Genomic DNA, 57,671 nt, shown 5'->3' on the forward strand with positions numbered 1-57,671 from the left:
ATGGCACTGACGGCAGAATCGGTATGGGACAATTGTCTCGCTTTTATAAAAGATAATATTACTCTCCAAGCATACAAAACCTGGTTTGCACCTATTCAACCTGTAAAGCTAACTGATACCGCATTAAGTATTCAAGTACCTAGTCGTTTTTTTTATGAATGGCTGGAAGAACATTACATAAAATTATTGAAAGCAGCTCTTACAAGAGAGCTAGGTGAAGGCGCAAAATTGATTTATGCTATAAGAATGGAAAATCCTACTAAAGGGATGGAAGCTTTTACTGAAAAAATACCAAGTAGTAATCGATCTATAAAAAATTCTCAATCTGTTGATGCTCCTGTAAGAAGTAAAAGTCCTGAACTTAAAAATCCTTTTATAATTCCAGGAATAAGAAATGTAAAAATTGAATCTCAATTAAATCCTTCTTATAACTTTGAAACTTTTTTAGAAGGAGATTCTAATAGACTGGCACGTAGTGCAGGAATGGCTGTAGCAAACAAGCCTGGTGGAACAAGCTTTAATCCGTTACTTATTTTTGGAGGTGTAGGATTAGGTAAAACACACCTAGCTCACGCAATAGGTGTAGGAATTAAAGAAAATTATCCAGATAAGACAGTTCTTTATATCAGTGCTGAAAAATTTACCCAACAATATATAGAATCTGTACGTAAGAATAATAGAAATGATTTCATCCACTTTTATCAGATTGTAGATGTACTGATTGTGGACGACATTCAATTCTTTGCTGGAAAGGCAAGTACTCAAGATGTTTTCTTCCATATTTTTAACCATCTACATCAAAATGGGAAACAAGTAATCTTAACAAGTGATAAGAAACCTGTAGATATGCAGGATATTGAACAACGATTGCTTTCGCGTTTTAAATGGGGACTTAGTGCAGAGTTGAATCATCCAGATTATGAAACGCGTGTTTCTATAATCAAGAATAAATTATACCGTGACGGTGTAGAAATGGAAGATGATGTAGTGCATTATCTTGCCGATAATATTAAAACAAACATACGTGAACTAGAAGGTGCTATCATCTCACTAATTGCACATTCTTCTTTTAATCGCAAAGATATTACTATAGAACTTGCTCGCAAGATTGTTGAGAACTACGTTAAGAACACAAAACGTGAGATTTCAATTGATCAAATACAGCAAGTGGTAAGTGATTATTTCTCAATGGATGTAGAAACCTTACAATCTAAAACACGTAAGCGCCACATTGTGCAGGCTAGACAACTTGCTATGTATTTTTCTAAAAAGTTAACTAAAGCTTCTCTTGCTAGTATAGGAACTCAAATAGGAAAACGTGATCATGCAACTGTTCTTCACGCTTGTAAAACAGTAGACAATCTTGCTTCTACAGATAAACAATTCAACAAATACGTTGAAGATCTACGTAAGAAACTATCGAATTAAGCATTATGAAAACAAACATATTAATGATATGTTTAGGTAATATATGCCGATCGCCTCTTGCTGAAGGTTTAATGAGGTCTAAGCTTAATTTTACCAAATTTACAGTAGACAGCGCAGGAACAAGCGGTGGTCACAAAGGAGAGGCACCAGATAAAAGATCTATCGCCGTTGCTAAGAAAAACAGTCTTGATATTACTAAGCAAAAAAGCCGTAAACTTTTAAAGGAAGATTTTCAGGAGTTTGACTTTTTGTACGTCATGGACGAGTCCAACTATCGAGACGTAGTTTCTATGGCAGCTACTGACGAAGAAAGGAATAAAGTCATTAAAATTCTAGATGAAGTTTTCCCTGGTGAAAATCTTGATGTACCAGATCCTTATTATGGCGGTTCTCAAGGTTTTGAAAACGTTTACAAAATGCTAGATCGAGCTACCGATGCGATTGCTAAGAAATTAGATAGCAAATAGAATGATTAGCTTTAAATAACAATAACCCTATTTAATCAATTGATTTTAATAGGGTTATTCATTTCATTTCTAATAAGATTCTATAATTTATCTATGATCAGAAAAAAGTTTTTCTAGCGTTGTGCGCTTATCAACCTTTCCTGTGTGCGTCCTATCAAAGGAATTTACAAAAAAGATTTCCTTAGGCTTTTCAAATTTTTCAAGTTTTTTGAATGCATCTTGTACATCTCGCTCGTCACCTTCTACGATTAAGACTACCTTTTGACCTAAATCTTCATCTGCTTTTCCGGAGATGAAGAAATTTCCAGTTAAGCGATGAGATAATTTTTCTTCTATTTGAGCAGGATGAACTTTTACAGAACCTGTGTTAATCACATCATCTACTCTACCTAACACTTTGAATTCCTTCTCTCCTACTAGCTCTACTAGGTCATTTGTAACTAATGATGTTTTAGAAAGTAAAGGTGCATGAACAACAAGTTTTCCTTGCTCGTCTTTCTCTATTTTTATATCGTCTAATACCGTGTAGTTTTCGTCATATCTAGGATACAATTGTCTCACTGCAATATGAGAACAAGTCTCTGTCATTCCATAGGTGTGGTAGGCTTTGGTGTGCTTTCTATCTAATCTTTCTATAAGACTTTTTGAAACTGCTCCACCGCCTATAATTACTTTTCTTGTTTTATGAATATCATCCAGTGATTTAGATACTTGTAATGGTGACATTGCTGTAAAGTCGTAGCGCTTTTCTGCTTTCTTTAAAGGCGTTGTACTAGGTGCCACCAAGTCAAGGTGCCATCCTAAAGTCATCGCTCTAACTAACATCATTTTCCCTGCAATATAGCTTAGTGGTAAGCAACACAATGCATCTTTTTCTTCGTCTATATTAAAACGCTTACCTGTCATTATAGCACTATTGATCATGTGCTCTTTAAGTAGTTTGTATTCTTTAGGAACACCAGTAGAACCGCTTGTTCTAACAGTTACAACATCATAGTTATCTAACCAACTTAATAAAAAATCTCCTACTTGTTTTTCCCATTCTTCACCTTCTTTGATATAACTATAAGCTACAATAGCAACACCTTCATTATTTAATGAATGGCCATTGAGTTTAAAATTGGGATGTACCGTTGGTATCATAATACTCGTTTTTTAAAGCTGGCACTTCTATAGCACCAAATAATTTGTGTTTCCAGTTATTCCATTTGTACTTCTTGGCAAATAAAAGAATTAAAGCCGGATAATATATAAACATAGGTATGAAAGTCTGCCAAGTCGCCGTAGGATCTGATGTATCGATTAACAAAGAGTCTGTTTGAAAAGCAGTCCAGTCTGCAGTTACAAGTAACGCAATAAATAAATTATTTGCCGCATGAAAACCTATCGCTAGTTCTGTCCCTTCATCCATTAAAGCCATGGTTCCTAACAAGAAACCTGTTCCTATATACCATATCATAACTATGTAACCCATTTTTGCAATTTCTGGATTGAAAATATGCATCAATCCAAAAACGAGTGAAGTAACAATAAAAGGTACCGCTCGATTGCCGGTAATAATACCTAGACCTTGCATCGCATAACTTCTAAACAGCAGCTCTTCCCAAGTCGTTTGTATCGGGACTAAAATGATCGCTATAATCGCTAGTGTGAAAAAGTTAGTAGAATTAAAGTTCCATACATAAACATCTGGATCTAAGTAATAACTTATCACAGTAGTCGCTATAGAAACAACACCGACAACTGCAAAAGCGAAAAAGGCTCTATTCCAGTCAAAGGTCTTTCTAGAAGTAGTAGCTTCATTCCATGATAATTTATGAATATATTTTATCCAGAGCCACCAAACAATAGTACCTATTACAAAACTAATCATCAAAAGAAAGAATGTCACATTCTTTGAAAAAGTGGTCATCAAAGTAGATTCTGTAATAGAATTGAGTGATTCAGGTCCAGACTCGCTTACTAGTTTATAGAAAACTGCTATTATAAAAGGAATAGCTCCTATTAACTGACACCCTATAAAGATAACAAATGCGCCAATAATCCATTTCCAAGAATCATGAAAACCGTTTGCACCTCTTTTAATAAACATACTTATAAATTTAAATCATTAGTGTTCCAGCCTGTAGATGTGTTACACCATAAATGACCTTTTTTAATCTCTAGTGGCGCATCAATATTATTTGTGTATAGAGAGCCTGTTCCTAGACCTTGTGGCATTTGACTGCCAAGAGTATAGGTAAATTGAGCAATGGCATTCAAGCCTACATTAGATTCCAAAGCACTTGTTATCCACCAGCCACTATTGCGTTGTGTAGCAAGATCTATCCATTCTCTACTACTTTGAAAACCACCTACTAAGGCTGGCTTTAGAATAACATATTGCGGCTTGATAGTGTCTAGACATTTAATTTTGCTTTCTCTATCATACAATCCTATTAACTCTTCATCTAGAGCGATATCAAGTGGTGTTTGCTCACAAAGTGCAGCCATTTCTTGCCATTGACCTTGTTTTATAGGTTGCTCAATACTATGCACTTGATGTTTAGAAATTGCCTCCAGCTTTTGTATTGCATTGTCTGGAGTAAAAGCACCATTTGCATCTACTCTTATGGTGATCTCACTTTCGCGAAAGCGGGAACGTATCAATTTCAATAAACCCATTTCGGCTTCAAAGTCTATGGCGCCTATCTTCATTTTGATGCAATTAAAACCAGCTTTCAGCTTTTCCTCTAGCTGTTGCATCATAAAATCTTGATCGCCCATCCAGACCAGACCGTTTATAGAAATAGAATCCTGACCTTCTGTAAATAAAGACGGGAATAGAGTAAATGGATTGCTAGATTGCAAAGATTGAAGTGCCGTTTCATAACCAAACAATATCGATGGCCATTCTTTTAATTCCTGCATGATTTGTGATGGAGAAAGCGAAATATGATCGCAAATCCATTGTAGTTTCTCTTCAAAATCAGGACGGTCATCCATAGAAAGGCCTTGAAACATATTGATCTCTCCTATTCCCTTTTTCTCGCCGTTATCAAGAATTAAAAACCAGGTGTTTTTAGTTTTTAAAACACCACGAGAAGTACCTGCTGGCTGCTTAAAATTAAGAACATATTTCTGTATCGTTGCTTTCATAGCGTGAAAATAAAGAATTGTTTTAATAGCGATTAGAGAAGTAAGAAAACTTTACAATCTCTAAGATAGAATTAAGGAGATCCTTGATGAAATTGGGAACAGAAAAAAGCAAAATTTTCGAATATTAGTCTGATCGATAGTCGAAGAGGTTTACCTGAGAATAGAGATTGTGCTCGGTAAAAAGGTTTCGACTATCACTCAACCAAGCATGGTGCTGTTTTTCATTATTAGGGAATAAGGGTGAAACATTTTTTTAGATAAAATCAGCCGATCCCTGATAAATTTGGAATAGGTAATGAACTACTTTGAGATATCTCGAGCCAAATTTTCTGGGATGGCTCTGTTCGGTTGACAAACTTGGAGATAGGTTCTAAGAGATTCCAGATAATTTGCTGCGCAAATTTCTGAAATTAAAACTACCCTTTCCTCCTCACCGTCCATTCAAACTGGAACTCACTTACTTGAATTCCATCTTCATTGACACCTTGCGATGTCATCCATACAGTTTGTCCTTCTCCAGTGGCAATAGTTTTCTCGATAGCCTCTTTAATAGCGAGCCCATCATGGCATTTAAAAGTAATAAGTCCCGTAGCTTTTTTAGTAAAAGTAGCTTTATTGTTTGCGACTAGCATAGAAACTTTGGCATCACTTTGTTGAATATAAGACATAACTAATGCACCAGTAGAAAGCTCAGCCGCCATAGCTTGAACGGCAAAATACATACTCTTAAAGGGATTCTGATTGAACCATTTATGCTTCACTGTTACGGTACAGTTTTCAGGATCAATTTCTTGACATCTCACACCAGTCCACCAGCAACTCGGTAGCTTAAAAAAGGTAAAAGCATTGATTTTTTTAGGTGTGATCATAAAATTAGAATTTATTTCAAAAATATTTTCAGGTATACAAAAGTAGTGAAAAGGCTTGTATTTATTACGCTTTCGCGAAAGCGAAACTATTAAAACCAACCTTGAAATTAAAAATATTTAGTACTTTGTATTGCATAATACTATCTTTTAGATATATATTTGCATAAGAAAATAATATGCTATGGAATCAACAAACCAAAATAATCACAATAATATCGCCACTGGTATTCATTTACTGACCTTCGGTAAATGGTTATTTCCCTTGGGTAATTTTGTGCTGCCCATTCTTTTATGGATGATCAATTCTAAAAAATCTGAATTTATAGACAGACATGGAAAGCAAGCGATTAACTTTCAAATAAGTTTGACTCTTTACACGATCGTTCTCGCATTTATAGGCGGCGGAGTTATCATAGGCTCTATGATATCTGGAGGTCCTAGTCTTTGGGAAGCGATGGATCATGGAAGTGACTTTCCTTTCTGGAATGATATGGGAATATTTAGTACCATCATTGCTAGCGGTGTCATTTGCGGTACTGCGATATTTGCTTTAGGTGTTATAGATCTCGTTTGTACTATAAAAGCGGCCATAAAAGCACACGATGGAGAAAATTACGATTATCCACTAACGATTAACTTTATACCTCATCATGATGAAGTAGAGGTTTCAAAAGAAAAATAATATGAAGATAGAAAACACAAAAGCGCAAATGCGTAAAGGAGTACTAGAGTACTGCATTCTATCCATCTTAAAAGAAGAAGATGCCTATGTCGCAGAGATTCTTGACACTTTAAAAGATGCTAAAATGCTAGTAGTAGAAGGTACTATTTACCCTTTACTTACCAGACTAAAAAATGCTGGACTCCTTAATTACAGGTGGGAAGAAAGTACAGGAGGACCGCCACGTAAGTATTACGGACTTACAGAAACAGGTAAAATATTTCTTACAGAACTTACTACTACCTGGGACGATCTCAAAAATGCAGTTAACCTAGTGACCAAATCAAAAACAACGAAATCATGAACAAGACCATCAATATAAACCTAGCTGGGCTGTTCTTCCATATAGATGAAGATGCCTACCAACGACTGCAACGTTATCTAGCGGCAGTACGTAAATCATTTGCCGGCACTAGTGGTGCTGACGAGATCATGAGCGATATAGAATCGCGCATTGCAGAGCTATTTCTTGAAAAAAGAGCTAATGATCAACAGGTCATTTCTATAAATCACGTAGAGGAAGTCATCAGTATTATGGGACAACCTGAAGATTATGAAGTGGATGAAGAAATTTTTGAAGAGCAAACTTCTCGTAGAGCTTATAGACCTTCTGGTAAAAACAAGCAACTATTTAGAGATACACAAAACGGCTACGTAGGTGGTGTTTCTAGTGGTTTAGGTTTTTACTTAGGCATAGATACTATATGGGTACGTGTTATTTGGGTTCTATTAGTCTTTTTTAGTGTAGGATGGGCAATACCTGTTTACATTTTGCTTTGGATTCTTGTACCTGACGCGGTAACCACTAACCAGCGTCTCACGATGATGGGTAAAGAAGTAAATATTTCTAATATAGAAGAGAATTTTAAGCAGGGTTTTGAACCTGTGGTTGATGGGCAGACCGACGCCAGCCACCATATCGTAGGTCAGAAAGGAAAAAGAGGATCCATTAGATTCTTCAGCTTTTTAGGAAGACTAATTAAAGGGTTTTTTAAAGCGATCATAAAGATCATAGGACTAGTGGTATTTCTTGCCGCTATTACCGGATTAATAGGTTTAATCGTATCTATGATTACTGCTAGTGTAGTTAATGTAGATGGTCAGAATTTAATTCATTTGTTTGACCTTGTGATCCCTCATGAGCAAGCTTCTTGGGTATTGATAACTGCAATAATTTTTGCAGCAGGAATACCGTTGTTCATTCTTGCTATCTTAGGTTTAAAGTTATTAGTGAACAACTTGAAATCAATAGGTATGCCGGCCAAAATTGTTCTTGTAGTTCTATGGGTAATTTCTGTTATCGTTATAAGTGTATCAGCGGCGCGTATTGCTGCTAGCCAAGCCTTTGATGCTAATGTGATCAATGTGGAAGAGTACGCTATTGAAAAAGACAAGGTGTTTGAATTAAATTTGTTGAAGAATACTGATTTAGGCAACGAGGTCTACGTCAATAATAATGGATTTAATGTTATTGATTATAATGGTGAAAAGGCGATAAGAGTTAAAGAGGTACATGTAGCTGTTGCACAAAGCAGAGATAGTCTCGTTTATGTAAAGCTTAATTTCAAGGCAAAAGGTGATTCATTTACAAAAGCAAAAACTAATGCCGAATCTTTAGTTTATGAATACAAAATGACTGAAAATTCTTTTACTGCACCTAATTATATTATTGCACCTAAAGGAACTGGACTCTTCGGACAAAAAGTAAATGTAACGATATATTTACCAGAAGGAACGAAGATGAAATTGAATAGGAGGTTCCAGTACAACTATTACAACTGGATAGGAGATGATGTTGTTGACTTGGGTCGCAACAAAGACCAAACTTTTCAAGTTCAAAACGGTAAAGCGATATGTTTAGATTGCCCGATAGAAGAAAATCTAAATTCGGATGATGCGTTAGAATTAGATCAAAGATCAGATTCGAGTACATCTACAGATGGACAATGGAAATACTCAGAAGATGACGAACAAGTAATCAAAACTAAAACAGATACTTTACAAAATGGAAGCGTATCAAAAACAACGATTACAATAGATAAATAATTGCATTAATTTAAGTTGACGTTCTACCCTTGTGATTGAGATGTAGAACACTTGACCGCTCTATTTCACTATGGAGCGGTTTTTGTTTTACATTTGTAAATTAAATAAACAACATGAAAAAATTAGTACTATTCATTTTTGCAATAACAACTTCTATTGTAAATGCCCAAGACCTTGTCAAGGTGAAAGGAAACCGAGAAGTAACTACAGAAATTAGCCCACTTAATTCTTTTGATTATCTAGAAATAAGCGGTGACTATGAAATTGAAATCGTTCCTGGAGTAGCTCCACAAATAGAAATTACTACAGACTCCAACTTACACCAATACCTCGCAGCAAGTGTAGTAGATGGAAAACTAGTGGTGACCACTACTGCTAGAATTCGTTCAAAGAAGGAAATGAAATTTAGAATAATTTACGGACCTGAATTAAATAAAATAACGGTTACCGAGGACGCACAACTCTCTTCTGTTACAAGTTTGACTTTTGATGATCTAGAACTTAATATTAAAGAAGATGCAGAAGTTTATATGACTGCCAATGTTGCTAGACTCAATCTCTATGCAGAAAAAAGCACCAAAGCAGAATTAAACCTTACTGGGAAAACGGCTGTCATTAATCTAGAAGATAATGCAGAAATTAAAGCGCTCATAAAATACAGTGATCTAGAATTAAACGCTAAGGACAGAGTGGACGCTCGTATAGAAGGAGATGTAGATAGTGGTATCATAAACCTAAAGGATCGTTCAAGTATTGAATTTAAAAATCTTGTTTTTGATAAACTGGATCTTAAAATAAAAAATAATACTAATGCTCAAGTAAATGTAAAAGGCAATTTTTATTTAGAATCTACAGATGATGCAGAAGTTTCTCTTTATGGCTCACCGAGTATCAAAATCAATAAATTTACAGGAAAGTCGGTTCTTAAAAAGGAATAGATTGTAAATTGTAAAAAGTCTAAATTTTAAAATCCCCTTTGAAAACTTCGTTTTCAAAGGGGATTTTTTTATTTCCTTTTTGAACTAAAAATTACAGCTCAATATAAAATTACTTCTCTTTTTTATTCTGATTTAGAAACGACAAGGTAATTTATAACTAGCTGATGCTATAATCTCCAGCTTTTACCTCTTCTACAACACCTATGTCTGCAAGATAGCGCTCTGCATCTAGAGCGGCCATACATCCAGTTCCGGCAGCTGTAACGGCTTGCCTGTAAATTTTATCTTGAACGTCACCTGATGCAAATACACCAGGAAGATTAGTTTTTGTAGAACCAGAAACAGTTTTTAAATAACCGTCCTCTCCCATTTCCAGTTGACCTTTAAAAATATCTGTGTTAGGCTTATGTCCTATCGCGATAAAAATTCCTGTGATTTCAATTTCATGCTTTTCTTGCGTTTGATTGTTTACGATACGTAATCCCTCAACAACTTGATCTCCTAAAACTTCATCAACCTCAGAGTTGTATAATACTTTGATGTTCTCAAGACTATTTACTCTGTGTTGCATCGCCTTTGAAGCACGCATGTAGTCCTTACGCACTAACATGGTTACACTTTTACAAATCTTGGCAAGATAAGAAGCCTCTTCTGCAGCAGTATCTCCTGCTCCTACTATGGCTACATCTTGATTTTTATAGAAAAAACCATCACAAACTGCACATGCACTTACTCCACCACCACGTAAACGTTGTTCACTAGGTATATTCAAATATTTTGCTGATGCTCCTGTAGAAATAATCACCGTATTGGCTTCGATCTTAGTTTTTCCATCCACTACTGCGGTATGAATTCCACCTTTTTCTGTAGCAAAGTTCACCTCAGTAATCATTCCTATGCGTACTTGAGTACCAAAACGCTCTGCCTGTTTCTGTAAGTCTACCATCATCGCCGGCCCATCGATTCCATCAGGATAACCTGGAAAATTATCTACCTCTGTAGTAGTAGTAAGTTGTCCACCTGGTTCCATACCTGTATAAACTACTGGTTTCATATCTGCACGAGCAGCATAAATAGCAGCCGTGTATCCAGCAGGACCTGAACCTATGATCAAACACTTAATTCTTTCTATATTTTCTGACATAATCTTAAACTTAAGATTACAAATGTAAGAGTATGAGCTACCATTTCTATCACTCACTTATCATTATTTATTATCCATTTATTAAGGATTTCCATAGCATTGATAATTACCTTTGATCCATGCCACAAGTCTATCTCAATCCTATAACACAAGAAAAAGCGACCATACTTGAGACAAGTAAAGAAACTCATGGCGCTTACACTTTAATTGAAGTAGAGTTGCAGCCAGGTGGTGGTAACCCCATACACTTTCACGAGCGATTTACTGAAGATTTTTATCCGCAGGAAGGTGTTCTAGGAGTTCATTATTTAGGAGAAGAAATTATGTTAGCTCCTGGAGAACATTTTAAAGTACCGCTACTAGATGTGCATCGATTTTATAATCCTAATGAGTATCCCATCGTTTTTCAAGCAAAATTAGAGCCTGGACAACCTGGATTTGAAAATTTTATGGCGGTACTTTTTGGTCTAGTAAATGATGGAAAAACATTCGGCAAGAATCAAATCCCATACAATCCTTTTCACGCCACTCTTTTATTACATTGGGGCGATACTCAAGTAGATCATTTTCTATTTAGATGGATAAAACCCTTGCTTTCTTTGTTAGTTACGCTTTCGCGAAAGCTAGGTTATGAAAAAAAACTTCTCAAAAAATATAAAACCGAATAACATTTCAGACAATTGATAGCTAATCGCTTGCAAGATTTGAGTTGTAATTTCGCTTTCGCGAAAGCGAGATCATCATCACCCATTACCACCATTCCATCAAATCTAGTTTGCAACTCCATTAACAATATCGTAACATTACAGTCCATCAACGAAAACCTATGGAAAGTCAAAATATCAACAACGAAGACGAAAAAATAATTGAAAACAGAGAACTGAGTATTTGGGAAGCACTTGTTCCTGTTATTGCTCTAATTGGGATGCTGGCGTACAACGTTTTTATTTACGGAGACAGTGCGTTAGGAGGAACAAACCAATTTATCCTTATTCTAGGTGGTGCGATTGCCGCTATTGTAGGCTTTAAAAATAAAGTGTCTTATAAAACTATGGTAGAAGAGGTTGCGCAAAACCTAAAATCTACCACTGGAGCTATATTGATCCTACTCATGGTAGGTGCGCTAGCTGGTACGTGGCTGGTGAGCGGCATAATACCGACAATGATATATTATGGACTAGATATATTAAATCCAACTATTTTTCTTGCAGCATGCGTTATCATTTGTGCAGTAATTTCTGTAGCTACGGGAAGCAGCTGGACGACTAGTGCGACTGTAGGTATTGCTTTAATAGGTATTGCTGGCGCGCTAGGAATAAGTCCAGGAATGACCGCTGGAGCGGTATTGAGCGGTGCTTACTTCGGCGATAAATTGAGCCCGTTAAGTGACACGACTAACCTTGCTCCTGCCATGGCTGGAACAGATCTATTTACTCACATTAAATACATGACACTTACTACGGTACCAACAATTGTTGTTACATTAATAGTTTTTGTCATACTAGGTTTTACAAATGATACCAGCGGCGCTGCTGATGTTTCTCAATATCAAAATGCGATAGACGCTACTTTTAATACCACACCATGGTTGTTTCTAGTGCCAGTTGCTGTGATCGCTATGATTATAAAGAAAATTTCTCCTTTGATTGCTTTACTTATAGGAACATTATTGGCGGCTGTTTTTGCATTGATTTTTCAACCAGATATTGTTCTTACCGTATCTGGATTAAAGGAATGGACATTTGAAGCTGCTTACAAAGGAATCATGAATTCAATTACAGTGAAGACATCTGTTAATCCTATCTCTGATAATCCTCAAATAGTTGAGGAGCTTTCTGGTCTTTTTGAAGGAAAAGGAATGGAATCTATGTTAGGAACTATTTGGTTGATTATTTGCGCAATGGTTTTTGGAGGAGTTATGGATGCTATAGGCGCTTTGAGCCGTATTTCTCGCAGTTTACTAGATTTATTCAGTAGTACCTTTGGATTGTTTTTTAGTACCGTTGCCAGTTGTCTTGCGATTAATGTAACCGCTAGTGACCAATATTTAGCGCTGGTAGTACCAGGTAAGATGTATGAAAAAGCATATAGAGAAAAAGGACTGGCTCCTGAAAACTTGTCTCGTACATTAGAAGATTCCGGAACAGTGACATCAGTTCTAATTCCATGGAATACCTGTGGTGCTTATCATAGCAGTACTTTAAGTGTAAGTGTTGCAGATTATGCTTTTTATGCTATTTTCAGCTGGCTATCTCCTATAATGACCTTAATTTTTGCTGCCTTTAGTATTAAAATCAGACAACTTGTGAGCAAAAAACCTACTTTAAGTACTTTAGGAGAAGATCCATCAGAGCTTTAATTAAGGAATGATTTATGACAATAGACTTATAGTTTTACCACTAAATAGAATCTAAAAATGAAAAAATTACTTTTTACGCTGGCTATCATCACCAGCTTCTGGTCACATGGTCAAGACCGATTTAAAGGAGTAGAAATTACCACTACACAAATAACCGATCAGGTTTATATGCTACAAGGTGCCGGCGGCAATATTCTCATACAAGTTTCTGAAAACGAAGTGGTCATGATAGACTCGCAATTTGCACCATTGAGTGAAAAAATAAAAGAAGCTATCAAAAATATCACAGATAGTCCGATACGTTATTTGATCAATACACACCATCATGGCGATCATACTGGAGGAAATGGTAATTTTAATACAGAAGAAACAATTGTTATCGCTCATAAAAATGTATTGACAAGGCTACAAGAAAGTGAAAAAGAAGAGCGTTTCTTTCCAGAGAAAACAATCGAAGAAGACTATGAACTTTCTTTACCAGATGATAACAACTTAATTATTCACGTACACAATGCTCATACTGACGGCGATAGTTTTATTTATTTAACTAAAAGCAACGTAGTGCACATGGGAGATGTATTTTTTAATGGTCGTTATCCTTATATAGATTTAAAATCTGGTGGTTCTATTTCAGGATATATCGCTGCACAGAAAAAAGTGCTGAGTACTATTAATGAAGAAACAAAGATAGTACCTGGGCATGGGCCGCTTGGTTCTTATGATGATCTCGCTGCTTATATTCCTATGCTGGAAGATTTAAAAAAGAATATCAAAAAGGCAATAAGTGATGGCAAGACACGTGCTCAAGTAGAGAAAAACACCTCGCTTACTAGAAAGTATGATGCCGCTGGTTTTGGCGATGGATTTATCAATTCCTCTAAGATCAGAACTACTATCTATGACAGCCTTATCTTAGAGTCTGAAGGGAAATAATATAAATATGAAAGCTCTTGTAATTTCTGGTGGAGGAAGCAAAGGAGCCTTCGGTGGTGGAGTGGCTCAATACCTGCAAGAAGAATTAGGACATACCTACGATCTTTATATAGGAACGTCTACAGGTAGTTTACTTATTGCTCATCTAGCATTAAATAAAATCGATAAGATCAAAGAAGTTTATACGAGCGTTAATCAATCTTCTATCTTTAATCGCAGACCGTTTCTTGTAAAGCGAGACAAATACGGTCAGGATCAAATTAGTATCAATCATTTTAAGGTATTACGTAATTTTCTTAGAGGCTCAAAAACTTTTGGTGAAAGTAGAAATCTTAGAAAGCTGATTAAAAAAACACTTACTCCAGAAGAATTTCAAGAATTACAAAACGGTGCAAAGGATGTAGTAGTTACGGTCTCTAATCTTTCCATGAATGAAACCGAATACAAATCCATCAAGGACTTTAATTATGAAGATTTTATAGACTGGATTTGGATTTCTTGCAACTACATTCCATTTATGAGTCTGGTGAGAAAAAATGGCTGCGAGTATGCTGATGGAGGTTTTGGAAGTATGGTTCCTATTAAAGAGGCTATAGATCGAGGAGCAACAGAAGTAGATGTCATTATCCTAGAAACGGAAGTGATGTACTATAACAATTTACCTTCTAAAAATGTTTTTTCTCTTATTTCTAATTTGCATGGTTTTATGATGGATCGCATTGAAAAGCAAAACATTACCATAGGGAAATACGTTGCAAATAATCATGATGCGATAATTAACCTCTACTACACTCCTACTGTACTTACTACGAATTCCTTAGTCTTCAAAAAAGAAAAAATGAAACTTTGGTGGGAAAGCGGCTATCAATATGCTGCTAGCAAAAATATAGAACTCAATGAAATCAAGCCTGAGGAATAGTGATTAATGATTAGTGATTAGTGATTAATGGTTAATGGTTAATGGTTAATGGTTAATGGTTAATGGTTAATGGTTAAAGTTTAATGATTAATGATTAATGATTAATGATTAATAAAAACTAAAAAAAGTCAGTTCGAGCGCAGTCGAGAACGATTCTACAGCAAGAAGCCTAGAGGTTACAGAGCTATTTAAAATAGTTTAGATAAGATAAAAGGTGTAGTCTTAAGTTAAGAACGGTTAATTTTCGCTTTTTCTTATTCATTAGGGTTTAAGAAAAACAAACACAGCAGACTCTGTTTTCATGTCATATCGGCTATCGTTGTACGCGCTAACCCCTAAATTTTTTTTGCGGGATAAAGTGTACATTTGAGTTGATGTAACAAGTTGTGGTGCATTTGAGAAGAACTCTCGAAACACATCAAATTACGATTGCTGAATAAAAATTATGGATAGAAAAAAGATAATTTATTTGATAATATTCGTGAGTTTTATTTGCTTGATTTTTTCTATAAAAGTAAACATAAATACTTATCAAGATTATATTCAGTCAACTGGAAAAACAAGAGCGTTATTTGGATTATCGGAATTGAAGTTTAGTTATAAATATTATTTCGGAATTATATCTTTAATTGGGTTTATAATTGGTGCCAACTATTTAAGAAAAAAAGAAAATAGATTATTATTATCTTTTGCAATGTTAATTTCAATTCTTGCAACAATTATATCATTTTTTAAAATTTGGAGAATATTTATTTAAAAGATATGAGAAAATTACTGACTTTGATTCTAATAGGATTTAGTTTTTATTCTTTCAGCCAAGAATCGGCTTCTGATAGAGAAAAATTTAGGAATATCGGAAATCTGATTTTTAGTGAGGATGTTGATTGTAATAAAGCTGTCAAATTTGCCGAATCTGATATTAAAAATGGACAACCGATTTTATTACTTGCTGGAGGAATTGCACCTGTGCATATTCTGACTGATGTTGATTTTGAGAAAAAGTTTAATGTTTCGTTTTATGACTATGGCTGTGTCCAACCTTCAGAAATCTGTATGGAAAAATATAATTGGAAAATATTCGACCATCTAACTGAAAAATATGGAAGAAAATGGCAAAAAGAAATTAGAGATGACGTAGTCGGATTTAAAAAATGGAAACAAAAATAAAAACGCACCACAACAAAGAACTGAGGTAAAAAACAACCTTTTTCTTCATTAAATTTAGACACTAATTTTTGAGGCTCAGAAGTCAGTAATTTGATTTATGAGCTCTTTATTTCTATATAATTTCTACAATCTATCCTAATTTTAAAACAAATGTTGGACCTTAAGGTGTACCAGATGTTGAGATGGAAAACATTTTTTAGGCAGCTCATTCCCAATTTGCAAAAGTCCTTACAAATCTTGTATCTGCGATATAATTATTAAATTTAGTGCTTAAATCTGCAACTCATCTTGATACCACAAGTGAGTCATTTAAATAAACCATATTGAGGACCTTATCACTACTTCTATTTTTGACTGTTATTTTTTGTGAAGAATCTAGCTCGCAGGAAGCTAAAGTTGATAATGAACCAAGGGAGACCTCAACTGCAGCAATAAAAACTGCATTAAGTTTTATTAATAAGTATGTGGACTATTGCAATGATTTAAATCCTGAAATCACACTAAAAGACTGGATCGATGAACAGTCCCAGGTTACAGAACAATTCAAAAAAGAACTTAAAAGAACCATTGCTAAAGCTGATCAACAAGAACCTCAATTAGGTATAGGTGCAGACCCCATTTTTGACGCTCAAGATTATCCAGAAAATGGATTTGAAGTAGATACGTCCCATAAAGAATCTGATCTTATAAGAGTACAAGGAAAAGAGTGGAAGGACTTCAAATTGAACATAAAAATGACTTTGAAAAATGGTCAATGGTTTGTAAACGGAATCGGAATGATAAATATGTCAGAAAACGAAAGATTTGAGAGATAAAAAACTATACAAAACAGTGTCTCTGGACGTTTAAAAACCTTATTACTGTTGTTGATCAAAAGACAACTGTAAACATATAACGGTTTGGGTTCTGTTAGAAAAAGATTTACTTTTCAAGTAAGCCAGTAATCTTACATAATAACACCTTTGTAATCATATCATTATATTTTATTGTTTGTGAATTTTTGAAATAAGATAAACCTATTTTAAACAAGTAGAAACTATGTGGTATTTGTTAAGAAATAGATACTATTCCGCTTTCGCGAAAGCGTAGATAAAATTATTGTTATACATCTGATTTAATACATCAGAGAAAACCACCACTCGTAGAAGTGATGGTTTAAGTTTAAGTAAATTGTAATGGGTTTATTCTTTAACGATCTTACCTGAATAACTTTGATTTCCATCATCTGTAATTCTATAAACATAAATTCCTGGTCGTAACGAAGCTTGTGAATATCTCGCAGTAAGGTTTCCTTGCTCGGTAGTCATATTCTGAACATCTACTACTCTACCTGATAGATCAAAGAGCGTTAGGGTAATTTTTTCGCTTTCTTTAGCTAACTGAAAAGTAGTTGTATTCACAAAAGGGTTAGGATAATTACTTACTGCTGCTTGATTTATTGAGCTTGCATTATCTACACTCAAAGTACTATTCAATTGAAATTTCAAATCATTGATGCTCAAATCAAAAGGCTGAAATGTATTGTAATCGCCACTCATAGAAAACACTATGGACCTAAAGTGATCGCTAGCGCTAGAAATACCAGCAGGATTGATAAAATCATCAAAATCAATGGTAACATTTGCAGGCATTGCATGCGCTGGAATCGTATAGCGGTAACGAGCTGACCAAGCTATGGCCTCATCAGTAATCAGAACAATCTCTATAGGTAACGAGTTACTAACTTCAAAAGACATCTGGTCATAATCTGATACGTCAACTAATTGATCACCTGCTTTTAAATGTCTAAACAGGTTGAGCGTTTCTTTAATGTTACCTTGAATCGTTGGATTTCTTTCTACATAATAGGTATCATTAGCAGGAAAAGAACTTGTAGAGGTGATGTCAAAACTGTTGACCATAACTTCTCCATCTATATAATCAGTTCCCCAAGGACCATCTGCCAGATACAAGGCATCAATTTGTTCATTCGGTCCAGTTGAAAGGGAAACACCTGCATCAAATATCCCACCGGTGTTTACTTCTACGGTTTGAATATAATCGCCAGTTAAACTTATGGAGTTAGAATAAGGAATGAGACCAGCTACTTCAGTTTGTTTCAAATTTGCATCTAGTAAGACTGAAGAAAGCCTGTTTAAATTATTAATCTCAAGGTGTAACTTACCATTTTCATAATACCCATTACGCACAAAAACTGGAGGAACTAGATTATTTAAAGTTAGACTGTTCAACGTTTTCTGTGCTGTGTAAGTATCTAATATATGATTCACTATATGAAATACTTGAGCATAAGAACTACCCCAAATTTGATAATTGTTATAATCTCCTGCTGGATAACGGTCAATACTCCAGTAACTGTATAAATCATTTTCTACTGCTCCTAATTTAATTGAAAAGCTTACAGAATATTCTATAGATCCATTATCGCGTATGATTGTAGAAGTTAAGAGCTGGTGACCTCTCGCAGTTACCGTTCTTACATCATCTAATGTAGAATTATTCAATCGGTCACAAATGGCTTTAGAATGATCATAAACTCCATTTTGAGTGTCTGTTGCAAGCACAGCAGCAACACGATTTGCTTGTTGATAATAATCTACGGCAAGGACTTCATTTGCATTTGTAATTCCTAATAAATCTGTAGGTGTAGAATATTGAGGGTTTTCTGTTCCATACTGACCAGTTAATGGTAAATAACCGTCTAGACTATTAATTGTCCCACTTTTTACAAGAAAAGATGATTGAGCAGCTTTTTTAGACATCTGGTTATTATCCTTCAGTCTATTTAAATTGCGCTTAGCAATTAAACTAGCTAGGTCTCCATTACTTTCTAGACCGCCATTATTTCCTGAAGAAACCGTGTTAGAGCCAGAAGCATCTGGACGAGTTAAATTGATTGTTTTTAAAGCAGTATAAGGATTTGCCGTGATGTAAAAGATAGCATCATTAAAATCCTGATCACAAGAGGCATAATCACGACGTATATCTTCAAAACCTAGTATAATTCTCTCATTTACATCATCATTCAAAAGAACATTATGCTTTCTCAAAGAAGGATCATTTTCTGGATTATAGTCCTCATTAGAGTATACTTGCCATTGTCCTGCTGTTACTTGATTGTTTTGAAAACCGTTAGCTAAAAGAACCCAACCTATTCCTGTACCTGCTGGAAACCTGCCTATATGAACCTTATTTCCAGCAAGTAGTCCACCACCACTCCATTGTGCAGAGACATTTGGGAAAATGATTGTTATGTCGCTTGCACTAGGTGCTGGATGATTTGTAATTGAGGTATCATAAGTGTAAAAACCTAATACATTTTTATATCCAGCTCCTTCTGCAACAAAGGTTACCCAGACATCTGCCTGATCTTCTAGTAGAATATCAGTATCATAACCAGAAGAAATGTACTGTGGATTAAAATCTGGCACAGGATAACTTTCTGGAAGAGCATTATTCACCATTTGTAAAAAATCTCCAGTAATCACATCATCTACTGGTTCTAAATAATCTGGTGTCCCGTCAGAACTAAATGTTCCTAGGTATTGATAGTTTTGAGATGGCGCAATAAAGCTTATCAACAACGCGACAATTAAAATAATTTTATTCATGACTTATTTGATTTATAAGCCAAAAGTAAAACGCTATGTCGCCTTAAATTTTAATTTACGATTAGCACCATTTTGGTGTCGTCGAGTGGTAGTTTAACATCGTTGAGTAAAATCAGAGAATTTTAAAGTAAGTTCAACCTACGCATTAATTCTGGTCTGTTAGACCTGCTTATAGGAATCACATTCTTTTCTATCAACACACTATTATCCTCTATATCAATAATTTTATTGATGTTAATTATATAAGAACGGTGTACTTTCAGGAATAAAGATTCTGGTAACTTTTCAACTATTTTTTTGAGAGTAGAATGAACCGTGTAATTTTTGTGTTCTGTTTTTATTAAAACATAATCTCCTTTTGCCTCAATTAAGTAAATATGTTCAAATTCTATTTTGACGAGCCTGCGATCAATATTGACATACATTTCCTTTTCTGGAGCAGAAACACCACTTGAAGACGGCGCTATTTCTTTTTTAAGAGATGGAGTGACCTCTTTCTTTTGTACTTTCTCAATAGATTTTAAAAACCTAGGTAAGGTTATAGGTTTGAGTAGATAATCTACAATACAATCGTATTCAAAAGCCTCAATCGCAAAATTTCTATCTGATGTAGTTAGAACAATCTTAGGTGGATTACGCAGTGTTTCTATAAAGTCAAAACCGCTAAAATCAGGCATATGAAGATCTAAGAATATTAGATCAATATCATTTTTTCTTAGAAACTTCATTGCACTTAGTGCATTAGGAAACTCCTCGATTACATCAAGGTTTTCCACCTGACTGCACAAATGAGTCATGATAGTTCTCGCTGCAGCCTCATCATCAATTATAATACAATTCAAATTGAAATATTTTTGATTATAAAGCAATTTACATATTATAAATCACTTATAAAACGATTACAGGAATCAAGTAAGGAGTCAAATTTTTTTTTGAGCGTACTTTTACCGTTACGCAATTCTTCTTCATAAGCTATGGCGAGCTCATATCCTTGAGATAGTCCTAATATTCCTAGTTTGTGCTTTAATTTGTGTACGTTTTCTGCCGCTTTCGCGAAAGCGGAATCATTAAAATTCTTCTCGTACAACTGTATCTCTTCTGGTAATTCCTTTTTTACAACGTCGAGTAATTTATCGACAAACGTAGGATCTCCACCAGCAATTTCATTAATATAATCTAGATTAGGTTGTTCCATGAACTAGGATTTAGGTAATGTAAAAAATATGGAAGTTCCAACGCCAGGAAGACTTTCAATCCAAATTTCTCCTTTATAAAACATGATAATTTTCTTTACAATGGAGAGTCCGATTCCTGTACTGCTAGAGTCGTTCTCAAGTTTTTGAAAAACTTGAAAAATTTTATCAAAATAAGCAGGTTCAATGCCTTTACCATTATCTTTTATTTCAAACTGATACTTTGATTCTAGATCTCTTGATATAATATCAATGCGGCCATTAGGTTTATCCATATTTTTGACTGCGTTGTCTATTAGGTTTTGAAAAACCTGTTGCAATTTGACTGGATCTCCTTTAATGGTAGGAAGTAAATGCACTACTATTTTTACATGATCCGGTATGTGAAGTAATTTTATATTTTCACGAACCAATGTGTTTAAATCTAGCTCATGCTCTGTTCTTATCTCCTTATCTATCGAAGAATATTCTAAAATCCCAGAAATTAAGGAATCCATTTTTTCCAAATGTGAGACGATTAAGGACAAATGCGTTTTACCTTCATCACCTAGAACTTCTTCATAATCCTCTTTGATCCAACTCACCAGAGCCTCTATACTTCTTAATGGCGATTTCAAGTCATGTGAAACAATATGAGCATAATCATTAAGCTCCTGATTTTGAAGAGCTAGTTCTTCTAGCAGCTTTTCTTGATCTTTGTTTACTTTAATCAATTGCTCTGCCTGCTCACTTATATAGTTAGCTAAGTTTTTCTTATCGGTAAGCTTGATTTCAGTGCCGCCTTTCTTATTATTTTCAAACGGCTTTACTGCATTAATAACCGATTGTAATTTGAGTAACAAATAACGTTGTTGTTTAGTCTCTTCTCTCAGAGCTTTATTTGCCTCAAAAAGTTCATCTGAGCTTATTTTCATAGCCCTTTGCGTCATTTTAAACTGATCATCAAGATTATCATAAGACGCAGAAACCGCTTTAAAAAAAGAATGCATGTCTTCTCGATCTTTAAGATCGTCTGGAAAATACTTGCGGATTTGCCTCTTTAAAAGTGGATTCATTTATTCACTTATTAAAGTTATAGTCATGGTCTGATTGTGTAATTTACAACTGCGTTCTCCATAAAAAGGAGCTATTTCTCCATAAGAATACATTCCAGCAATTATCGTTTCATTTCCTATTATGCCTCTTACTTCTTCTATTTCTTCTTCAATTCTCTGATCTAGAACTAATTTACGTCCTATACAACTTATAAGTAAGGCCAGATGTGGTGGCTCTATACGTCCTTCCATTGCTCTTATGGCTGCAGTTTCTGAAGCCGCCGCGATACTATCCATGTTTGTCATCATAAGTTGCACAGTAGAATTAACAGGCACATCGCCTGCAAGAATCATAGCATTTTTTTCTTCGTCTATATTTAGAATTGTGCGAACAAAGGATTGTTTATTCTCCTGACTCTTAACATTTAAAGGATATATCAAAGCAGATCCTGGTAGTTCCTTTGCTTTATCACCTAAGTATGTTTTGTACAAATCTAAAGCTGGTTTTCCATCAATTTCGTATAATATATTACCATCTGATTTTGTTACTAATCTTTCAGGACCAAAAGGCGTCCAGCCACCGTAAATAGAAAAAGAAGCTTCTAAACTTTCTCCATAAAATCCTATAACAATGATCTCTCCTTCCTTAGGCGTTTCATTGAATGAAGCTAAAGTTTTCTCAAAACGATCATCATCTCCACATAATCCTCCAGTTATAAGAACCTTAGGAAGGTGTTCTTGCATTCCTTTGGTCAAATCTGAGCCATTTACAAAACTTCCTTCAGAAATTACAAATACGTGTTTCAATCCCTCTTGAGTTAGCTGTTTTACAGCTTCTCGACCTGCTTTCTCACTATCTTCTTTTGTATCGTGTACATTATATCGTTGTACTTCATAAGTAGCTCGTTCAAATTCTATTGCAGTAACTGTTATATGTTTATCATTTACTGAACTGCCAACTAGTTCACCACAAGAAGATCCAAAAACCAAATTCCCTTCTGGAAACATACCTCGAACCTCATTAAAAAGACTCTCATCTTCTAATAAAAAACGGTTACCAAAGATCAATACTAAAGGAGTATTTAGATGTTGTTTCTTTCCTAAGTAGTGCCATTCTCCACCTGCTCGTTTTTGTAGCTGTACTGTCTTCATCTCTTTATTTTTCTATGGTAAAATAAAACGTTGTTCCTTCTCCTACTTTACTATCTAACCAGATTTTACCATTATATAAATCAACAATCTTTTTGACGATTGATAGACCTATACCTGTAGAGTTCTCTCTTTTATTTAATGATTGAAATATTTGAAATATTTTATCATGGTACTCCTTATCGATTCCAATACCATTGTCCCTTACAGAGAATTTGTATTCATTCAAATTTTCTTCAAAATTAACCTCGATAATTCCTTGTTCTTTATCGCAATAGGAAATAGCATTGCTTATCAAGTTTTGAAATAATTGTTGAATTTTTACTCGATCTACTTTTAAAGTGGGTAATGTTTTTTTTACGTTAAAATCAATGTGTTCTGGAAAATGAAGTAAGGTTACGATATCATCCATTACCTTATTTAAATCAACTTCAGAAACAGTTTCCTTGTTACTTATTATGCTAGAATATTCTAAAACATCAGAGATGAGCTGCTCCATTTTTTCTAAGGTCGCGTCTATCATTTTAAAATTCTCTAAAGTTTCGGAAGATAATTTACCTTCATTGTCATCCTTTATCCAGCTCATTAACGCACTTATACTGCGCAAAGGGGATTTTAAATCATGAGAAACTACATGTGCATATTCTTGCAACTCTTCGTTACTATTCTCAAGTTTTTTCAGCAGATTTTCCTTTTGAAGCTCGAGACTTTTAAGTTGAGTAATATCTAAGTGGATTCCGATGGAACCAATTACCTGACCGTTAATACTATAATTAGGTGCCCCACTAATAAGCCAATATTTAATTGAACCGTCCTTGGCTTTGATCTTTACTTCATAGGAGTTTGACAATCCCTCTATACGTTTGCTATTTTCTTTTTCTAATATTTTAAGGTCATCCTTTACTAGTAGAACATCCTTACCTCTGCGACCTATTAACTCCTCGCTAGAATATCCAGACATTTGTTCTAGACTCTGGTTGACCATAATAATGTTGTCCTCATTATCCACCTCAATGAGACCCAAGTTCATGTTTGCGATAATGTTGCTATATTTTTGACGCTCTGCTTCAATACTTTCACGGTATTTTCTCCTGAGAGTCACATCTCGATAAGTCCACAAATGACCACGGTATTCATCGTTTTCATAAATAGGAATGAAATCGCGTTCTAACACTCTACCGTCAACTAAGTAAAGTTCATCTGATAAAACTTGTTTTTTTTCATCGGTCAAATGGTTAATTCTTTCTACAAATTCTTCAGGGTTCTTGAAAAGACTTTTGCTTTGCTCAGCTGCATTTGCACAATTAACACCTACCATTTGTTCAGGTGAAACAGGAATTTTAAAAAATTGACAAAATCTTTGATTAGTAACTACCACGTTACGATTTTCATCTTCTAATAGAACTGCACTATGAAGATGGCTGATAAGGGTAGAAAGTCTGTTTTGAGATTCAAGCAATAGCTTCTGAGCGGCATTTTCTTCTGTGATATCTCTGACTATACCTTGTGCTGCAACTGGCTGATTCTTGCCATTAAAAATAATACTGGCATTGATATGAACAAGCCTTACCGCGCCACTAGCTACTTTTATTTTGACTTGAAAATCTGTTATTGACCCATTTTCAGAAAACTCTTTAAAACTGGTAAGAACTTTAACTTGTTCCTCAGGTAGGACGAGAGAAAATAAATTCAACTTTGTATCTGTGGAATAACCTAATAAATCTTGTGCGGCATTGTTCATCCTTATGACAACACCGTTTAGATCCATTACTACATAAGCGTCTACTATGTTCCCAAAAACACCTTTAAGCTCAGATGTTTTAGTTAGTAATAACTCTTCTAATTTTTCATTGGAAACCTTTAACTCTTGAGATTTTAAATAGAGTTCTTTAGATTTTTCTTCAAGTATACGTTCGGCTTCTTTCCTTGCAGCTTTCTCTCGCGCAAGTGCTCGTTCGTAAATTTTGATTTTATCATTATCCATGTGTGGCAATACTGAATTTTACCTCCGTACCGTTTTCCTTAATATTTTCTACTAAAATAGTTGCATTAGTATTGAAATATTCAAAAGTCTTATTCATAAGCCCTTTTCCAAAAGAAGACATGGCTCTACTAGATTTATAGATCATTACTAATGTAGTATCTGTTTTATCTACTACAGTGAAACTCGGTAACTCTGCGTCCGGATAGATTTTACGTACTTCTACATGAATATGATTTTCGATGGAAGATATCATTTCTATAGGATCTTTGTATTGAGTTAAAAAGGAGGAGTAACTTCTCTCTACGACACTAAAAAAATGCTCGCCGTAAAGGAGCAGCAGATCCTCAATCGCTATTCCTGTTTCTTTGTTTAAATTAGTAAGTAAACTTAACATTTCAGAAAAACTGTAAGTTCCTACCGCTGTATAAGAGCCATTAGATGGTAGATTAGAATTATTGATTATGGTATCTACCATTTCAAAACCGAATTTATCTTCTACTAAATCTAAAAACTCTGTAAAGACTATTCCTTTCATTATGCTTTTATTAATTCATTCATCGACCAATAGTCTAAAGTAACCTTTATTTTATTAACGTAATCCTCATATTTAAGGGGCTTTATTATATAGCCTGCTACACCTGTGGAGTAACATGCAAGCACATCTCTACGGTTATTTGAAGTAGTTAAAATGATCGTTGGGATATATTTCAACACTTCATCTTCTTTCAAAATTTTAAGAAACTCTAGCCCATTAATTTTGGGCATATTCAGGTCTAAAAAGATGACATCTGGTATAATATGATCTTGTTTAAGGATTTTTAAGGCCTCTTCTCCATTCTTAGCTTCTATGAGATCGTGATTTAATTCAAGCTTAACAATAGCGCGCTTCAGTTTCATAACTTCGATCGCATCGTCTTCAATAAGTAATACTTTTAACTTGACATTTTTCACACTAATAGCTTTTAAAACTATCAAATATGATTAATAATTCATTACTTTATTTAAAATGTTAGTCGAATGACGCGTTTAGTGTCGATGGATAACCTTTAAGTGTCGACGAATGGAAATTTGGTGTTGATCAAACTACTACGTACCAGACCATCGCAGCATGACTAATACTGCCGCCTAAAACGAACAAGTGCCAGATCACATGATTAAAATAAAGTTTGTTCCAGACGTAAAAAACAATTCCTACAGTAAAAAAAATTCCACCTGCAATAAGCAAATTCATTTGCAATTCTGTGAAAGCAGCGATAAGATTAGTCAAATCAAAAACGATCAACCATCCCATCACTAGATAAAGGATACTTGAAAAAGCTTCAAATTTCCCTGTGAAAAATAATTTCCAAATAATTCCAAATACAGCAATACCCCAAACTGCGGCAAGTATATACCAACCACTACTTTGTTCTAGGGTTATTAAACATATAGGCGTATAAGTTCCTGCTATCGAACCGTAAATAGAAATATGATCAAGTTTGCGCAACTTAAACTTTAAGGTGCCTTCTTTTGCCCTATGATAAGTAGTAGACGCACAATAAAGAATTAATTGAGATAAACAGTAGACTACTAAACCTACTATCATGTAATCCTTAGATAAATCTGCATTAATAAATAGTGCAATAGATATGGCAGCAAATAGCAAGAATCCTAATCCATGTGTAATTACGTTCCACGTCTCCTCTACGACTGTTTGCGCTCTAGCCATGTAACGAAAGGTTAAATAACTCTATTCTTGCCAGTTCGAATTCTTTCACCATATCTTCGACAACTTGTGCCGCAGGAATAATATCATCAATTAATCCAGAAACCTGACCTATTTCTAGTTCGCCATCGTTTAAATCTCCTTCAAACATACCTTTTTTGGCTCTTGCTCTTCCCAATAAAGTTTTTAGGTCTTCTGGTGAAGGTGCTGTCCTATATAACTCTTGAACTTGATCCCAAAATTTATTACGCAGCATTCTTACTGGTGCAAGTTCTTTTAAAGTCAAATGAGTTGCACCTTCTCCAGCCTCGATAACAGCCTTTTTAAAGTTAATATGACTACTTGCTTCGTTAGTTGCCACAAAACGGCTTCCTACTTGCACACCATCTGCTCCGAGAGTCATAGCGGCTAGCATAGCACGACCAGTTGCAATTCCTCCAGCCGCTATTAATGGGATATCAATTGCTTTTGCTACCTGAGGGATTAAAGTCAATGTAGTTGATTCTTCTCTACCGTTATGTCCACCAGCTTCAAAACCTTCAGCGACCACAGCATCTACTCCAGCCTCTTGTGATTTTACTGCAAATTTTACAGAGCTCACTACATGCACAACCGTAATTCCTGCTTCTTTTAATCTTTTAGTATAAGTTTTAGGGTTTCCCGCACTGGTAAAGACAATAGGAACTTTTTCTTCTATTATGATTTGAAGTATCTCCTCCAGATCAGTATACAATAATGGTACGTTCACTCCGTAAGGTTTATCTGTTCCAGCTTTGGTTTTCTGAATATGTTCTCTCAACACCTCTGGATACATAGATCCTGCTCCTATTAAACCTAAGCCACCAGCATTACTTACTGCGGTCACTAATTTACGACCACTTGCCCAAATCATTCCTCCTTGAATGATTGGATATTTGATGTTAAAAAGTTCGGTGATTTTATTTTGAGGCATTTTTAAGCTTTTTTACTTTGTGCAAATTTAAGTAAGAATAGATAGGTAAAAGCATCGAGTCAAACCCTTTTCGTTAGCAGCAAAGAGACTTAAACTTTTCCCCTTCGGTTGAAGAGAATCTTTTTTTACTGAGAATGACTTGAAATTCAGTGTGATTTTTGAAACCCTTGATCATTGGTTAGGTCGAATTCCTGGGATTAGTATTATCGAATCACCAATTTATGACTATCCTCACTTTGATCAACTCTAAAAAAATACAATCCGTTAGAGACTTGATTAAGGTCGATAAAGCCTTCTTGTGTTGTAGCTTGTTCTAAAACCAATTGTCCTTGCAGGTTAAAGAGCTGGAAAGATGTTAGGTTTTCGCCTTGAGCGGTATTAAAATACAAGATTTTATCTTTTACATGATAATTGAAATGGGCTGTAGAATAATTATTAAAACTTAAGGTTTGTTGAGCTGCTCCAAAATCTGGTATACCATAACCCAAAAGATTATCTGGCGTGGTAAATTGTTGCGCACTAGCGCGAACAGCGTCTATAATTTCTTGTGGGGTAAGATTAGGAAAAGCCTGCATTAAACAAGCGATCGCACCAGTAATAGTAGGCGCGCTAAAACTCGTACCACTGCTACTGACCAGATTTCCAGATTCATCTATAGTTGCAGATGCACTGCCTTGCGCAGCTATATCAGGACGTATCCGGCCATCAAAGGTTGGGCCGATACTAGAAAAATTAGATTTCACCTCATTTGCAGTCACAGATCCTATGGAAAACGCTCCAAAAGCATCGGCTGGAGCGGCGTTGTATGGATGTGTAGCGCTGTTTCCAGAATTTCCTGCGCTGGTAACAACCAGCATTCCTTTTTCAAAAGCAACATTTGTCCCTTGCGAGATAAAGGCTGTTGTACCGTTCATGTCTTGATAGCTGAGACTTTCGGCAGCGTTATCAAAACCTAAGTAACCTAAAGAAACATTGATCACATCTACTCCAAGAGAGTCGGCGCGCTCTGCAGCCTGGACCCAATAAGACATTTCGGCTGGTGTTTCTTGTGATGCTTCTTCTGTACGAAATAAGTAATAACGTGCGTCTGGTGCCGTACCTTCAAAGTTACCAGGATCATTACCTGCCATAACGCTCAATACTCGTGATCCATGAAAGTGATCTTCATAAATAGTTGCGTCACGATCTACAAAATCCCAGCCACCAGCAATACCATTATTATTGCGCAATTGGGCAAAACCTGTATTCACATCTACATTAGGAAAACCAGAGTCAGTGACTGCTATGAGCATTCCTGAACCAGTATTACCGGTGTTATGTAAGTCATCAATACCTATCATTTCTATTTGATTTCTAGCTGTCCCATATGCAAGCGGTGTGGTCACCATATTTGCAAACTTATCCTCATTACTTATGGAAGAACTTTTAGTAGGATCTGTAAAATCAATAGTTGAAACAAAAGGTAAACTGGCTAGGGCATTAATATCTGCTGGTGAACCGACTACATGAACACAATTGAACCACTTAGATTGCGCCTTATACGTAATTCCTGGTTGCGTTTTTATTTGTGCGATATAAGACTGATTCATAGGCATGTCCCGATCGTCGATTGGGATGTTGTGCCTTGCTTTGCGGTCTATAGCTCTTTGGGTAAGTATGGTTTGTAAGTTAGTTAATGAAGCTGCCGTATTAGGTTTATCATTAAAAAATACTAATGCATGAAAATCTTGGGCGTGAGAGGTAACAAAACGTAAAATAAATAATATCAACACTAGCTTTTTCATGACCACTAATTTACGTTTTATCTATCACAAAAATATTGGACTGTTCTCAACCTTTTTTAAAATATCGTTATTCATTTATTTAGGCATTCGTAAAACCCTTTTGGTTGCTCTATCGGCTGTGCCGAAATCGTCGCCAACCTGTTTTCCCTTTTGAAAAGGGAAATGCTTTTATCTGTCTTAAAATCGAAGTTTGAGTTCTAAGTAAATTTGTAATTCGAATTCAAATTACAATTCGAGTTCGAGTTCGAGTTCAAGTTCGAATTCAAATTCAAATTCGAATTCGAATTCAGATTCTATTAACTTATCACTCCGCTACCTAAACACTCATTTTCTTGATACCAAGCTACAAATTGTCCAGGAGAAATGGCGCTTTGCTCGTTATCAAAAATAACGTACAATCCATTTTCTGCTCGATGTAGCGTTGCTTTTTCAAGCGTCTGACGGTAACGTATGCGCGCCATTACTTCCATCGTTTCACCTTCTGCTATTTCCAGATCTTCTCTAATCCAGTGCATTTCATCTGCGGTTACAAAAAGTCCTCGACGGTATAAGCCAGGATGTTGTTTTCCTTGCCCCACGTAAATAGTGTTCGTAAGTACATCAGTTTCTATCACAAAAAGTGGCTCAGGTGTTCCTCCTACGGCGAGTCCTTTGCGCTGTCCACGAGTAAAATAATGTGCTCCTTGATGCTGCCCAACTACCTTTCCTTCTGTGGGATGGTATTTCCGCTTTCGCGAAAGCGAGACCAATTCATTCTCATCTCCCATTTCTTCCACTGGAACTAATTCCAACATTTTCTCACGACTAGTTTGTGCGTCTATCTCTACGATATCGCCAGCCTTATGTTGTAATTGCTGTTGTAAAAAATCTGGTAAACGTACTTTACCTATAAAGCACAATCCTTGAGAATCTTTTTTACCAGCGGTAATCAAGTTCTGTGCAGCGGCAATTTCTCTTACTTGAGGCTTTTGAAGATGGCCAATTGGGAAAAGGGTTTTGGCAAGCTGTTTTTGCGATACCTGACATAAAAAATAACTTTGATCTTTATTAGCGTCTGCGCCACCGATTAAATGGTGAACTTCTTGACCGTTTTCTACTGTTGTAGTTTTCTGGCAATAATGTCCTGTTGCGACAAAGTCTGCTCCTAGTTCAAGGGCAATATCCATAAAGACATCAAACTTGATCTCCCGATTACAAAGTACATCTGGATTAGGTGTGCGGCCACGAGCGTACTCGTCAAACATATAATCTACAATACGTTTTTTATATTGATCGCTCAAATCTACCGTCTGAAAAGGAATCCCTAACTTATCTGCGACGAGCATTGCATCGTTAGAGTCTTCTAACCATGGACATTCATCACTTATGGTAACGGTATCATCATGCCAGTTTTTCATAAACAGACCGATCACCTCATGACCTTGCTCTTTTAATAAATATGCGGCAACGCTAGAGTCTACGCCGCCAGAAAGTCCTACTACTACTTTTGCCATATTGCAAAAATACAATAAGCACTCCCGATAATTTTTTTCATAACGTTAGATTTTTCTTATTGTAAAAAGTAATCTAACTATGAAAGAGTCTATTCTATTGATTTGAGCTTATTTTAAACAATTTAAACAGTTTGTTTTCGTTATTTTGCAAGCTGAAAAAGATTAGCAATTAATGAAAATATTAAAAAAATACTCCTTTACTCTTCTGATTTTATTATTAGCCATAACTTCATGCGAAGATGCCGATGATAATGATAACAGAATCGATCCGAATAACTCTGCTTACGATTTAACTGTAAGCAATTCTGATTTAAGTCTTTTTAATGAGGCTCTAATACGCACTAGTCTGGACGCAACTTTAGATAATCAAGGAATTTATACCGTTTTTGCTCCTAACAATGCTGCTTTTATGCAGTTTTTAAGTACCAACGGTTTTGCAGATGTAGCTGCTGTGCCAGTAGACCAGCTTAGAGCTGTATTGCTTTATCATGTCATTACTACAAGATTGGAAACTGATGTTCTTACCAATGGATATTTAAAAACACTTGCTAAGGATGAAGAAATAGAATCCTTAGATCTTTATATCGAAGCTTCTTCACCTATCTTAATTAACGGTAACGCAACAGCTTTACAAGAAGATATTAATGTAACCAATGGTGTAGTTCATATTATAGATGAGGTACTTGATTTACCTACTATAACTACTTTAATTAATGCAAATCCAGATTTTAGCAATCTGGCTAGTGGTTTGGCTGCTAACGGATTAGACTCCACCTTGTCGAGCGATATAGGGACTATGCAAGCTCCTTTTACTGTTTTTGCGCCTGACAATGAAGGTTTTCAAGCATTAGTAGATTTAGACACTATGGATAGTATCGATACTGTTCAAGACATTTTAGATTTGACTAATTTGTCTGATATTTTATTGTATCATGTTTTAGGAAATGATCGTTTGAGAGCAGGAGAAATAAGCAATGGATTGAGTGTAAATACTATTATAGGAAATCCTTTTGTTATCGATACGATGACTGGAATTCAATTCACAGATGGCTCAATGACTATCGCAAACATCACCTCTACTGATGTCACTGCTATTAACGGTATCATTCATACGATAGATATCGTTATACGTCCTATGTAAATTATTAAATCAAACTACAAATTATTAAACAAGAATCTTTTTTTAAAGGTGCTTGTTTTTTATTTAATATTTTGTTTGACCTTTTAAACAATTCTAAATCAATGCGCTAAAATAATGTCATTTTCACATTTTGTTTAATCATTTTAACAATAAGTTAGACATAACACTTAAGAACCTGTTGTTACTTTGATGAAACTAAAAAATCAAAATGATGAAAAAATTAATGAAATTCCCCACGTATTTGTTTTTAGCTTTCTTAGGCTTAGCAGTAATTTCTTGTGAAGATGACGATGATGGAGTTGTAGATCCAGGTAATTCTGCTTACGATCTTACTAAAAGCAACCCTAACTTTTCAACCCTAGGACTTGCCATAGAACGAGCTGGTTTAGTAGATGTGTTAGATGGAAATGGAACTTTTACTGTTTTTGCGCCTACTAATGATGCATTTAATGAGTTCCTAATTGATAACAACTTTGCAACTTTAAATGATGTACCTGTAGACGCTTTACGTACGACACTTTTGTATCACGTGTTAGGAACCTCTGTTAGAAGTGCCCAACTAGCTGATGGTTATGTAAAAACATCTGCTACAAATGCAAATGGTAATGCATATGACGCCTACATTACGGCAGGTTTAGATCCTTCCATTAATGATGCAACTCTTGACTTGTCTCTGATTGATATAAACGTAGATAATGGAATTGTACACGTTATTGATGAAGTGTTAACCTTACCGACCATTGCTGACCTTGCTGTGTACAACCCAAATTTATCTAGTCTTGTTGCAGCTTTGAGTCAAGAAGAATTAGTATCTGTGGTAGATAATGAAAATGCTGCGCTTACTGTTTTTGCACCATTGAATTCTTCATTTGATGCCTTGATTACTGAAGACCCATTAAATGCTGGATGGACTGACCTCAACGATATTCTAGCATTGGGAGATGCAGGAGCATCTGCAACAAGTACATTAGATGGTGTACTAACTTATCACGTTTTAACTACTGGTGCTGTTCGTGCAGGGACAATTACAGATGGATTAATGCCTACTACGGCACAAGGTAGTATGTTCACTATAAACACTACTAACAATGTTACTATTACTGATGCTAATAGTAGAGTAATTACTGTTGTTGCTACAGATATCACAGCAACAAATGGAGTAATTCATGCTATAGGAAACGTATTATTGCCATAATTTGATCATGAAATTATTGATTAACCTCTTATTTCAATTTGAGATAAGAGGTTTTTTAATGCCTTAAATTTCTCAATAAGTTTATATTTACTCACAGATCAATTTATTTATGAATGACAATGACTATCTCAAATTCAAAATTGAGATAAATACCTATTGCTTATCTATTTTAAGCGATCGCTTGAACACTATTAAAAAGAATCTAGATTCTTTAATGGATGCAAAACGCAACGAGACCAAAAGCAGTGCTGGCGATAAGTATGAAACTGGTCGAGCGATGATTCAAAATGAGGAAGAATTATTTAAAAGACAAGGCGCAGAAACTCGTAAAATATTAGATCAAATATTGCGTATAGATCCTGATAAAATATGCAGTAAAGTAGAACCTGGAGCGTTGGTACTATTACCTTCTGGTCACTTTTATATAGGAGCAGGAATGGGTAAAATGCATGTTGCAGGTAAGGATTGTTTTGCCATAAGTCTCTCTTCGCCTATGGGACAAGCTCTCAAAGGTAAAACCGCTGGTTCAACATTTCAATTTCAGGATAAAGAAATCGTAATATTGAACATTTACTAATCAAATTGAAAGAAAACTCAAAGATGATCGAGCGTTTAAAAAATCAACTGAACGAAATAGAATCCTTTATTCACAAAGGAGATATTCATAAAGAAAAAATCTCTCAAAAAGGAACCTACTGGCATATCGATCATAGCTTAAAAGTGCTAGAAGGAATACCAGAAGTACTTAAAAACTCTAATCCTCAAGATTACAAACCAAAATTCTCTTTTATTAAGTTCATGATCATGAACACAGGCTACATGCCTAGAGGTAAAGGTCGCGCACCTAAACAAGTCATCCCAGAAGGTGAACTCTCTAAAAAAGAACTCTTATTGAAGTTTGAAAAAGTGAAGACAAATATTGAAAGTTTAAAAACATTAGAAAAGGATAAAACTTTTAAGCACCCATTATTTGGATGGCTCAATCTCAATGACACCGTAAAGTTTATGGGGATTCATACGCATCATCATATCAAAATCATAAGAGATATTTTGAAATGATCATTCACTTAATTTATTGTAAAATAAATAAACGCCATCTTTAGCTTTATTTCCATAAAGTTGTATTGCAAGCTTCTCAACTATGAATTTAAAGCTCATACCAGCAAAGTTGATTTCGGTCTTTTTACCTTTATAAAATCTATTTAACTTTCTAAAAGGTACTTTCTGTCCATTTACAAAAACTAATGGTTTAGGTTCATAAGCAGAATAAAAGGCACCGCCCAAATAAAAGACTTCGTGTTCTGCAAGAAGTTCCTGTTGATCTAAGAGCTGTTTTCTTGAAATAATTATATCATTTGATTGAAAACTATGACTGTAGTTATAACCATCTTCCTCGGTAGATTCGCTTACACCTTGAAAAGTGTAAGAAAGGAGATTATTTTCTTGAATTAAATTCTCTGGCACGTTTAACGTATAATTACCTTCTTTATCTGTATAAGTAGAAATATAATCAGTTAATCCATAAAAAGTGACCTTTACTTTCGCTAGCTTTTTATTAGTTTGTTTAGACTTTACCGCTCCTTTAATCTTTAAATTTATAATGGGTGCATTTTGAAGCTTTTGTTCTGCGACAGTGCCTGGCTTTTTAATTTTGTTATCCTTGTTACCAGTATTGCTTTTTATATCTTCCACATAACTATTAAAGGTCGGAGAATACGCTTTTGTACTTTCTTGGGCATTTCCCAAAGCAACCGCACCTATACTAGCCGCGATCATTAATTTAGTTGCTGTTTTAGAATAATTAATTGAAATTAAATCCTTTTCTTTATGAAATACAGGTTGTACCAGCTGGTTTGAAGACATTTTACCGCAAGTATTCTTATTCTTTTTCAGATAATCAAGAATTTCATTTGTAGATTTATTTGTAAAGTCTATTACACTTTTTGTGCAAGACTTACAAAATCTGCCTTTGTGATCTGGTAGCATGTCGCTCCAGTTTTCATTACACTCGTTTTCAAATTTGAGATGGTAAGTTTTCATAACGTTTTAAATTTATAAAATAAAAATAAAACAGAATCGGCTCGTTCAAAATTATGAATGAGTAAAACCTACTTTTCATTTAGTGAAATCATTATTCTGACTCCATTCAAGTTAGTACCTGATAAATAAGTGGAAATTTACTCCTCTTCGTCCTTGACTTTTGGAACAAAAAGTGACGCTCGTTCTAACAGTTTCTCAGAAACTTTAAAATTTGCGCTAAATAAATAAGAAGCATCTTCTCGTGCATGCTGAAAGTATGCTGTTTTTGCCCAGCGCAAATCAGTTGCTTTTTTCAAGAACTTTTCATGAGATAAAATGTGTGCAACCTCATCATTTTTCCAAACTAAAATTTTAAAAATTCCTATCCCGTTTTGAGCACATCTTTCAATGACGGTTTTGAAATCCTCGGATGGAAACAAAAATACTTGATCCTCTTTTTGAGTGTAATTAAGATCTTTAAAAACTAGTTTTGTGAAAAATTCTTCAATTTCCATTATGCATATTTTAGAGCGGCAAAGGTACTTCTATCTTAATGGATTTTTACCTTATATGTAATTAAGATTAAGATGGTTTTTATTCCGCTTTCGCGAAAGCGGAACTATTTCAAATAAAGCTTTTCAAAATATCAATTTCCTGAGGAAGAATTAGCGTCAAATTGTGCTTTTACGTGAGGTTTATTCAAATCTAAAAGGGTAAATATCCCAAGTATAATACCTAAAACCCCAGTAATACAATTGATAATAGCAATAGCAAAGACAAAATTATAATTGCGTCGCTCTCTCAAATATTTACTGGCGAGTATAGTGAGAATGCCTAAAACAACTGTGATTACAAATCCAAATCCTCCTATAATAATTATAAAAGTACCTGGGTTAAATGGCATGTCTGATTGATTATCTATGGGAGCAAACATTAATGCCGACCCTACAAAAATGTATAATAGAAAAAACAAGGATAAAAGGATCGTGAGAATACCCTTTACCAGATGCAATGTTGCAAAAGTGTTGATGTTATCTGTAGGCATGTAGTTGTAATATTGCTGCTGGTATTGCTGTTGTTGTTGCTGCTGCTGAGCAGATTGTTGATTTTGGTGGTCTGAGCTTTCCATAAGGCTTGCGTTTCTTTATAGGTAGCTTTATAGACATCTTTGTTACAATCAACAACAAATTGAAATTAAAATTACTAACTCTTATAAACTTAAAACTTCTACCAGAATTACAAAGTCTACTGTCAAAACAAATTGCTAATCAATAAATGTGATGATACAAATAGACCTCAAAATCCTACCTTTGCAACATGTCAGAAACTACAGGAATACGCATTAATAAATATCTGAGTGAACAAGGTTTTTGCTCAAGGCGCGCCGCAGATAAACTTATAGAGCAAGAACGTGTTACCATCAATGGCAAAGTGCCGCAAATGGGTACTAAAGTGATGCCTAAAGATGAAGTAGCTGTGGATGGCGAACTTATCTCAAAAAAGAAAGAGAAGCCAGTTTATCTGGCGTTTAATAAGCCAGTAGGAATTGTTTGTACAACCGATACTCGCGTAGAAAAGGACAATATCATTGATTTTATTAATTATCCTACACGCATATTTCCTATCGGGAGACTAGATAAAATGAGTGAAGGACTTATATTTCTTACTAATGATGGAGACATAGTAAATAAAATATTGCGATCTCGTAATAATCATGGTAAAGAATATATAGTTACTGTAGACCGATCTATAGATGAGCGTTTTATTCAAAGAATGTCGTCTGGAATCCCAATACTTGATACGGTAACAAAGGAATGCGAAGTAGAGCAAATAGGTCGCAAAACATTTAGAATCGTTCTTACACAAGGGCTCAACAGACAAATACGTCGCATGTGCGAATATCTAGATTATCGCGTGACAAAACTTAAGCGTGTACGTATAATGAATGTGAAATTAGATATACCTCATGGAACGTATCGAGATTTAACCAAAGAAGAGCTTTCTGAGCTGGATAGATTGACGAGTAAGAGCGCTAAAACCCTTGACTAAGTGCTAATAAGAGTTAAAACATTAGAGAGGTATTTGTAACGTTTTTATATTTAGTACTTCTTATAAAATAAAAACTTATGAAAAAGATCTTCTTTTTTACATGCTTGCTGCTATCCATTAATTCTCATTCTCAAAATGAGAAAGCACAAAGAATAGATAGTTTGTTCACTGCGATGAATCAAAATAACGAGTTCAACGGTGTAGTACTTTTTGCAGAAGATGGAAAAGTGATTCACAAAAAAGCTTACGGTATTGCTGATTTTGGAACCAATTCACCTCTGACAACTGCATCTGTTTTTGATCTTGCTTCAGTTTCTAAGCAATTTACTGCTATGGGAATTGTTATTTTAATGGAACAAAGAAAACTAGCATTAGAAGATCCGATTTCAAAATATCTCCCAGAATTAGAGTTCTATCCTATCATTTCTATAGAAAATTTACTGACTCACACTTCAGGTTTGCCAGATTACATGGACTTGATGAATGAGCACTGGGATCATAGTAAAATTGCTACAAATAAAGATGTCATCGATATGATGGCACTTAAAAAGCCAGAGTTACTCTTTGAGCCAGATTCTGAATATGAATATTCTAACACAGGTTACCTACTTCTCGCAAGTATTATTGAGAAAGCGTCAGGAATGAGTTATGGTGATTTTTTATCTAAGCATATTTTTAGGCCTTTGGAAATGAACGCAACTGTTGTGAACAGACCGCGATTTGCTCCAAAAGAAATTCCTAACCTTACCAAAGGCCATGTAAATGGTACTGATGGCAATCCAGTCGTAATAGATAGTTATGGCACTGATCAAGTTTCTTACTTTCTTGATGGAATCGTAGGCGATGGAATGGTCAACTCTACGGTAGACGATTTATACAAATGGGATCGCGCATTGTATACAGACCAACTAGTTTCTCCTAGAAGTAAAGACAAAATCTTTACACCACACGTATTAAGCAATGGCAAATTGACCAATTATGGATATGGCTGGCAATTAAAAGATCATGAAAAATACGGTAAAACAATAGGTCACTCTGGCGCTTGGGCAGGTTACTTGACTTATATAGAAAGACATGTAGATAAAGATAAAACTTTCATCTTTTTACAAAACACCTCTTTAATGACTACTGGTAATCCAGTGCTCAACAGTCGTAAAATTTTATACAATGAACCTATTGAAATAATTGAATTTATTGAGAAAGAATATACTGTGAGCGAGTTAAAATCTTATACAGGTATTTATAAAAACGCAGCTATTGCCATGGATATCACTATCGCCATAGATGGTAATCAATTAACTGGACAAGCAACCGGGCAAGGAGCTTTTCCTTTAGATAGTTATGAAGATCATAAGTTCAAATTTGATCCCGCAGGAATTACTATCATCTTTAGTGATGATAAAAATTCTTTTAAAATTAAACAAGGAGGAAACATTACTTTGTTTAGTAAATAAAGTAAAAACGTTTCTAGTATGAAATCTCAAATCCTTGCTCAACGTTATGATGATGTAATTTTTAATGGAAAGCACATAGCTAATACAAATTATCATGCATTTCTTCAAGAGATTGATTATGAAACAGCAATTTCTCGGGATCTTCACGTTAACAGTATTGCGCAGTTAACCAGACACGTTCATTATTACATAAATGGAGTTGCCCAAGCGTTGCAAACCGGTCATTTAAAAATTAAAGATGCGCATAGCTTTGATTTTGAGCCAATACAAAATGAGACCGAATGGAATTATATAAAAAAGATATTTTTCAAAGATGCCTCAACTTTATCGAAGCTTATAAAAGAAACGCCTGAATTTAAACTAGCACTTCCATTTATAGATGAGAAATATGGCTCGTTAGAGAGAAATATCAATATGATGGTAGAACATTGTTATTATCATCTCGGACAGATGGTTCTTTTATCAAAAATCATTAATTAATTTCAAAACCTCCTAAATTCAGATGATCACATCTAGAAACCCTTAAAACAAAGACTATAAATTTTCTGGTACTAATGCCAGACTATTGAAAAGTCTTGCTTTGGAACTAAGCAACTTTACTCCTACTTCAAGTCTTTTAAGACTGGACTCAATTAATTTGTTTTCTCTAGAATTTATTAAAAAGAGTGAGCTGTCACCTAGGTCAAATTTACGTATCTCTGCATTGAGCATTTGTTGAGAGTCTTCTACAATTTCTTGAGTAATTTCATTTTGTAACGTGTAAGAATCAATTTCATTGAAAATTGCCTTCACCTTATTCTCAATAGCTAGTGAAGTAGCCAGAACATCGTATTCTGCATCTTGCAACTTGATTTCGGCTAGTTTAACGTCTCCTCTTTCTTTTCTAAGAAATAGCGGTGTAGAAAACTTTATCCCAGCTTTATAATCGTTAGAATTGTATGCACTAGCGTCATTCCAGTCAGGCGATATAAAATTATAATTTGCTTCTAACTTAGGCAGTAATTTATTTGCCTTTAACTGTCTTTCTACCTCAAGTTGATCCATTTTAAGCCGCAATGCCAAAATCTTTGGATGATTCTCTACTGTGAACAAATCAAGAGATTGCCCCATAATCTCTAGAGCTGCGTCAATTTGGGAGATCAAGTCTTCCTCTGGCACAACATTATCTTGCAACTCAACAGGGACACCATCGATCCAAAGGTAGTTGGAAAGCTCTAATCGCTTCTTGATAAAATCAATTTTAGCTTGCTCAAAACCTAGCAAACGTTTCTTTACAGCAATACGCGCCTCAACAGAATCAATCACTGCTTTATCTCCTACTTCTACACTTCTTTTTATAGCATTAAGTCTTATTTGAGAATTCTCAAGAATTTCAGAAAACAATTCTCTTTCCTGAGCAGCTTGCCACCATTCAAAGTACACCTGCGTAGCATCAAATAATACTGCGTTTACTAGCAAGTCCCGCTCTGACTGAGTTTGCTGTCTAAAAAGTTTTGCCTTTCTCAAGGTAGCCATACGATCGTTAATCCACAATCCTTGTCCTAACTGCACAGTAACTCCGGCACTGTATAAACCATCTTCTGGCACAGTTAATGAAGGGTCTAAAAAGGAACCTTCGTTGCGCTCTGCACCTGCCTTAAATTCTACTCCATACCATGTAGGTATCTTGAATGCACCTCGCAATTCATCGTAGTATTCTGTTCCTTTAAAATCTTTGCGGTCATAATCCACTTCGATTTTAGGGTCAAAACCTCCTCGAGCTTTCAGTAATTGCGCTTGTCCTTGATCGATAATAAGTCCAGCCTGTTTTACAACTGGATGGTGTTTTTTTACATAGCCTAGATATTCTTTTAGGCTCATTACAATCGTTGTATCCTGCAACACGTTTTGAGGAGTTTGTTGTGGCGTTTGCTTTCGCGAAAGCGGTACCGCAACCAGCTTCATTCCTACCATCAACATTAAGATCACAACCAAGTAAGAAACCTTGCTATTTCTTATCATTATTACCTTTTTTAGAAGTTTCTGGAGTGTAGTAATTAGGTGGGAAACCATTTAATTGACGCCATATTTCATACCAAATAGGAACATCTTCCAACAATGCTATGGTATAAGCACCAGAACCAGGTCGAAGAGCATCTGGCCATTTATTGTCTTCCTCATCTGGAGCAAGAAGAATTCGATATTTACCTTTTCCTTCAGTAATAAAAGTTTCTACCGCAATGACCTCAGCACCGTAAGTTCCATAAGAAGCGTTAGGCCATCCTGAAAAGATAATCGCTGGCCATCCATCAAATTGTACTCTTACTTTCTCACCAACATGAATCAATGGTAAATCGATAGGATCTACAAATGTCTCTACTGCAAGGTCATAATTGAGCGGCATGATATTAATGAGAGGTTCACCTTCTTTAAAGGTTTCTCCTTTACCTGCTTTAATGGCTTTGTTAAGATAACCATCTTGAGGAGCAGTTACAAAGTAAAGGTCATTCCTAATTTGATAATTAGTTCTATCGGTTTCTAATTTACTCACCTCAGCCTCAACACCTAACTGGCTGGATTGAGCTGTAAATTGATCGCTACGAGCTTTTTGAATTTTCTCAGCATATTCTTGTCTGATTCTATTCACCTCAATTTCTGCATTGATCAATTCATTTTTACTTTGTAAAAGCTTTTGCTCTTTTTCAGCTCTTTTTGCAAGTGTCGATTGTGCTTTTAAGCTTTTATCTTCTACTTCTGCCGGAGATTTGATTCCAAATTTAAGAAGGCTATCAGTTCGTACGTATTGTTTCTGAGCAATCAATTGATCATTTATAGCTGCGATTAAGGCTGTACTGTCCTGAATGATCTTCATTTCGGCTTGTTTGTACTTGTTTCTTGCCATGTCTAACTTAAGCTCTCTTTCCTGATTCAGCGCTCCTATTTGTCCATCTAAAGCTTTTATTTTTTCTCGATAAGACTGCACGCTAGCTGACTTTGCATCAATTTGTTGACCTGTACGAGCAACAATATTTGGATCCATATATTCACTTTTCACCTCGCTAATTCTTAGAATCGTATCGCCTAGTTTTACACGATCACCTTCTCTAACGTACCACTCTTCTATCTGGCCTGCAATAGGAGATTGCAAAGTGAGAGGTCTTTGTGCTGGTGTAAGCGTTGTTACAAAGCCTTTGCCGTTGATGTTTTGAGTCCATGGAAAGAACAAAAGTATGAAAGCAAAAATGGCAAAACCTCCTAAAAAACGATTAAACAACTTATAGTGCTTTCTTTTATGCACACGTCTACCTGCCTTAAAGTTATTTAAACTCAAGGAATCTACCATAGGGTTGTTAGAAATATTAAGCATAACTACTGATCTAAGATTAATTTACCGTTGTGTAAAGTTACCAATCTACCGCAACGTTTTCTCCATTCTATATTCTGACTTACTACCACTAGCGACCATCCGTTATCTGGATCTGTTAAAAAGTCCATGATTCTTTTTGCTTCATCTTGATCAAATTGATCTAAAGGATCTTTCAAAATTAAAATTTTAGGATTTCTTACTATGCTTCTTGCTAGAATAATCTTTTTGGAAACGGTATAGCTCAACTCTTTACCTTCAGGAAATAAAGTAGTCTCTAATCCATGAGGCAATTTCTTTAAAAATTGGTTTAAACCGACTTTTTCAAGTGCCCAATAAATGCGGCTGTCATCTATCGATTCATCACCAAATGTTATATTATCTCTTAATGTTCCCTCAAAAGGAGTTTCTTCGGTTAAGGATTGTCCTAAGTTTGATCTATAATAATTAAGGTCAAGACCTCTTAAGTCTGAATTATTAATGTAAATACTACCGTTAGTAGGTTCTATGATCCCAGCAATTAGTCTTAATAAAGTGGCTTTACCACTTCCATTTGCACCATTTATCAAGATAGTACATGTCTCTGAAATTTTTAGAGTTACCTCGTCAAGAATAGGTTGTGTTCTATCTGGAACAGAGTACGTTATATTGTCTAATTCTACGGTAAAGTTTTGTTCTATACCAAAAGGCTTCTCTCCAGTTTGAGGTTCTAATTCTCTATCGACTACTTGAGCAATTTTCTCTAAAGAAGTCAACATATCATAAAACGACTCTAGACCAGAAATAATTTTTTCTACGGCGCCTATGATGATTAAGATAATCAACTCTGCAGCTACAAATTGACCTATGTTCATTTCTTGACTTAAAACAAGTAATCCTCCTATAATAAGAAGTCCTGCCGTAATAAGTACTTTAAAACCAATTAACTGAATAGCCTGAACAATTAAAATTTTAAAGTGCTTTTCACGGTAATTTAGGTATCCAGAAACCAGCTCGTCGTTTTTATCGACCGCATGACTAGTCGCACCAGATAATTTGAAACTAACTAAAGATCTTGCTATCTCTTGCAACCAGTGAGCTACTTTATATTTACTTTTAGACTCTAAAAGACTTGTTTCTAAACCTTTCTCTGCTGTGTATTTAAAAAGGAAGTAAGCGAGAACTACCAACAAAACTCCATATATAATAAAGAATGGATGATAAAAAGAAAGCAATAGAAGCCCAAAAATAATTTGCAATATTGCCGTAGGATAATCTACTAGCAATTTGGAAAGACTTTTTTGAATAGTTAGTGTATCAAAGAAACGATTTGCTAATTCTGGCGGATAATACCCTTGTAAAGCACTCATTTTTATCTTAGGAAATCGGTAAGCAAATTCAAACGATGCTCTAGTGAAAATTTTCTGCTGAATGTTCTCTGTAATTCTAATTTGCATGATCTGAAGAACCCCACCAAAACCTACTCCTAAAGTTACAAGAACGACTAGTAAAATCCAAGAGGTACTTATTTGAGCGCCTTGAATGAGATTGATAATTGCCTGTATTCCTAATGGGAGCGACAATCCCACTATTCCCGCAAATATGGCGTAATAAAATATTTGTCTAACGTCTTTTTTATCAGCCTCAAGCATACGAAGCAATCGTTGCCATGAAGTAAGGATATTTTTATTTTTTTCCATTTTTGATAATTAGTTGTTCCACTAGATCTAAAAAGTATAAGGTAGGAGTTGTTTTTTTATTGCAATCTGTAATACCTGAAAAATGCTCCTTCAAAAAATGTTGATGTAGCGCGCCATCTATAATCATACTACTCAATGAAGAAGGAAATTTATAATTGCTATTTACCGCTATAATCAAATTCTTGAGTCTCATGACTAGCCTTTTGTAAATTACAAAATAACCATCCTTATTTTCTTTGTCTACTTCTTTAGTCAGATAAGATTTTGAATACTCTGAAATAACAATTTTATTGAGTATTACTTCATTTATGTGGCTAAAATTAGAATCTTGAGTAACTTCTTGAGTAAGAATCTCTACAGCTTTATTGAGTTTTGCATGAGGAGAAGAAATAACCATGGTTTGAAGTACAAGTTGGTATTCTAACCAGCTCCAGTACCATGAAGTGAGATATAGTAATAGTTTATGCTTATTTTCAAAGTATCTATAAATAGAGCTTTCATTTGATTTGATCGCATTACCTAATTTCTTGAAGGTAAATTGTTCAAAACCCAACTCATAAATCATCTCAATACTATGCTTAACGATTCGTTTACCAAGATCAGAACTCTCCGGATCTTTAACATAGATTTTATCGTTAATCTCGACTTTTAAGTTTTTAAGAAGCGTTTCCATTTGACAAATTATTGAAGTCAAATGTAATAGTATTACTATTAAATAATAGGATAGTTATAATTAATTAACAATAATTTTACTTTTGTGTTTTATGTAGCTCTTGACAATCATTTAATAAGCATAAAAAAACCTCAGTTTTCACTGAGGTTTTTATTGTAGATTTTGATTTACTTTTTAATTAATTTAGTTGTAAAGGATCGATCTCCCGTAGTTAATTTAGCTAGATAGATACCTTGATCTAATTCTGAAATATCAATTTGAAGACTGTTTTGAGTAAGCTTTCGCGAAAGCGTAACACGACCTCTAACATCGTAAAGTGTGAGTCTTCCTTCTTCTATTGCATCACTAAATTTGACTGTAAAGTGGTTACTTGCTGGATTAGGAGTAAGACTGAAAACAGTTTCTTCCACATCTGGATTACTCAACGGCGTGCGGAAAGTACTTGTGAAAGTATTAGTAATAATAGGCGGATTAAAATCAAAGTAAATCTCAGCAGTATTAGGAATTACCGTTCCTTCAGCCCAACCGATTCTAGGTTTGATTTTGAAATAAACATGACCGTTTGCTCCTACAGGATCTGTAGTTGAATCTGGCAGCATGATGTTATCAAATCTCCATACCACCTGATCTTCCATGCGCTCCATCAAATAATTATGACTGCTATTGATCATTTCAATAGTATTCCAATCGAGTTGCGCATCAAGCGTGTCTTCAATTCGTACATTAATAGCACTTGCTGTTCCAGTATTTTCAAATCTAATGGTATAATAAAAATAGTCCTCAGAAGTAAAAGTAGATGGGTTGATAAACTCACCTCTCGATTCCATTTTATCATTAGGATCATAACTACCTATGATTATTTGGGTAGAAGTATTGGTATTATTTGCTGGTGTCAAGTCATTTGCAACTGGGGAAATAGTTGCCACATTTGTCAATACATCACCTAAACTCACTGTAGGAATAACAGGAATTTGCATTTCCACATCAAAAGATCCTATTGCAAATGGTGCTAAGTTAGAATAAGCAAGAGTCACGTCAGTAGGTGACACAACAGCATTAGGATCTGAAACACTTACAATACTTACCGTCTGATCATAGTCAAATATTACTTGCCCTACAGGAACGGTAGCGGTTCCTAGATTTGTATAATAAACCGTTTCTGTGTATGTAAATCCTGGTCGAGGTTGCTCTTGAGGAACTATATAAGTAACCACGTCTTCATAAGATGCTGTAGGAGTAACTAGAAAATCTCTATTCACTACACCACTATTGTTAGGAACAGTCACTCCAGTATAAGTAGCTGGCGATACCGTGTAATTACCTGTATATGCTGGTAAAACATTATAAGCAAGGTCATAAGAATTAGTAGGATCAACATCATAAATATTATAACTTCCTAAAGGAGTTGCTATTTGCATGAGGTTTCCATTACTATTTCTTTCCCATTGAAAAACTCCAAGTGGAAAAGAAGGGTCTGTCGCATCGACTACTCCATTGAGATTGGCATCTAAGAAAGATTGCATTCTTATACCATCACAATTTACCGTTGCAGTACTAGCAGCTCCTATCTCTACTTTTAAAAACCCTGGTTGACTAGAAAAATTTGAAGTCAATATTAAATAAAACTCTCCTGCTTGAGCGTTTGTTATTTCAGCTATCTCTGGCATAACCACAGAAAAACTATGATCGACATAATCTGCTATTGTCAAATTACCACATTGAGAAGTTGGATTAGTAAAAGGACCATAAACAGCAAAATCAATATCTAAGTCTTGCCCCATAAAGTCTGGTTGCGTGTTTTGATAAACTTCCAAAGTAAGATCTCCTGATGTCTCTATAGGAATGTAAAACCAAGTTGGGTTTCTAGGTCCTGTACTGGATGAAAAAGGATAATAATTGCCAGGCTGCGCATTGGATCCATCAAAAACATTGACAAATGGTTGTCCAATGCGCTCACAAAGTGATTGAGCATCAGAACAATTATAGGCATTATTGCAATTTCCTTGAGGTATCAAATCTGCAGCATAAACTATATCACAGTCATTGAGTACCGTTTCCAATACAAAAATACGTTGCCCACCAGTTGTTGTTGCTACATCAAAGTTTGCAGGAGTAGCAATAGCATTTGCGTTATTCTGGGCATCTGCCAGTGTAAGGTGATAGGAAAGTGTATTTACAGTTGAAAGTTGATTTTCAAAATCAGTTAAATCAAACACGACGGTTCCATCTAAATTATCATCGCATTCTGTTAAATCGCTCAAAGTAACGAAGTCAAAAAGACTATTTCTAACAATTAAATCAAATGCTCTTACCTGAAAAGCTCCTGTTGCATTTTCTTCTAATCTAGCAAAAGCGACCGCACTTGATGGCAAGCAGTAAGAAGAAGCATTTGCAATAGCATTTGTTCCTGCCATAGCATCGGCATTAGTAGCATAATAGGTAACTGTAAAATCTGTTGGATTATTAGTATCTAAAATTAGCGCATCGTTTACTGTAAGATCAAAACAAGCTACAGTATTTGGTGTTTGCAAGCATTCTTCTAGCGGATTAGGATTACCTATGATGATACAATTGACATCTTCCACAAGCTGTAATGGAGAAACACTACTACAGTTAGTAGGGAAAAAAGTTGTTCTCACATAAACAGTAGGTGTAATACTAGAAGTTACAAAATTACCTACAAAACCTATTGGGTTTACTTGATTTTCAGCATCTAACTGAGATAAATAATATTCAGTAGAAAAATTTATAACATTATTCGGAACATTTGTGACCTCATTTAAAACACTACTCGAGTCCCATTCTATAAAACCGTCACCATCATCATCACAACCTGTGATAGGTGTAAAAGAATAAGTATCTGGAATAGAATTAACATTAATAAAGAATGATTGTGTCGTGTCTGCATTTCCAGTTGCTATTTCTTCTACTCTAACAAATATTTGCTGACTAGTTGCAGTACAATAAGTAGTAGGAATACTATTGGTATTATTATCAGCATGTGATTGTGATAAGTGATAACTTACTGCATGTGTGTTAGGAGAATTGTTTCCCAATGCAGGAAGCGTATTAATATTCAAATCAAAGCAAGCATTATTATTAACTTGATCTGTACAAGATTCTAGGTTTATTAATTGTGGATTCTGATTACAACTTGTTAGAGTAGCAACCATATTAATAACTTCAAAACAATTAGTAGTAGTCTGTACTCTTATAAATAAATCTACAGGAGTGTTTGCTTGATAAATAAAAGTTGTAGAAAGTGGATTTGAATTTGTTACAGCATCTTGTTGGCTTAAAAAATAAGTAAATAGAAGGTTACTCTGTCCATTGGAAAGAATAGGTTCTACTTCAAATAAATCAACTTGAATTTCTCCAGTTGCAGTGATAGAACCACAATAAGTATAAGTTTGTAAACTATTAACTAATGGTACGGCTTCAACTATTAAATTACTAGTAGTAATATCAAAATTTCCTGTCGCATTTTCACTTACACGAATAAATATTAATTGCGGATTTGTCAAATTTGTATAATTTGATGGAATTAATGGATTAAGATTGTTTACCGCATCAAATTGAGAAGAAAAATATGTAACAGTATGAGCAGCTGGATCCTGATTTCCTAAAGCTGTGGAATTTAAAACAGTTAAGTCAAAAATTTCAAATCCATCATTTGAAAAATCATCACATACAATGTAATCTGGGACTGGACCTGCTGTAACTTGTGCTGTTACTGCTGTGGTAATTAGTAAAAGTACTAAGAGTAAAAATTGTTTCATGATTGCTTGATTTTTGCGTGAAGTTAACTAATTAAGCATTAATAATCATCTATTTCGCTGATTTGCAATATTTAAACGCCAAAATACTTATATAGAAACCGACGAATAAGCTATAAATAACATATGTTTCATTTAATGAACGAAAAGAGAATAAATTGAAATGCTTGTATAACATCCTATCCTCCTTTACTATTTTTACATTATGAAAAACAGTCTCGTAGAACTTCAAAAAGCCGAAGAAAAAGCAGCTCAATTATTTAGAGAAATAGAAAATCGTGAGCTCATTAGTGCAGGTAAATCAGAAAAACAAATCAATACTGAAATCTTTTTACTAGCCGATGAATTATTAGGTATTAAAAAATACTGGCACAAACGCATTGTGAGAGCTGGAGAAAACACCTTATTTCCCTATGATGAAAATCCAAAAGACCTGATTTTAAAAGAAGATGATATTCTGTTTATTGATTTTGGACCTATTCTAGAGGATTGGGAAGCAGATTATGGTAGAACTTATGTCATAGGAAATGATCCCCATAAAGAACAACTTGCTTCAGACACTGAAAAACTATGGCATATAGCAAATAATTATTATAAGAAAGATCCCTCGATAACTGGAGCTAGTTTATACCAGTATTGTGTTGAACTAGCACAAGAATACAACTGGGAATTTGGTGGACCAATTGCTGGACATTTGATCGGGCATTTTCCTCATGAGAAATTAGATGGTGAGGAAAAGACTAATTACATTCATCCAGAAAATCACGTTCCTATGAATACAAAAGATTCGTCAGGAAATACAAGGCACTGGATTCTAGAAATACACTTGGTCGATAAAAAAAAGAAAATCGGAGCTTTTTTTGAGCAACTTGCAGGTTATTAAAGAGTTGCATTCCATAAAACACAAAATGCCTGATTAGATCAGGCATTTATGTTTTTATTCAATGCTGAATAAAAAGGGGAAAGCAAACTTTTTATTGAATCTCTGCTGTTAAACCTGCTTCTAATAAAGCGGTACAACGCGGTTCTAAATCATTATAATCACCTGATTTCACATTACATTTACCTTTGTAATGTACAATCAGAGAACATTGCTCTGCTTGTATAGGTGTATGATCACAAGCTGCGACTAACATGTCGATAACGTGATCAAATGTATTTACTTCGTCATTAAAAAGGACAATTTTATTTTCCTTCTGCTCCAAGACTTCCAACTCCAATTCTGGAAGTACTTGTTCTTGTGTGCTCAACTTCATGGCATAAATTTAATACAATTAATAAAAATATTGTTTAACTATAACGTTAAAGTTCATCCTTTATCATCTTTACAGCAATCCAATTATCCTTATATAAGTGTGAGTCGTAATTAATACTCGATTCATTACACTTCTCTTGAATATGAACAAGATCTTCCTCATAAAAACCGCTGAATAATATGGTGCCGCCACTTTTTAAGCTTTTAGCATATACAGGAATATCTTGAAGCAATATGTTTCTATTAATATTTGCAATAATAAAATCATATAATCTCCCATCTAGCTGTTCTGCTCCACCTAGAATAACATTTACTTTATCGGCATTGTTGCGCTCGACATTTTCTAAAGCATTTTCATAACACCAGGTATCTATGTCTATTGCGTCTACCTTCTTAGCACCTCGCATTTGTGCAAGAATGGCTAGAACACCTGTTCCACTTCCTATATCGAGTACATCTAGATCGTTCAAATCTTCCTTGAGTAAATGTTCTATCATCATATGAGTGGTTTGATGATGTCCTGTCCCAAAACTCATTTTTGGTTCAATAACAATGTCATATTCTACTCCACTAGCCTTATGAAATGGCGCACGTACTTCACAGCGATCGTTAACTATAATGGGATCAAAATTCTTCTCCCATTCTGCGTTCCAGTTAGTTGGTGGTACATCCGCTTTCGCGAAAGCGATATCACAAAGATCATTTTTCATAATACTTACACCTTCCAGTACCTCATCGCTGTCTTGAGATTGTAAAATATAGGCTTTTATACCATGATCTGTTTCTATAAAGCTTTCAAAACCTACCTCACCCAGTTGTGCCATAAGCACATCATTCCAAGGTTGTTGTGGAACTACTTTGAAATCGTACTCCACATATAAAAGATTAGTAGTATTATTTTCCATAACGATAATGTCCTGTGATTTTAAAGCTAAATAAGCAGTCTTCAAAAACTTGTCCTGCACCTATATTGTGAACCATTAAATAACGTTTTTTGTCTTTTGATTTAGTTTTAGAAACCATTCCTATATGAGTAAGTCCATTGCCCAATTTCCAGCTCACGATATCTCCTGGCAGGTATTCTACAGCATTTTGAGACACTGTTAAACTCTCACCATTCCTACTGAAGAAAGTACGCAAATTAGGAACACGTCTGTGATCAATATTAGTATCAGTCTTTTTTAAGCCCCAATTTTTAGGATATTCAGAAAAATGGGCTTTCATATCTTCATGAACCTCTTTTTGAAGGTCTATGCCTAGTTTTCTATAGGTTCTTATCACCAGATCGGTACAAACACCATAAGGTTTAGGGACGTCTCCGTTAGGATAAGGTATTTTGAAATAAGTACCGTTGTAAACGACCTTATCTTTTGTAAGCTCTTCAGCAGCGGTTGCTACTTTGATGCCATAACCTGTCTGTCCTACGACAGATAAACTGGTAATTAAAAAGAGAGATAAAATTATTTTCTTAAAATGCATTTGCTATATCAAGGAAAGATTGAGCGTCTAGTGATGCGCCACCTACTAATCCACCGTCTACGTCTGGTTTTGCAAAAATCTCTGCAGCATTTGCCGGTTTTACACTACCTCCATAAAGTATGCTAGTATTGATTGCTGTATCCTTTCCAAATTTAGATTCTATAAAAGAACGTAAATGTGCATGCATTTCTTGTGCTTGTTCTGGACTTGCAGTTTCTCCAGTTCCTATCGCCCATACAGGCTCATAAGCAACTACTACTTTTTCCATTTCTTTGGCGGTAAGATCAAACAAACCTTTTTCTATTTGTGCAGTAACCGTATCAAAGTGATTACCAGCTTTGCGTTCTTCTAGATGTTCTCCACAACAAAATATGACTTTCATTCCTTTGTCGATAGCCGCTTTGGTTTTTGCAGCAAGTAATTCATCTGTCTCGCCATAAGTATCTCTACGTTCTGAATGACCTATAATTACTGTTTGTATACCTATACTTTGCAACATATCAACAGATATCTCACCTGTATAAGCTCCTTTTTCTGCTTCACAAACATTTTGTGAGACTACTTCAATAACAGTATCGCAAGTGCTGTTAAAAGCGTTATATAAAAACGGATGTGATGGCGCGATCATTAATTCACAATTAAATTCTTTCACTAACCCTGTTTTAAGATCGGTGATTAAAGATTGTGTTTGCGGTAAATCACAATTCATTTTCCAGTTTCCAGCTACTATATTTTTTCTCATGGTATTTCTCTTTTGATACTTATTTAAGCAATAATTTCAAAATTGCTGCTTTTAATTTGGTTATGCAAATGTAGGTTAAGGTATTAAACTTAAATTCAAGAAAATCGATTGAGTTAAACCCATCTATTAAACGAGCATTTCCCCAAGGAGGAAAATTACATCTACCAATGTTTGTTTTAAACAAAAACCAGTGAGCTTGCACTTTTTTAAATTTAAATTGAAACTTAAATCTAAACCTAGGTTTCACATATTTATCAAAACATAAACTTTTTAGAAAGATTCAAAACCTGTGAGGTTGCCTTTTTAAAAATTTAAACTGAAACTTAATTCTAAATTTGATTTTACATCTTCATAAAAAAATAACTGTACGGAAAGATTCAAAACCTGTGAGGTTGCCTTTCAATTATCTCAATGATTTTAACAACTTGCTACGGCGAAACCTCACAGGTTGTTTTGAGATTATTTTTCAAATTCGAATTCGAGTTCGAGTTCGAGTTCGAGTTTAAGTTCATTCCACATACCTAACTTACTCTAATCTCACCCTAGGATCCAGCCACACATAAATAAAGTCGACTAAAATATTTATGAGGATAAACAACGTTGCAATAACTAAAACTGCTCCAGTGATGACCGGTAAATCTTGCGTATTTAACGCCTCCACTATTTCCTTTCCTATACCGTTCCAGTTGAAGATGTATTCTACAAACACGGCACCAGCGAGCAAACTCGCAAACCAGCCGCTTACTGCAGTAATTACTGGATTGAGTGCATTTTTAAAAGCATGTTTTTTTATCACTTGTAAAGTAGTTAGTCCCTTAGCATAAGCTGTAGTAATATATTCTTGCCCCATTACTTCCAGCAAACTGTTTCTCATAAGTTGCGAAATGACAGCTAGTGGTCTTATTCCTAAAACCACCGCTGGCAAAATCAAATTGCGCCATTGCAATTGCATTCCTTCACCATAATCATCCATCTCATAAAGACTACCACTCATTTTAAGACCTGTCCATTCATGCCATGCATATCCAAATACAAAAGCAAAAATAATCGCACTGAAAAAGCTAGGAACACTCATGCCCATGGTACTGATCACTTGTATCAACTGGTCTAACCAACTATTCTTATACAAAGCAGAAACAACACCCAAAATCAAACCTAAAACTAACGCGATACTTATAGCTGCAACGGCTAGGATCATCGTATTAGGCAAGGTCTCTCCTATAATATAACTTACTTTTTTATCTGTTTTTTGAAATGACTCTCTTAGATAGGGCCATTTAAAATAGGTAGAAGTTTCACCTATCTTGAAAAGTGCTACTCCAGTATATTTACCATTATCGTAAGTAAAATCTTCTGGTTGCAAACTGTGAAAAGAGACCGGTGACAAGTCATTTAGAAAATATAAATATTGAGTTCCAATAGATTTATCAAGACCGTACTTTGCTCTTACATTAGCAAGTTGTTCTTCAGATTCGTTTTGACCCAACATCATTTGTGCTGGATCGCCTGGCAATAAATAAAACAGCAAGAATATAACCGTTACCACACCATAAAGTGTGAGCAACGCATATCCTAATTTTTTAAGCACATAGCTTATCATAGAGATAGATCCTCAAAATCGTTCCAATGCGATTTACCGGTAATGACACCTTTTTTAATCGTCATTACGGATGGTGTAGAACGTACTGCTGTTTTTATTTGTGTCCCATCAGTCGTGTAAAAAGGAATAGACACATCATGCATTTTCAACATAGGAGCTAGCTGCTCCTCACTATTGGCACTCAAACCTATTACCTCATATCCAGCTTTTTGAGCTCTAGAAATAAAGGTAGCTAACTTAGACATTCCGCCATCTTCAGCTTTTGTCATGTCGTAGATCAATACAAAAGCTACTTTTTCTTTGTCTAGAATTTCTTGAGTAAAATCTTCTCCATTTCGCTCAATTGCAAAATCATGAATTTTAGGAAGTGCTGCTTCTTGAATCACTCGCGTTTCTACTTTATCATAGTCTGGTCTTCCTTCCGGCGGTAAACCATCGGTCGTGATGATTTCTTCTTCACCGTCTACTGTGTAGTACCAGTCATAACCATACACTTCTTTTTGGTTAGGATCTTCTTGCATAGCAACTTCTATATCTGTTCCTACTTTGTAAGCTCTAAAATCAAGAATAGGCAAATGCATCAGCACGTAATAAGCGATCATAAAACAGATGATGGTAGCAACGAGTATGATTATGGAGGATGTCGCTTTCGCGAAAGCGGTCTTCCATTTATCCATGTTGAAAAACAAAATCAATATCATGACTAAGAGAATCACATCCTTTGCAAAAGATTCCCACGGCACTAGCGGAATCGCATCTCCGAAACAACCGCAATCAGTCACTTTATCAAAAAAAGCCGAATAAAAAGTCAAAAAGGTAAAGAAACCTATCATGAGCAACAACGACCAAATCGTAAATTTCTTCTGAAAACCAATGAGCAACATGATTCCTAAAATCACCTCAAAAATGACCAAGAAAATTGCCATGGGAAGTGCTAAAGTCTGAAGAAACTCGAGATTTAAAACATCTGCACTGAAGTATTCATCGAGCTTATAAGAAAACCCTAGAGGATCATTCAACTTTATTAAACCACTAAAAATGAACAATATACCGACAAACCAACGGCAAAATGTAACTAATGCTTTCATGCTTTTTTCTTTAAAGGTCAAATATAGGAATTAGGCTTGAGTTTGTGAGTTCATGAGCCTGTGAGTTTTGAGGGGAATTATATCAAAAAAAATGTCTGCAAGATTTTATCATAAAAATAAAACTCATTTCCTAAGTATAGGAAAGGTGGGCAAAGCGAGTGATAACGAGTTTTGGTCGATAAGGTTGAAAGGCGCTTTTTATTATCAAGATTACAAATAGTTTTATAAATGAACTAAAGGATCAAAGTTAACCTGCAACCTCATACCTCATCCCAAATACCTCATCCCAAAAACCCAAAAAGCTCCATTCTTAAAATAAGAACAGAGCTTTTCAAATAATTAATTAATAGATAATTACTTCACAGCAACTAGTTCTACATCAAATACTAATGTTGCATTAGGTGGAATCACGCCACCAGCACCAGCACTACCATAAGCGATGTGTGATGGTATTACTAATCTAGCTTTATCACCTACTTGTAATAATTGAATTCCTTCATCCCAGCCAGCGATTACTTGTCTCATTCCTAAAGCAAAATCAATAGGCTGCTTGCGCTCATAACTAGAGTCAAATACTTTACCGTTAGGCAACATACCTTTATAATGTACGCTTACTGTTTTTCCTTTTTCTGCTTTTGCGCCATCACCTTTATTGATGATTTTATAACGCAATCCGCTCTCTGTTTTATCAAAGCCCATCGCGATTTCATCGATCTCTTGATCGGCTTGCTTCCTTGCTTGTTCTTCTCTTGCTTTTGCAGCTCCTTCAAACTGGCGAAATTCTTCTACAGCATTAAAAGACTGTGCAGCATCGCCTTCTCTTACGATCGTTACCGTTTTAATCTCGTCACCTTGAGCAATTGCATCAACTACATCTTGACCTTCTATTACTTTTCCAAAAACAGTATGCTTGTCATCTAACCATGCTGTCTCTATGTGCGTAATAAAAAACTGAGAACCATTTGTTCCAGGTCCAGCATTTGCCATACTCAATACTCCAGGTCCATCGTGACGCAATTCTGGGTGGAATTCATCATCAAATTTATAACCTGGCCCACCAGATCCTGTTCCCTGTGGATCTCCACCTTGAATCATAAAATCTGGTATTACTCTATGAAACTTTAAACCATCATAGTAAGGAGTACCTTGATCTTTAGCAGTATTTTCTAAGTTACCTTCGGCAAGGGCAACAAAGTTACCTACAGTACCAGGTGTTTTATCGTGGTGTAATTTTACTAGGATTTCTCCTTTTGAAGTATCAAATTTTGCGTAAATTCCTTCTTGCATTTTTCTTATTTTTTTTAAAGGTGCAAATATAATTCATTCATTAAGAGTAGTCCATAAGCTATGAATTATTTTAACGATTGGAATCTATGTCTGTAACGATATGCTTTTTACCTACCGTTGGTATTATGATAATTTTGGAAAAACTTTCTCTATTGTTTTGTATTTTCGCTAAGTTATTCATTTAAAGTGATTTAACTTATTACAATAACTTTATTTAGTAACCTCACATTCACAACATTACATACTATATAGCACCTATTTAATGAAGATATATACCAGAACTGGAGATAAAGGAACTACTGCACTATTTGGTGGTACTCGCGTTCCTAAACATAATTTGAGAATTGACAGCTACGGAACGGTAGATGAATTAAACTCTTGGATGGGTTTAATTAGAGACCAAGAGATTTCAAAGCATACGAGCGCAACCATTAATGCCATCCAACACCATTTATTTACCATAGGTGCAGTACTGGCAACGCCTCCAGAAAAAGAAACCTTAAAAAACGGAAAAGAGCGTTTAAACATTTCTAAAATAAGTGATGAAGAAATCACGATGTTAGAGAAAGAAATGGACACCATGAATGAAGAACTTCCAGAAATGACTCACTTTATTCTTCCTGGAGGACATCCTTCTGTGTCATATTGTCACATTACAAGAACTGTTTGTCGCCGTGCAGAGCGCCTTGCATCAGAACTTAATGAGCATACACCTATCGATCCACAAGTTTTGAAGTACTTGAACCGACTTTCTGACTACCTATTTGTATTGGCACGTAAATTGTCTAAAGCTTTACAAGCCGAAGAGATAAAATGGATCCCAGAAAAACATTGATTTCATTTTAGTTAGAAGTTGTTTTCAAGTGCCTAAACAGCACATTTACAGTCATATCTAACTTAAAAGAATTAAAAAGTGGGGCAACTGATGAGCATTTTCAGCAAACATTTTGATTTTCAAAAGCTTATACGCTCTTGCAAATCTTGAAATCAAAGTAAAATTAACTTGCAAAATTCGACGATAAGTTTATTTTTGCAAAAAACTTAACGAGTAAAAACTATGTATTGGACACTAGAACTCGCATCCTATTTAAGTGATGCACCTTGGCCTGCTGAGAAAGACGAATTGATAGATTATGCAATTCGTACCGGAGCACCGTTAGAGGTAGTGGAAAATTTACAAGCCATTGAAGATGAAGGAGACTTATATGAGTCCATTCAGGAAATATGGCCCGATTATCCTACAGACGACGATTACCTCTGGAATGAGGATGAATATTAACGATGTAAAATCATATAAAAAGTCTCGTATAGAGACTTTTTTTTTGCTTTAATTTTAGATATTAGCAACAGCAATGAACATATTATAAATTGCTATAAATCAAATAAATAAAAATCCATGGGACTATTAGATTCCGTTTTAAAAATATTCGTAGGCGATAAGTCTAAGAAAGATATCAAAGAAATTCAACCTATAGTTGATAAAATCCTCAAGTTTGAGCCCGAGTTAGAAAAGCTTTCTCTCGATGAATTGCGTCATAAAACGGTAGAGTTTAAAGATTTTATCGCTTCCGCGAAAGCGGATACCATGTCCCAAATTGCTACATTACAAAAAAATGCCGAGGAAGAACAAGACATCGATAAGCGCGAAGAAATCTATAATGAAATAGATCAATTAGAAGATGTTGCTTATCAACAAGGTGAAGATGCGCTGAATGAGATCATGCCCGAAGCATTTGCAGTAATGAAAGAAACTGCAAAGCGTTTTTACCACAATGCAGAACTACAAGTTGGAGCAACGCCTAGAGATAGAGAATTATCTGCAGCAGTTGATTACGTGACTTTAGATGGAGATCACGC

The 57,671-nt window shown here is 35.1% G+C and carries 55 protein-coding genes (1 of these 55 running past the window's edge); 23 read left to right on the forward strand and 32 right to left on the reverse strand.

Annotation, left to right across the window (positions count from 1 at the left end; genetic code table 11):
• Both dnaA and DDD_RS00010 read left to right on the forward strand, forming a co-directional pair.
• Nucleotides 1–1,428 (forward strand): chromosomal replication initiator protein DnaA, encoded by a 1,428-nt coding sequence (dnaA, locus tag DDD_RS00005; protein WP_015360626.1) that lies wholly within the window; start codon nt 1–3, stop codon nt 1,426–1,428.
• Between the two features lie 5 nt (nt 1,429–1,433).
• Nucleotides 1,434–1,895: a low molecular weight protein-tyrosine-phosphatase gene (locus DDD_RS00010; protein WP_041566798.1), complete on the forward strand. Its 462-nt coding sequence runs from the start codon at nt 1,434–1,436 to the stop codon at nt 1,893–1,895.
• 87 nt (nt 1,896–1,982) lie between these two features.
• Here the strand turns inward: DDD_RS00010 and DDD_RS00015 are convergent, their stop codons facing one another.
• From DDD_RS00015 to DDD_RS00030, 4 genes are all read right to left on the reverse strand, one after another.
• Complete coding sequence (locus DDD_RS00015; protein WP_015360628.1) at nt 1,983–3,038, reverse strand: AMP-binding protein; 1,056 nt, start codon at nt 3,036–3,038, stop codon at nt 1,983–1,985.
• Entirely contained in the window at nt 3,010–3,987 is a 978-nt protein-coding gene (locus DDD_RS00020) for a CPBP family intramembrane glutamic endopeptidase (RefSeq protein WP_015360629.1), read from the reverse strand. Before DDD_RS00020 ends, DDD_RS00015 begins: the two co-directional genes overlap by 29 nt.
• A 2-nt stretch (nt 3,988–3,989) precedes the next feature.
• Complete coding sequence (locus DDD_RS00025; protein WP_015360630.1) at nt 3,990–5,033, reverse strand: o-succinylbenzoate synthase; 1,044 nt, start codon at nt 5,031–5,033, stop codon at nt 3,990–3,992.
• 416 nt (nt 5,034–5,449) lie between these two features.
• The gene (locus DDD_RS00030; protein ID WP_041566799.1) at nt 5,450–5,902 is read right to left on the reverse strand and encodes a DUF4442 domain-containing protein; all 453 of its coding nucleotides are present in this window, start codon (nt 5,900–5,902) and stop codon (nt 5,450–5,452) included.
• A gap of 181 nt (nt 5,903–6,083) precedes the next feature.
• On the opposite strand from DDD_RS00030, the gene DDD_RS00035 reads away from it, so the two are divergent.
• The 4 genes from DDD_RS00035 to DDD_RS00050 all read left to right on the forward strand — a co-directional run bounded on the left by DDD_RS00035 (nt 6,084) and on the right by DDD_RS00050 (nt 9,607).
• Complete coding sequence (locus DDD_RS00035) at nt 6,084–6,584, forward strand: DUF4870 domain-containing protein (RefSeq protein ID WP_015360632.1); 501 nt, start codon at nt 6,084–6,086, stop codon at nt 6,582–6,584.
• A gap of 1 nt (nt 6,585) precedes the next feature.
• Nucleotides 6,586–6,927 carry a PadR family transcriptional regulator gene (locus DDD_RS00040; RefSeq protein ID WP_015360633.1) on the forward strand — a complete coding sequence of 114 codons (342 nt, stop codon included), beginning with the start codon at nt 6,586–6,588 and terminating at the stop codon, nt 6,925–6,927.
• The gene (locus tag DDD_RS00045; protein WP_015360634.1) at nt 6,924–8,669 is read left to right on the forward strand and encodes a PspC domain-containing protein; all 1,746 of its coding nucleotides are present in this window, start codon (nt 6,924–6,926) and stop codon (nt 8,667–8,669) included. Before DDD_RS00040 ends, DDD_RS00045 begins: the two co-directional genes overlap by 4 nt.
• Before the next feature lie 113 nt (nt 8,670–8,782).
• Complete coding sequence (locus DDD_RS00050) at nt 8,783–9,607, forward strand: GIN domain-containing protein (protein WP_015360635.1); 825 nt, start codon at nt 8,783–8,785, stop codon at nt 9,605–9,607.
• Between the two features lie 157 nt (nt 9,608–9,764).
• Here the strand turns inward: DDD_RS00050 and trxB are convergent, their stop codons facing one another.
• Entirely contained in the window at nt 9,765–10,751 is a 987-nt protein-coding gene (gene trxB, locus DDD_RS00055; RefSeq protein WP_015360636.1) for a thioredoxin-disulfide reductase, read from the reverse strand.
• A 119-nt stretch (nt 10,752–10,870) separates the two neighbouring features.
• Between trxB and DDD_RS00060 the strand changes: the two genes are divergently transcribed.
• From DDD_RS00060 to DDD_RS00090, 6 genes are all read left to right on the forward strand, one after another.
• Entirely contained in the window at nt 10,871–11,419 is a 549-nt protein-coding gene (locus tag DDD_RS00060; RefSeq protein ID WP_015360637.1) for a cupin domain-containing protein, read from the forward strand.
• Between the two features lie 158 nt (nt 11,420–11,577).
• Nucleotides 11,578–13,110 carry a Na+/H+ antiporter NhaC gene (gene nhaC / locus DDD_RS00065; RefSeq protein WP_015360639.1) on the forward strand — a complete coding sequence of 511 codons (1,533 nt, stop codon included), beginning with the start codon at nt 11,578–11,580 and terminating at the stop codon, nt 13,108–13,110.
• A 57-nt stretch (nt 13,111–13,167) separates the two neighbouring features.
• Complete coding sequence (locus DDD_RS00070; protein ID WP_015360640.1) at nt 13,168–14,043, forward strand: MBL fold metallo-hydrolase; 876 nt, start codon at nt 13,168–13,170, stop codon at nt 14,041–14,043.
• A gap of 7 nt (nt 14,044–14,050) precedes the next feature.
• Nucleotides 14,051–14,962 (forward strand): patatin-like phospholipase family protein, encoded by a 912-nt coding sequence (locus DDD_RS00075; RefSeq protein ID WP_015360641.1) that lies wholly within the window; start codon nt 14,051–14,053, stop codon nt 14,960–14,962.
• Nucleotides 14,963–15,724: 762 nt separating this feature from the next.
• Nucleotides 15,725–16,129 carry an FEKKY domain-containing protein gene (locus DDD_RS00085; RefSeq protein ID WP_146250807.1) on the forward strand — a complete coding sequence of 135 codons (405 nt, stop codon included), beginning with the start codon at nt 15,725–15,727 and terminating at the stop codon, nt 16,127–16,129.
• A 350-nt stretch (nt 16,130–16,479) separates the two neighbouring features.
• The gene (locus DDD_RS00090; protein ID WP_041566801.1) at nt 16,480–16,944 is read left to right on the forward strand and encodes a hypothetical protein; all 465 of its coding nucleotides are present in this window, start codon (nt 16,480–16,482) and stop codon (nt 16,942–16,944) included.
• A gap of 366 nt (nt 16,945–17,310) precedes the next feature.
• Here DDD_RS00090 and DDD_RS00095 read toward each other — a convergent pair whose 3' ends face one another.
• From DDD_RS00095 to mnmA, 12 genes are all read right to left on the reverse strand, one after another.
• Nucleotides 17,311–19,740 (reverse strand): DUF4114 domain-containing protein, encoded by a 2,430-nt coding sequence (locus tag DDD_RS00095; RefSeq protein ID WP_015360644.1) that lies wholly within the window; start codon nt 19,738–19,740, stop codon nt 17,311–17,313.
• 122 nt (nt 19,741–19,862) lie between these two features.
• Nucleotides 19,863–20,582, reverse strand: a complete 720-nt coding sequence (locus tag DDD_RS00100; protein ID WP_015360645.1) for a LytR/AlgR family response regulator transcription factor — start codon at nt 20,580–20,582, stop codon at nt 19,863–19,865.
• A gap of 35 nt (nt 20,583–20,617) precedes the next feature.
• The gene (locus DDD_RS00105) at nt 20,618–20,935 is read right to left on the reverse strand and encodes an Hpt domain-containing protein (protein WP_015360646.1); all 318 of its coding nucleotides are present in this window, start codon (nt 20,933–20,935) and stop codon (nt 20,618–20,620) included.
• 3 nt (nt 20,936–20,938) lie between these two features.
• The gene (locus DDD_RS00110; RefSeq protein ID WP_015360647.1) at nt 20,939–21,988 is read right to left on the reverse strand and encodes a sensor histidine kinase; all 1,050 of its coding nucleotides are present in this window, start codon (nt 21,986–21,988) and stop codon (nt 20,939–20,941) included.
• Nucleotides 21,989–23,119 (reverse strand): FIST signal transduction protein, encoded by a 1,131-nt coding sequence (locus DDD_RS00115; protein ID WP_015360648.1) that lies wholly within the window; start codon nt 23,117–23,119, stop codon nt 21,989–21,991.
• A 4-nt stretch (nt 23,120–23,123) separates the two neighbouring features.
• Nucleotides 23,124–25,100 (reverse strand): PAS domain-containing sensor histidine kinase, encoded by a 1,977-nt coding sequence (locus DDD_RS00120; RefSeq protein ID WP_015360649.1) that lies wholly within the window; start codon nt 25,098–25,100, stop codon nt 23,124–23,126.
• Complete coding sequence (locus DDD_RS00125; protein ID WP_015360650.1) at nt 25,093–25,635, reverse strand: heme NO-binding domain-containing protein; 543 nt, start codon at nt 25,633–25,635, stop codon at nt 25,093–25,095. Before DDD_RS00125 ends, DDD_RS00120 begins: the two co-directional genes overlap by 8 nt.
• The gene (locus tag DDD_RS00130) at nt 25,635–26,051 is read right to left on the reverse strand and encodes a response regulator (protein WP_015360651.1); all 417 of its coding nucleotides are present in this window, start codon (nt 26,049–26,051) and stop codon (nt 25,635–25,637) included. Before DDD_RS00130 ends, DDD_RS00125 begins: the two co-directional genes overlap by 1 nt.
• A gap of 127 nt (nt 26,052–26,178) precedes the next feature.
• Entirely contained in the window at nt 26,179–26,808 is a 630-nt protein-coding gene (gene trhA / locus DDD_RS00135; RefSeq protein WP_015360652.1) for a PAQR family membrane homeostasis protein TrhA, read from the reverse strand.
• Nucleotides 26,801–27,757: an NAD(P)H-dependent flavin oxidoreductase gene (locus DDD_RS00140; RefSeq protein WP_015360653.1), complete on the reverse strand. Its 957-nt coding sequence runs from the start codon at nt 27,755–27,757 to the stop codon at nt 26,801–26,803. Before DDD_RS00140 ends, trhA begins: the two co-directional genes overlap by 8 nt.
• Before the next feature lie 203 nt (nt 27,758–27,960).
• Nucleotides 27,961–29,541: a S8 family serine peptidase gene (locus DDD_RS00145; RefSeq protein ID WP_041566802.1), complete on the reverse strand. Its 1,581-nt coding sequence runs from the start codon at nt 29,539–29,541 to the stop codon at nt 27,961–27,963.
• Nucleotides 29,542–29,837: 296 nt separating this feature from the next.
• Nucleotides 29,838–31,034: a tRNA 2-thiouridine(34) synthase MnmA gene (mnmA, locus tag DDD_RS00150; RefSeq protein ID WP_015360655.1), complete on the reverse strand. Its 1,197-nt coding sequence runs from the start codon at nt 31,032–31,034 to the stop codon at nt 29,838–29,840.
• A gap of 172 nt (nt 31,035–31,206) precedes the next feature.
• Here mnmA and DDD_RS00155 point away from each other — a divergent pair, with 172 nt between their 5' ends.
• The 4 genes from DDD_RS00155 to DDD_RS00170 all read left to right on the forward strand — a co-directional run bounded on the left by DDD_RS00155 (nt 31,207) and on the right by DDD_RS00170 (nt 34,429).
• Nucleotides 31,207–32,175 (forward strand): fasciclin domain-containing protein, encoded by a 969-nt coding sequence (locus DDD_RS00155; protein ID WP_015360656.1) that lies wholly within the window; start codon nt 31,207–31,209, stop codon nt 32,173–32,175.
• 208 nt (nt 32,176–32,383) lie between these two features.
• A complete protein-coding gene (locus DDD_RS00160) occupies nt 32,384–33,370 on the forward strand; it encodes a fasciclin domain-containing protein (RefSeq protein ID WP_015360657.1) in 987 nt (328 codons plus the stop codon).
• A gap of 109 nt (nt 33,371–33,479) precedes the next feature.
• A complete protein-coding gene (locus tag DDD_RS00165; RefSeq protein WP_015360658.1) occupies nt 33,480–33,947 on the forward strand; it encodes a transcription elongation factor in 468 nt (155 codons plus the stop codon).
• Nucleotides 33,948–33,952: 5 nt separating this feature from the next.
• Nucleotides 33,953–34,429, forward strand: a complete 477-nt coding sequence (locus tag DDD_RS00170; RefSeq protein WP_146250806.1) for a hypothetical protein — start codon at nt 33,953–33,955, stop codon at nt 34,427–34,429.
• Here DDD_RS00170 and DDD_RS00175 read toward each other — a convergent pair whose 3' ends face one another.
• The 3 genes from DDD_RS00175 to DDD_RS00185 form a co-directional block, all read right to left on the reverse strand.
• On the reverse strand, nt 34,430–35,410 hold the full coding sequence (locus tag DDD_RS00175; protein WP_015360660.1) for a TonB-dependent receptor: 981 nt from the start codon (nt 35,408–35,410) through the stop codon (nt 34,430–34,432).
• 137 nt (nt 35,411–35,547) lie between these two features.
• Nucleotides 35,548–35,904 (reverse strand): hypothetical protein, encoded by a 357-nt coding sequence (locus tag DDD_RS00180; RefSeq protein ID WP_015360661.1) that lies wholly within the window; start codon nt 35,902–35,904, stop codon nt 35,548–35,550.
• 131 nt (nt 35,905–36,035) lie between these two features.
• Nucleotides 36,036–36,518 carry a hypothetical protein gene (locus tag DDD_RS00185; RefSeq protein ID WP_015360662.1) on the reverse strand — a complete coding sequence of 161 codons (483 nt, stop codon included), beginning with the start codon at nt 36,516–36,518 and terminating at the stop codon, nt 36,036–36,038.
• A 188-nt stretch (nt 36,519–36,706) separates the two neighbouring features.
• Here DDD_RS00185 and rluF point away from each other — a divergent pair, with 188 nt between their 5' ends.
• From rluF to DDD_RS00200, 3 genes are all read left to right on the forward strand, one after another.
• Nucleotides 36,707–37,438, forward strand: a complete 732-nt coding sequence (gene rluF, locus DDD_RS00190; RefSeq protein WP_015360663.1) for a 23S rRNA pseudouridine(2604) synthase RluF — start codon at nt 36,707–36,709, stop codon at nt 37,436–37,438.
• Between the two features lie 77 nt (nt 37,439–37,515).
• A complete protein-coding gene (locus DDD_RS00195) occupies nt 37,516–38,892 on the forward strand; it encodes a serine hydrolase domain-containing protein (RefSeq protein ID WP_015360664.1) in 1,377 nt (458 codons plus the stop codon).
• 18 nt (nt 38,893–38,910) lie between these two features.
• Nucleotides 38,911–39,372, forward strand: a complete 462-nt coding sequence (locus DDD_RS00200; RefSeq protein WP_015360665.1) for a DinB family protein — start codon at nt 38,911–38,913, stop codon at nt 39,370–39,372.
• A 54-nt stretch (nt 39,373–39,426) separates the two neighbouring features.
• Here DDD_RS00200 and DDD_RS00205 read toward each other — a convergent pair whose 3' ends face one another.
• From DDD_RS00205 to DDD_RS00225, 5 genes are all read right to left on the reverse strand, one after another.
• Nucleotides 39,427–40,893 (reverse strand): TolC family protein, encoded by a 1,467-nt coding sequence (locus DDD_RS00205; RefSeq protein ID WP_015360666.1) that lies wholly within the window; start codon nt 40,891–40,893, stop codon nt 39,427–39,429.
• Complete coding sequence (locus DDD_RS00210) at nt 40,880–42,238, reverse strand: HlyD family secretion protein (protein ID WP_015360667.1); 1,359 nt, start codon at nt 42,236–42,238, stop codon at nt 40,880–40,882. Before DDD_RS00210 ends, DDD_RS00205 begins: the two co-directional genes overlap by 14 nt.
• 2 nt (nt 42,239–42,240) lie before the next feature.
• Nucleotides 42,241–43,914 (reverse strand): peptidase domain-containing ABC transporter, encoded by a 1,674-nt coding sequence (locus DDD_RS00215; RefSeq protein WP_015360668.1) that lies wholly within the window; start codon nt 43,912–43,914, stop codon nt 42,241–42,243.
• Nucleotides 43,901–44,587 carry a TetR/AcrR family transcriptional regulator gene (locus tag DDD_RS00220; protein ID WP_015360669.1) on the reverse strand — a complete coding sequence of 229 codons (687 nt, stop codon included), beginning with the start codon at nt 44,585–44,587 and terminating at the stop codon, nt 43,901–43,903. The genes DDD_RS00215 and DDD_RS00220 overlap by 14 nt, the downstream gene beginning before the upstream one ends.
• A 167-nt stretch (nt 44,588–44,754) precedes the next feature.
• Nucleotides 44,755–48,366, reverse strand: coding sequence for a T9SS type A sorting domain-containing protein (locus DDD_RS00225; protein ID WP_015360670.1), 3,612 nt, complete (start codon nt 48,364–48,366; stop codon nt 44,755–44,757).
• Nucleotides 48,367–48,568: 202 nt separating this feature from the next.
• Between DDD_RS00225 and DDD_RS00230 the strand changes: the two genes are divergently transcribed.
• Nucleotides 48,569–49,246: a M24 family metallopeptidase gene (locus DDD_RS00230; RefSeq protein WP_015360671.1), complete on the forward strand. Its 678-nt coding sequence runs from the start codon at nt 48,569–48,571 to the stop codon at nt 49,244–49,246.
• Between the two features lie 91 nt (nt 49,247–49,337).
• Here DDD_RS00230 and DDD_RS00235 read toward each other — a convergent pair whose 3' ends face one another.
• From DDD_RS00235 to DDD_RS00270, 7 genes are all read right to left on the reverse strand, one after another.
• Complete coding sequence (locus tag DDD_RS00235) at nt 49,338–49,619, reverse strand: ATP-dependent Clp protease adaptor ClpS (RefSeq protein WP_015360672.1); 282 nt, start codon at nt 49,617–49,619, stop codon at nt 49,338–49,340.
• 46 nt (nt 49,620–49,665) lie between these two features.
• Nucleotides 49,666–50,523, reverse strand: a complete 858-nt coding sequence (prmA, locus tag DDD_RS00240; RefSeq protein ID WP_015360673.1) for a 50S ribosomal protein L11 methyltransferase — start codon at nt 50,521–50,523, stop codon at nt 49,666–49,668.
• Nucleotides 50,513–51,097: a DUF1287 domain-containing protein gene (locus DDD_RS00245; RefSeq protein ID WP_015360674.1), complete on the reverse strand. Its 585-nt coding sequence runs from the start codon at nt 51,095–51,097 to the stop codon at nt 50,513–50,515. Before DDD_RS00245 ends, prmA begins: the two co-directional genes overlap by 11 nt.
• On the reverse strand, nt 51,087–51,839 hold the full coding sequence (gene tpiA, locus DDD_RS00250; protein WP_015360675.1) for a triose-phosphate isomerase: 753 nt from the start codon (nt 51,837–51,839) through the stop codon (nt 51,087–51,089). The genes DDD_RS00245 and tpiA overlap by 11 nt, the downstream gene beginning before the upstream one ends.
• Nucleotides 51,840–52,365: 526 nt before the next feature.
• Nucleotides 52,366–53,439: an ABC transporter permease gene (locus DDD_RS00260; RefSeq protein ID WP_015360676.1), complete on the reverse strand. Its 1,074-nt coding sequence runs from the start codon at nt 53,437–53,439 to the stop codon at nt 52,366–52,368.
• Nucleotides 53,436–54,527 (reverse strand): BT_3928 family protein, encoded by a 1,092-nt coding sequence (locus DDD_RS00265; RefSeq protein WP_041566804.1) that lies wholly within the window; start codon nt 54,525–54,527, stop codon nt 53,436–53,438. The genes DDD_RS00260 and DDD_RS00265 overlap by 4 nt, the downstream gene beginning before the upstream one ends.
• Before the next feature lie 354 nt (nt 54,528–54,881).
• Entirely contained in the window at nt 54,882–55,814 is a 933-nt protein-coding gene (locus DDD_RS00270; protein ID WP_015360679.1) for a peptidylprolyl isomerase, read from the reverse strand.
• Nucleotides 55,815–56,076: 262 nt separating this feature from the next.
• Between DDD_RS00270 and DDD_RS00275 the strand changes: the two genes are divergently transcribed.
• From DDD_RS00275 to secA, 3 genes are all read left to right on the forward strand, one after another.
• Nucleotides 56,077–56,649 carry a cob(I)yrinic acid a,c-diamide adenosyltransferase gene (locus DDD_RS00275; RefSeq protein WP_015360680.1) on the forward strand — a complete coding sequence of 191 codons (573 nt, stop codon included), beginning with the start codon at nt 56,077–56,079 and terminating at the stop codon, nt 56,647–56,649.
• Between the two features lie 222 nt (nt 56,650–56,871).
• On the forward strand, nt 56,872–57,093 hold the full coding sequence (locus DDD_RS00280) for a DUF2795 domain-containing protein (protein ID WP_015360681.1): 222 nt from the start codon (nt 56,872–56,874) through the stop codon (nt 57,091–57,093).
• A gap of 117 nt (nt 57,094–57,210) precedes the next feature.
• Nucleotides 57,211–57,671 carry the 5' end (the start) of a preprotein translocase subunit SecA gene (gene secA, locus DDD_RS00285; RefSeq protein ID WP_015360682.1) on the forward strand. Its footprint extends 2,959 nt past the window's final position, so the window shows 461 of its 3,420 coding nt (coding positions 1–461); its start codon is at nt 57,211–57,213; its stop codon lies off the right edge, out of view.

Origin of the sequence: Nonlabens dokdonensis DSW-6, from assembly GCF_000332115.1 — a bacterium.
GTDB classification, from domain to species: Bacteria; Bacteroidota; Bacteroidia; order Flavobacteriales; family Flavobacteriaceae; genus Nonlabens; species Nonlabens dokdonensis.

Bases quoted from the DNA above. Each gene is read 5' to 3' on its own strand.
- dnaA (WP_015360626.1), top strand. From the start codon at position 1: ATGGCACTGACGGCAGAATCGGTATGGGACAATTGTCTCGCTTTTATA.
- DDD_RS00010 (WP_041566798.1), top strand. From the start codon at position 1,434: ATGAAAACAAACATATTAATGATATGTTTAGGTAATATATGCCGATCG.
- DDD_RS00015 (WP_015360628.1), bottom strand. From the start codon at position 3,038: ATGATACCAACGGTACATCCCAATTTTAAACTCAATGGCCATTCATTA.
- DDD_RS00020 (WP_015360629.1), bottom strand. From the start codon at position 3,987: ATGTTTATTAAAAGAGGTGCAAACGGTTTTCATGATTCTTGGAAATGG.
- DDD_RS00025 (WP_015360630.1), bottom strand. From the start codon at position 5,033: ATGAAAGCAACGATACAGAAATATGTTCTTAATTTTAAGCAGCCAGCA.
- DDD_RS00030 (WP_041566799.1), bottom strand. From the start codon at position 5,902: ATGATCACACCTAAAAAAATCAATGCTTTTACCTTTTTTAAGCTACCG.
- DDD_RS00035 (WP_015360632.1), top strand. From the start codon at position 6,084: ATGGAATCAACAAACCAAAATAATCACAATAATATCGCCACTGGTATT.
- DDD_RS00040 (WP_015360633.1), top strand. From the start codon at position 6,586: ATGAAGATAGAAAACACAAAAGCGCAAATGCGTAAAGGAGTACTAGAG.
- DDD_RS00045 (WP_015360634.1), top strand. From the start codon at position 6,924: ATGAACAAGACCATCAATATAAACCTAGCTGGGCTGTTCTTCCATATA.
- DDD_RS00050 (WP_015360635.1), top strand. From the start codon at position 8,783: ATGAAAAAATTAGTACTATTCATTTTTGCAATAACAACTTCTATTGTA.
- trxB (WP_015360636.1), bottom strand. From the start codon at position 10,751: ATGTCAGAAAATATAGAAAGAATTAAGTGTTTGATCATAGGTTCAGGT.
- DDD_RS00060 (WP_015360637.1), top strand. From the start codon at position 10,871: ATGCCACAAGTCTATCTCAATCCTATAACACAAGAAAAAGCGACCATA.
- nhaC (WP_015360639.1), top strand. From the start codon at position 11,578: ATGGAAAGTCAAAATATCAACAACGAAGACGAAAAAATAATTGAAAAC.
- DDD_RS00070 (WP_015360640.1), top strand. From the start codon at position 13,168: ATGAAAAAATTACTTTTTACGCTGGCTATCATCACCAGCTTCTGGTCA.
- DDD_RS00075 (WP_015360641.1), top strand. From the start codon at position 14,051: ATGAAAGCTCTTGTAATTTCTGGTGGAGGAAGCAAAGGAGCCTTCGGT.
- DDD_RS00085 (WP_146250807.1), top strand. From the start codon at position 15,725: ATGAGAAAATTACTGACTTTGATTCTAATAGGATTTAGTTTTTATTCT.
- DDD_RS00095 (WP_015360644.1), bottom strand. From the start codon at position 19,740: ATGAATAAAATTATTTTAATTGTCGCGTTGTTGATAAGCTTTATTGCG.
- DDD_RS00105 (WP_015360646.1), bottom strand. From the start codon at position 20,935: ATGGAACAACCTAATCTAGATTATATTAATGAAATTGCTGGTGGAGAT.
- DDD_RS00110 (WP_015360647.1), bottom strand. From the start codon at position 21,988: ATGAATCCACTTTTAAAGAGGCAAATCCGCAAGTATTTTCCAGACGAT.
- DDD_RS00115 (WP_015360648.1), bottom strand. From the start codon at position 23,119: ATGAAGACAGTACAGCTACAAAAACGAGCAGGTGGAGAATGGCACTAC.
- DDD_RS00120 (WP_015360649.1), bottom strand. From the start codon at position 25,100: ATGGATAATGATAAAATCAAAATTTACGAACGAGCACTTGCGCGAGAG.
- DDD_RS00125 (WP_015360650.1), bottom strand. From the start codon at position 25,635: ATGAAAGGAATAGTCTTTACAGAGTTTTTAGATTTAGTAGAAGATAAA.
- trhA (WP_015360652.1), bottom strand. From the start codon at position 26,808: ATGGCTAGAGCGCAAACAGTCGTAGAGGAGACGTGGAACGTAATTACA.
- DDD_RS00140 (WP_015360653.1), bottom strand. From the start codon at position 27,757: ATGCCTCAAAATAAAATCACCGAACTTTTTAACATCAAATATCCAATC.
- DDD_RS00145 (WP_041566802.1), bottom strand. From the start codon at position 29,541: ATGAAAAAGCTAGTGTTGATATTATTTATTTTACGTTTTGTTACCTCT.
- mnmA (WP_015360655.1), bottom strand. From the start codon at position 31,034: ATGGCAAAAGTAGTAGTAGGACTTTCTGGCGGCGTAGACTCTAGCGTT.
- DDD_RS00155 (WP_015360656.1), top strand. From the start codon at position 31,207: ATGAAAATATTAAAAAAATACTCCTTTACTCTTCTGATTTTATTATTA.
- DDD_RS00160 (WP_015360657.1), top strand. From the start codon at position 32,384: ATGATGAAAAAATTAATGAAATTCCCCACGTATTTGTTTTTAGCTTTC.
- DDD_RS00165 (WP_015360658.1), top strand. From the start codon at position 33,480: ATGAATGACAATGACTATCTCAAATTCAAAATTGAGATAAATACCTAT.
- DDD_RS00175 (WP_015360660.1), bottom strand. From the start codon at position 35,410: ATGAAAACTTACCATCTCAAATTTGAAAACGAGTGTAATGAAAACTGG.
- DDD_RS00180 (WP_015360661.1), bottom strand. From the start codon at position 35,904: ATGGAAATTGAAGAATTTTTCACAAAACTAGTTTTTAAAGATCTTAAT.
- DDD_RS00185 (WP_015360662.1), bottom strand. From the start codon at position 36,518: ATGGAAAGCTCAGACCACCAAAATCAACAATCTGCTCAGCAGCAGCAA.
- rluF (WP_015360663.1), top strand. From the start codon at position 36,707: ATGTCAGAAACTACAGGAATACGCATTAATAAATATCTGAGTGAACAA.
- DDD_RS00195 (WP_015360664.1), top strand. From the start codon at position 37,516: ATGAAAAAGATCTTCTTTTTTACATGCTTGCTGCTATCCATTAATTCT.
- DDD_RS00200 (WP_015360665.1), top strand. From the start codon at position 38,911: ATGAAATCTCAAATCCTTGCTCAACGTTATGATGATGTAATTTTTAAT.
- DDD_RS00205 (WP_015360666.1), bottom strand. From the start codon at position 40,893: ATGATAAGAAATAGCAAGGTTTCTTACTTGGTTGTGATCTTAATGTTG.
- DDD_RS00210 (WP_015360667.1), bottom strand. From the start codon at position 42,238: ATGCTTAATATTTCTAACAACCCTATGGTAGATTCCTTGAGTTTAAAT.
- DDD_RS00215 (WP_015360668.1), bottom strand. From the start codon at position 43,914: ATGGAAAAAAATAAAAATATCCTTACTTCATGGCAACGATTGCTTCGT.
- DDD_RS00220 (WP_015360669.1), bottom strand. From the start codon at position 44,587: ATGGAAACGCTTCTTAAAAACTTAAAAGTCGAGATTAACGATAAAATC.
- DDD_RS00225 (WP_015360670.1), bottom strand. From the start codon at position 48,366: ATGAAACAATTTTTACTCTTAGTACTTTTACTAATTACCACAGCAGTA.
- DDD_RS00230 (WP_015360671.1), top strand. From the start codon at position 48,569: ATGAAAAACAGTCTCGTAGAACTTCAAAAAGCCGAAGAAAAAGCAGCT.
- DDD_RS00235 (WP_015360672.1), bottom strand. From the start codon at position 49,619: ATGAAGTTGAGCACACAAGAACAAGTACTTCCAGAATTGGAGTTGGAA.
- prmA (WP_015360673.1), bottom strand. From the start codon at position 50,523: ATGGAAAATAATACTACTAATCTTTTATATGTGGAGTACGATTTCAAA.
- DDD_RS00245 (WP_015360674.1), bottom strand. From the start codon at position 51,097: ATGCATTTTAAGAAAATAATTTTATCTCTCTTTTTAATTACCAGTTTA.
- tpiA (WP_015360675.1), bottom strand. From the start codon at position 51,839: ATGAGAAAAAATATAGTAGCTGGAAACTGGAAAATGAATTGTGATTTA.
- DDD_RS00260 (WP_015360676.1), bottom strand. From the start codon at position 53,439: ATGATAAGCTATGTGCTTAAAAAATTAGGATATGCGTTGCTCACACTT.
- DDD_RS00265 (WP_041566804.1), bottom strand. From the start codon at position 54,527: ATGAAAGCATTAGTTACATTTTGCCGTTGGTTTGTCGGTATATTGTTC.
- DDD_RS00270 (WP_015360679.1), bottom strand. From the start codon at position 55,814: ATGCAAGAAGGAATTTACGCAAAATTTGATACTTCAAAAGGAGAAATC.
- DDD_RS00275 (WP_015360680.1), top strand. From the start codon at position 56,077: ATGAAGATATATACCAGAACTGGAGATAAAGGAACTACTGCACTATTT.
- DDD_RS00280 (WP_015360681.1), top strand. From the start codon at position 56,872: ATGTATTGGACACTAGAACTCGCATCCTATTTAAGTGATGCACCTTGG.